General features: G+C 36.8%; 68 protein-coding genes, 1 pseudogene and 1 other annotated feature (2 of these 70 cut by a window edge). Of the genes and pseudogenes, 30 read left to right on the top strand and 39 right to left on the bottom strand.

The window, feature by feature from the left end:
• The 9 genes and pseudogenes from C7B89_RS11550 to C7B89_RS11510 form a co-directional block, all read right to left on the bottom strand.
• Nucleotides 1-487: the start of a hypothetical protein gene (locus tag C7B89_RS11550; protein WP_115673772.1), read on the bottom strand. 947 nt of this gene lie to the left of the window's left edge; only the first 487 of its 1434 coding nucleotides appear in the window; the start codon lies at nt 485-487; the stop codon falls past the left edge of the window.
• A 444-nt stretch (nt 488-931) separates the two neighbouring features.
• Nucleotides 932-1402, bottom strand: coding sequence for a peptide-methionine (S)-S-oxide reductase (locus tag C7B89_RS11545; protein ID WP_115673771.1), 471 nt, complete (start codon nt 1400-1402; stop codon nt 932-934).
• Between the two features lie 188 nt (nt 1403-1590).
• Nucleotides 1591-2952, bottom strand: coding sequence for an amino acid permease (locus C7B89_RS11540; protein ID WP_112117983.1), 1362 nt, complete (start codon nt 2950-2952; stop codon nt 1591-1593).
• 78 nt (nt 2953-3030) lie between these two features.
• Nucleotides 3031-3282 (bottom strand) — a binding site (T-box leader).
• A gap of 156 nt (nt 3283-3438) precedes the next feature.
• Nucleotides 3439-3936, bottom strand: a complete 498-nt coding sequence (locus C7B89_RS11535) for a P-loop nucleotide/nucleoside kinase family protein (protein ID WP_115673770.1) — start codon at nt 3934-3936, stop codon at nt 3439-3441.
• Nucleotides 3937-4137: 201 nt separating this feature from the next.
• Nucleotides 4138-5043, bottom strand: coding sequence for an NAD(P)/FAD-dependent oxidoreductase (locus tag C7B89_RS11530; RefSeq protein WP_115673778.1), 906 nt, complete (start codon nt 5041-5043; stop codon nt 4138-4140).
• Nucleotides 5044-5542: 499 nt separating this feature from the next.
• Nucleotides 5543-7042, bottom strand: coding sequence for a methyl-accepting chemotaxis protein (locus tag C7B89_RS11525; protein WP_115673769.1), 1500 nt, complete (start codon nt 7040-7042; stop codon nt 5543-5545).
• Between the two features lie 671 nt (nt 7043-7713).
• Nucleotides 7714-7950, bottom strand: coding sequence for an NADPH-dependent FMN reductase (locus C7B89_RS11520; protein ID WP_244205646.1), 237 nt, complete (start codon nt 7948-7950; stop codon nt 7714-7716).
• A 344-nt stretch (nt 7951-8294) separates the two neighbouring features.
• Nucleotides 8295-8594: a hypothetical protein gene (locus tag C7B89_RS11515; protein ID WP_115673767.1), complete on the bottom strand. Its 300-nt coding sequence runs from the start codon at nt 8592-8594 to the stop codon at nt 8295-8297.
• A gap of 184 nt (nt 8595-8778) precedes the next feature.
• Nucleotides 8779-10185, bottom strand: a pseudogene (locus C7B89_RS11510) (aminotransferase-like domain-containing protein).
• A gap of 117 nt (nt 10186-10302) precedes the next feature.
• On the opposite strand from C7B89_RS11510, the gene C7B89_RS11505 reads away from it, so the two are divergent.
• The 6 genes from C7B89_RS11505 to C7B89_RS11480 all read left to right on the top strand — a co-directional run bounded on the left by C7B89_RS11505 (nt 10303) and on the right by C7B89_RS11480 (nt 16496).
• Nucleotides 10303-11214, top strand: a complete 912-nt coding sequence (locus C7B89_RS11505) for a DMT family transporter (RefSeq protein WP_115673766.1) — start codon at nt 10303-10305, stop codon at nt 11212-11214.
• A gap of 441 nt (nt 11215-11655) precedes the next feature.
• Nucleotides 11656-13296, top strand: a complete 1641-nt coding sequence (locus C7B89_RS11500; RefSeq protein ID WP_115673765.1) for a spore germination protein — start codon at nt 11656-11658, stop codon at nt 13294-13296.
• A gap of 30 nt (nt 13297-13326) precedes the next feature.
• Complete coding sequence (locus C7B89_RS11495) at nt 13327-14415, top strand: spore germination protein (protein ID WP_421926756.1); 1089 nt, start codon at nt 13327-13329, stop codon at nt 14413-14415.
• Nucleotides 14412-15617 (top strand): Ger(x)C family spore germination protein, encoded by a 1206-nt coding sequence (locus C7B89_RS11490; RefSeq protein WP_115673763.1) that lies wholly within the window; start codon nt 14412-14414, stop codon nt 15615-15617. The genes C7B89_RS11495 and C7B89_RS11490 overlap by 4 nt, the downstream gene beginning before the upstream one ends.
• A 405-nt stretch (nt 15618-16022) precedes the next feature.
• Nucleotides 16023-16145, top strand: a complete 123-nt coding sequence (locus C7B89_RS11485) for a YjcZ family sporulation protein (protein ID WP_081010967.1) — start codon at nt 16023-16025, stop codon at nt 16143-16145.
• A 144-nt stretch (nt 16146-16289) separates the two neighbouring features.
• Nucleotides 16290-16496, top strand: a complete 207-nt coding sequence (locus C7B89_RS11480; protein WP_048393786.1) for a hypothetical protein — start codon at nt 16290-16292, stop codon at nt 16494-16496.
• 36 nt (nt 16497-16532) lie between these two features.
• Here the strand turns inward: C7B89_RS11480 and C7B89_RS11475 are convergent, their stop codons facing one another.
• Nucleotides 16533-17414 (bottom strand): gluzincin family metallopeptidase, encoded by an 882-nt coding sequence (locus tag C7B89_RS11475; protein WP_115673762.1) that lies wholly within the window; start codon nt 17412-17414, stop codon nt 16533-16535.
• Nucleotides 17415-17548: 134 nt separating this feature from the next.
• On the opposite strand from C7B89_RS11475, the gene C7B89_RS11470 reads away from it, so the two are divergent.
• Both C7B89_RS11470 and C7B89_RS11465 read left to right on the top strand, forming a co-directional pair.
• Entirely contained in the window at nt 17549-18187 is a 639-nt protein-coding gene (locus C7B89_RS11470) for a hypothetical protein (RefSeq protein ID WP_054549380.1), read from the top strand.
• 454 nt (nt 18188-18641) lie between these two features.
• On the top strand, nt 18642-19052 hold the full coding sequence (locus C7B89_RS11465) for a DUF3888 domain-containing protein (RefSeq protein ID WP_115673761.1): 411 nt from the start codon (nt 18642-18644) through the stop codon (nt 19050-19052).
• A gap of 152 nt (nt 19053-19204) precedes the next feature.
• Here the strand turns inward: C7B89_RS11465 and C7B89_RS23080 are convergent, their stop codons facing one another.
• The 3 genes from C7B89_RS23080 to C7B89_RS11455 all read right to left on the bottom strand — a co-directional run bounded on the left by C7B89_RS23080 (nt 19205) and on the right by C7B89_RS11455 (nt 20817).
• A complete protein-coding gene (locus tag C7B89_RS23080; RefSeq protein ID WP_004228528.1) occupies nt 19205-19342 on the bottom strand; it encodes a hypothetical protein in 138 nt (45 codons plus the stop codon).
• A gap of 139 nt (nt 19343-19481) precedes the next feature.
• Entirely contained in the window at nt 19482-20480 is a 999-nt protein-coding gene (locus C7B89_RS11460) for an HAAS signaling domain-containing protein (protein WP_115673760.1), read from the bottom strand.
• Complete coding sequence (locus C7B89_RS11455; RefSeq protein WP_048393791.1) at nt 20467-20817, bottom strand: PadR family transcriptional regulator; 351 nt, start codon at nt 20815-20817, stop codon at nt 20467-20469. The genes C7B89_RS11460 and C7B89_RS11455 overlap by 14 nt, the downstream gene beginning before the upstream one ends.
• A 585-nt stretch (nt 20818-21402) precedes the next feature.
• On the opposite strand from C7B89_RS11455, the gene C7B89_RS11450 reads away from it, so the two are divergent.
• Together C7B89_RS11450 and C7B89_RS11445 are read left to right on the top strand one after the other, a co-directional pair.
• Complete coding sequence (locus tag C7B89_RS11450) at nt 21403-21912, top strand: YwhD family protein (RefSeq protein WP_115673759.1); 510 nt, start codon at nt 21403-21405, stop codon at nt 21910-21912.
• Between the two features lie 11 nt (nt 21913-21923).
• A complete protein-coding gene (locus C7B89_RS11445) occupies nt 21924-22160 on the top strand; it encodes a DUF362 domain-containing protein (protein WP_004228537.1) in 237 nt (78 codons plus the stop codon).
• A 102-nt stretch (nt 22161-22262) separates the two neighbouring features.
• On the opposite strand, the gene C7B89_RS11440 is transcribed toward C7B89_RS11445, so the two are convergent.
• The 6 genes from C7B89_RS11440 to C7B89_RS11415 all read right to left on the bottom strand — a co-directional run bounded on the left by C7B89_RS11440 (nt 22263) and on the right by C7B89_RS11415 (nt 26090).
• On the bottom strand, nt 22263-23012 hold the full coding sequence (locus C7B89_RS11440; protein WP_066038269.1) for an ABC transporter permease: 750 nt from the start codon (nt 23010-23012) through the stop codon (nt 22263-22265).
• Nucleotides 23002-23772, bottom strand: coding sequence for an ABC transporter ATP-binding protein (locus tag C7B89_RS11435; RefSeq protein ID WP_115673758.1), 771 nt, complete (start codon nt 23770-23772; stop codon nt 23002-23004). The genes C7B89_RS11440 and C7B89_RS11435 overlap by 11 nt, the downstream gene beginning before the upstream one ends.
• Nucleotides 23773-23936: 164 nt before the next feature.
• Complete coding sequence (locus C7B89_RS11430) at nt 23937-24278, bottom strand: DUF1048 domain-containing protein (protein ID WP_036080890.1); 342 nt, start codon at nt 24276-24278, stop codon at nt 23937-23939.
• A 56-nt stretch (nt 24279-24334) separates the two neighbouring features.
• Nucleotides 24335-24655 (bottom strand): PadR family transcriptional regulator, encoded by a 321-nt coding sequence (locus C7B89_RS11425; protein ID WP_004228545.1) that lies wholly within the window; start codon nt 24653-24655, stop codon nt 24335-24337.
• 400 nt (nt 24656-25055) lie between these two features.
• Entirely contained in the window at nt 25056-25679 is a 624-nt protein-coding gene (locus tag C7B89_RS11420; protein WP_115673757.1) for an HAD family hydrolase, read from the bottom strand.
• 15 nt (nt 25680-25694) lie between these two features.
• Nucleotides 25695-26090: a pyrimidine dimer DNA glycosylase/endonuclease V gene (locus C7B89_RS11415; RefSeq protein ID WP_048393800.1), complete on the bottom strand. Its 396-nt coding sequence runs from the start codon at nt 26088-26090 to the stop codon at nt 25695-25697.
• Nucleotides 26091-26167: 77 nt separating this feature from the next.
• On the opposite strand from C7B89_RS11415, the gene C7B89_RS11410 reads away from it, so the two are divergent.
• The gene (locus C7B89_RS11410; protein ID WP_066038266.1) at nt 26168-26629 is read left to right on the top strand and encodes a GNAT family N-acetyltransferase; all 462 of its coding nucleotides are present in this window, start codon (nt 26168-26170) and stop codon (nt 26627-26629) included.
• Nucleotides 26630-26816: 187 nt separating this feature from the next.
• Here the strand turns inward: C7B89_RS11410 and C7B89_RS11405 are convergent, their stop codons facing one another.
• On the bottom strand, nt 26817-28589 hold the full coding sequence (locus C7B89_RS11405; protein WP_054549388.1) for an oleate hydratase: 1773 nt from the start codon (nt 28587-28589) through the stop codon (nt 26817-26819).
• Between the two features lie 276 nt (nt 28590-28865).
• Complete coding sequence (locus tag C7B89_RS11400) at nt 28866-29126, bottom strand: hypothetical protein (RefSeq protein WP_103117981.1); 261 nt, start codon at nt 29124-29126, stop codon at nt 28866-28868.
• A 151-nt stretch (nt 29127-29277) separates the two neighbouring features.
• On the opposite strand from C7B89_RS11400, the gene C7B89_RS11395 reads away from it, so the two are divergent.
• From C7B89_RS11395 to C7B89_RS11380, 4 genes are all read left to right on the top strand, one after another.
• Nucleotides 29278-29811: an HXXEE domain-containing protein gene (locus C7B89_RS11395; RefSeq protein ID WP_066038263.1), complete on the top strand. Its 534-nt coding sequence runs from the start codon at nt 29278-29280 to the stop codon at nt 29809-29811.
• A gap of 37 nt (nt 29812-29848) precedes the next feature.
• Nucleotides 29849-30040 (top strand): hypothetical protein, encoded by a 192-nt coding sequence (locus tag C7B89_RS11390; protein ID WP_054549391.1) that lies wholly within the window; start codon nt 29849-29851, stop codon nt 30038-30040.
• 89 nt (nt 30041-30129) lie between these two features.
• Complete coding sequence (locus C7B89_RS11385; protein WP_115673756.1) at nt 30130-31080, top strand: bile acid:sodium symporter family protein; 951 nt, start codon at nt 30130-30132, stop codon at nt 31078-31080.
• Nucleotides 31081-31155: 75 nt separating this feature from the next.
• Nucleotides 31156-31803 (top strand): pentapeptide repeat-containing protein, encoded by a 648-nt coding sequence (locus tag C7B89_RS11380; protein ID WP_054549393.1) that lies wholly within the window; start codon nt 31156-31158, stop codon nt 31801-31803.
• A 755-nt stretch (nt 31804-32558) separates the two neighbouring features.
• Here C7B89_RS11380 and C7B89_RS11375 read toward each other — a convergent pair.
• Nucleotides 32559-33005, bottom strand: coding sequence for a GNAT family N-acetyltransferase (locus C7B89_RS11375; protein ID WP_115673755.1), 447 nt, complete (start codon nt 33003-33005; stop codon nt 32559-32561).
• Between the two features lie 212 nt (nt 33006-33217).
• Entirely contained in the window at nt 33218-33703 is a 486-nt protein-coding gene (locus C7B89_RS11370) for a DUF2975 domain-containing protein (protein ID WP_115673754.1), read from the bottom strand.
• A 239-nt stretch (nt 33704-33942) separates the two neighbouring features.
• Here C7B89_RS11370 and C7B89_RS11365 point away from each other — a divergent pair, with 239 nt between their 5' ends.
• Nucleotides 33943-34761: a MerR family transcriptional regulator gene (locus tag C7B89_RS11365; protein ID WP_066038467.1), complete on the top strand. Its 819-nt coding sequence runs from the start codon at nt 33943-33945 to the stop codon at nt 34759-34761.
• 17 nt (nt 34762-34778) lie between these two features.
• A complete protein-coding gene (locus C7B89_RS11360; protein ID WP_115673753.1) occupies nt 34779-35963 on the top strand; it encodes an MFS transporter in 1185 nt (394 codons plus the stop codon).
• Nucleotides 35964-35993: 30 nt separating this feature from the next.
• Here C7B89_RS11360 and C7B89_RS11355 read toward each other — a convergent pair whose 3' ends face one another.
• The 4 genes from C7B89_RS11355 to C7B89_RS11340 all read right to left on the bottom strand — a co-directional run bounded on the left by C7B89_RS11355 (nt 35994) and on the right by C7B89_RS11340 (nt 38978).
• Complete coding sequence (locus C7B89_RS11355) at nt 35994-36332, bottom strand: hypothetical protein (RefSeq protein ID WP_115673752.1); 339 nt, start codon at nt 36330-36332, stop codon at nt 35994-35996.
• Between the two features lie 150 nt (nt 36333-36482).
• Nucleotides 36483-37160 (bottom strand): ABC transporter ATP-binding protein, encoded by a 678-nt coding sequence (locus tag C7B89_RS11350; protein WP_115673751.1) that lies wholly within the window; start codon nt 37158-37160, stop codon nt 36483-36485.
• A complete protein-coding gene (locus tag C7B89_RS11345) occupies nt 37161-38285 on the bottom strand; it encodes an ABC transporter permease (RefSeq protein WP_115673750.1) in 1125 nt (374 codons plus the stop codon).
• 126 nt (nt 38286-38411) lie between these two features.
• Complete coding sequence (locus tag C7B89_RS11340; RefSeq protein WP_048393822.1) at nt 38412-38978, bottom strand: TetR/AcrR family transcriptional regulator; 567 nt, start codon at nt 38976-38978, stop codon at nt 38412-38414.
• A 370-nt stretch (nt 38979-39348) separates the two neighbouring features.
• On the opposite strand from C7B89_RS11340, the gene C7B89_RS11335 reads away from it, so the two are divergent.
• The 3 genes from C7B89_RS11335 to C7B89_RS11325 all read left to right on the top strand — a co-directional run bounded on the left by C7B89_RS11335 (nt 39349) and on the right by C7B89_RS11325 (nt 40993).
• The gene (locus C7B89_RS11335) at nt 39349-39894 is read left to right on the top strand and encodes a DUF7010 family protein (protein WP_048393824.1); all 546 of its coding nucleotides are present in this window, start codon (nt 39349-39351) and stop codon (nt 39892-39894) included.
• Nucleotides 39895-40021: 127 nt separating this feature from the next.
• The gene (locus C7B89_RS11330; RefSeq protein WP_054549402.1) at nt 40022-40471 is read left to right on the top strand and encodes a DinB family protein; all 450 of its coding nucleotides are present in this window, start codon (nt 40022-40024) and stop codon (nt 40469-40471) included.
• A 51-nt stretch (nt 40472-40522) separates the two neighbouring features.
• On the top strand, nt 40523-40993 hold the full coding sequence (locus C7B89_RS11325; RefSeq protein ID WP_054549403.1) for a hypothetical protein: 471 nt from the start codon (nt 40523-40525) through the stop codon (nt 40991-40993).
• A gap of 36 nt (nt 40994-41029) precedes the next feature.
• Here the strand turns inward: C7B89_RS11325 and C7B89_RS11320 are convergent, their stop codons facing one another.
• A complete protein-coding gene (locus tag C7B89_RS11320; RefSeq protein ID WP_048393829.1) occupies nt 41030-41446 on the bottom strand; it encodes a GNAT family N-acetyltransferase in 417 nt (138 codons plus the stop codon).
• Nucleotides 41447-41659: 213 nt separating this feature from the next.
• Between C7B89_RS11320 and C7B89_RS11315 the strand changes: the two genes are divergently transcribed.
• Nucleotides 41660-42532, top strand: a complete 873-nt coding sequence (locus tag C7B89_RS11315; RefSeq protein WP_054549404.1) for a DMT family transporter — start codon at nt 41660-41662, stop codon at nt 42530-42532.
• Between the two features lie 349 nt (nt 42533-42881).
• A complete protein-coding gene (locus C7B89_RS11305; protein ID WP_054549405.1) occupies nt 42882-43385 on the top strand; it encodes a DinB family protein in 504 nt (167 codons plus the stop codon).
• Between the two features lie 62 nt (nt 43386-43447).
• On the opposite strand, the gene C7B89_RS11300 is transcribed toward C7B89_RS11305, so the two are convergent.
• Nucleotides 43448-44248, bottom strand: a complete 801-nt coding sequence (locus C7B89_RS11300; RefSeq protein WP_048393834.1) for an SDR family NAD(P)-dependent oxidoreductase — start codon at nt 44246-44248, stop codon at nt 43448-43450.
• Between the two features lie 177 nt (nt 44249-44425).
• Here C7B89_RS11300 and C7B89_RS11295 point away from each other — a divergent pair, with 177 nt between their 5' ends.
• Nucleotides 44426-44800: a hypothetical protein gene (locus tag C7B89_RS11295; protein WP_244205644.1), complete on the top strand. Its 375-nt coding sequence runs from the start codon at nt 44426-44428 to the stop codon at nt 44798-44800.
• A gap of 316 nt (nt 44801-45116) precedes the next feature.
• Nucleotides 45117-45308, top strand: coding sequence for a hypothetical protein (locus C7B89_RS11290; RefSeq protein WP_115673749.1), 192 nt, complete (start codon nt 45117-45119; stop codon nt 45306-45308).
• 44 nt (nt 45309-45352) lie between these two features.
• Here C7B89_RS11290 and C7B89_RS11285 read toward each other — a convergent pair whose 3' ends face one another.
• From C7B89_RS11285 to C7B89_RS11260, 6 genes are all read right to left on the bottom strand, one after another.
• Nucleotides 45353-45565 (bottom strand): hypothetical protein, encoded by a 213-nt coding sequence (locus tag C7B89_RS11285; RefSeq protein WP_115673748.1) that lies wholly within the window; start codon nt 45563-45565, stop codon nt 45353-45355.
• A 35-nt stretch (nt 45566-45600) separates the two neighbouring features.
• Nucleotides 45601-46152 carry a DUF1697 domain-containing protein gene (locus C7B89_RS11280; RefSeq protein ID WP_103117972.1) on the bottom strand — a complete coding sequence of 184 codons (552 nt, stop codon included), beginning with the start codon at nt 46150-46152 and terminating at the stop codon, nt 45601-45603.
• A 94-nt stretch (nt 46153-46246) separates the two neighbouring features.
• Complete coding sequence (locus C7B89_RS11275; RefSeq protein WP_048393840.1) at nt 46247-47284, bottom strand: threonine aldolase family protein; 1038 nt, start codon at nt 47282-47284, stop codon at nt 46247-46249.
• A 745-nt stretch (nt 47285-48029) separates the two neighbouring features.
• Entirely contained in the window at nt 48030-48212 is a 183-nt protein-coding gene (locus C7B89_RS23075) for a hypothetical protein (protein WP_227744851.1), read from the bottom strand.
• A 71-nt stretch (nt 48213-48283) separates the two neighbouring features.
• Nucleotides 48284-48838: an integrase gene (locus C7B89_RS11265; RefSeq protein ID WP_115673746.1), complete on the bottom strand. Its 555-nt coding sequence runs from the start codon at nt 48836-48838 to the stop codon at nt 48284-48286.
• 179 nt (nt 48839-49017) lie between these two features.
• Nucleotides 49018-49407: a KGG domain-containing protein gene (locus C7B89_RS11260; protein WP_066038479.1), complete on the bottom strand. Its 390-nt coding sequence runs from the start codon at nt 49405-49407 to the stop codon at nt 49018-49020.
• Between the two features lie 226 nt (nt 49408-49633).
• Between C7B89_RS11260 and C7B89_RS11255 the strand changes: the two genes are divergently transcribed.
• From C7B89_RS11255 to C7B89_RS11240, 4 genes are all read left to right on the top strand, one after another.
• Complete coding sequence (locus C7B89_RS11255; RefSeq protein WP_115673745.1) at nt 49634-50254, top strand: hypothetical protein; 621 nt, start codon at nt 49634-49636, stop codon at nt 50252-50254.
• A gap of 165 nt (nt 50255-50419) precedes the next feature.
• The gene (locus C7B89_RS11250) at nt 50420-51127 is read left to right on the top strand and encodes a DNA alkylation repair protein (protein WP_115673744.1); all 708 of its coding nucleotides are present in this window, start codon (nt 50420-50422) and stop codon (nt 51125-51127) included.
• 142 nt (nt 51128-51269) lie between these two features.
• Nucleotides 51270-51761, top strand: a complete 492-nt coding sequence (locus C7B89_RS11245; RefSeq protein WP_115673743.1) for a DUF2975 domain-containing protein — start codon at nt 51270-51272, stop codon at nt 51759-51761.
• A gap of 130 nt (nt 51762-51891) precedes the next feature.
• The gene (locus tag C7B89_RS11240; protein WP_115673742.1) at nt 51892-52500 is read left to right on the top strand and encodes a copper amine oxidase N-terminal domain-containing protein; all 609 of its coding nucleotides are present in this window, start codon (nt 51892-51894) and stop codon (nt 52498-52500) included.
• A gap of 44 nt (nt 52501-52544) precedes the next feature.
• Here the strand turns inward: C7B89_RS11240 and C7B89_RS11235 are convergent, their stop codons facing one another.
• Both C7B89_RS11235 and C7B89_RS11230 read right to left on the bottom strand, forming a co-directional pair.
• On the bottom strand, nt 52545-52829 hold the full coding sequence (locus C7B89_RS11235) for a hypothetical protein (protein WP_048393855.1): 285 nt from the start codon (nt 52827-52829) through the stop codon (nt 52545-52547).
• A 106-nt stretch (nt 52830-52935) separates the two neighbouring features.
• Nucleotides 52936-53712 (bottom strand): N-acetylmuramoyl-L-alanine amidase, encoded by a 777-nt coding sequence (locus C7B89_RS11230; RefSeq protein WP_048393857.1) that lies wholly within the window; start codon nt 53710-53712, stop codon nt 52936-52938.
• A gap of 369 nt (nt 53713-54081) precedes the next feature.
• Between C7B89_RS11230 and C7B89_RS11225 the strand changes: the two genes are divergently transcribed.
• Complete coding sequence (locus C7B89_RS11225) at nt 54082-55002, top strand: phosphotransferase family protein (protein WP_115673741.1); 921 nt, start codon at nt 54082-54084, stop codon at nt 55000-55002.
• Here C7B89_RS11225 and C7B89_RS11220 read toward each other — a convergent pair.
• Nucleotides 54988-55800: a DnaD domain protein gene (locus C7B89_RS11220; protein ID WP_048393860.1), complete on the bottom strand. Its 813-nt coding sequence runs from the start codon at nt 55798-55800 to the stop codon at nt 54988-54990. The genes C7B89_RS11225 and C7B89_RS11220 overlap by 15 nt on opposite strands.
• Nucleotides 55801-55961: 161 nt before the next feature.
• Between C7B89_RS11220 and C7B89_RS11215 the strand changes: the two genes are divergently transcribed.
• Entirely contained in the window at nt 55962-56345 is a 384-nt protein-coding gene (locus C7B89_RS11215; RefSeq protein WP_115673740.1) for a VOC family protein, read from the top strand.
• Between the two features lie 38 nt (nt 56346-56383).
• On the opposite strand, the gene C7B89_RS11210 is transcribed toward C7B89_RS11215, so the two are convergent.
• A protein-coding gene (locus C7B89_RS11210; RefSeq protein ID WP_048393864.1) for a hypothetical protein crosses the window boundary here: on the bottom strand, nt 56384-56451 show its 3' end. The gene runs 352 nt beyond the window's last position; only the last 68 of its 420 coding nucleotides appear in the window; its start codon lies off the right edge, out of view; its stop codon occupies nt 56384-56386.

Raw genomic sequence — 56451 nt, 5'->3', positions numbered from 1 at the left:
TGAACGTTCGACCATCCTGACCTTTGACTAAAGACACATTCATATCACAGGCTGAGCAGACCAATTGATCAACTTCACTTGAAAAAGATAGAATAGCGCTTTCACCGTTCGTATTTCCCGTCCAAACTTCTTGGATATAATTATCCTTATTTCGATGTGTATATGCAGATAATGGGTAGTCTACTCCCTTCATGAAGGCATAAACCTCCTGAACCCCATCATTATCAAAATCGATTAATTCTGAATATAAAACGCCCTGATTATACTCATTTTCAGCAAATGTTTGCATATCGTATGTATAGCCTATTGTCTCAACAGCCTCAGATAATTTCTCATATAATTGACGATCTACCAACTGCTTTTCCTGTGCCAACTTAGATGCCGCTTCTTGTTCGCCGCTAGCCTCGACCCCAGGCTTCTCCTTGGATTGATTTGAACATCCGCACATCAATACCATGAAGAATAATAACAACCAACTTTTTTTCATATTAACATTCAACCTTTCAACACTATGTAATATCTATGTAAATTTTCTACATTTACTACTTTATACCAATATAAGGGTGCTGTAAGTAATAAAGTTTTGATATACTCCTTTGCTAAAAATGATTTAATCCAAACTCTCTATATGGAATTGCTGAACCTTTTGAACATCATGGCTCTTTAGGGGGAAAATCTCACTTAAAATCGTAATGCTTCTCTTTATCAAAATTAAATAGTTCCGCTTTTGTAAAGTGACAATTTTAACCCTTCTAAATAAGAATAACCCCGTTCCAAGTTAGGACGGGGTTAACAGTAATATGCTTTCTTGTTTCATCGATAGCACTTTCTGATATTGATCATTTCCTTCTAATTTTCTGCGTTTTAGCAAATACATAACCTGATAATCCAAATGACGCACTAATAACATAGAAAGGTCTCGTGAATTCCGTTATTTATATTTATTTAAAATTTCTGTGGGAATATGACAATAATCATTTGGACATCTGGTTAATCTATCTTGATGTTCCTCTGCACTTCTGACATAGTTTGTAAGGGGCAATACTTCAACCATTATAAGCTCGTAATCATTTCGCTCTCTAAGAAATGCCTTCGCCTCTTTTAAATGCTCAGGATTTTCACTATATACGCCTGTTCTATATTTTTCGCCAACATCCTGTCCTTGTCTATTCAAACTGTAAGGATCAATGATTTCGAATAAATAGCCCATTAAATCTCGAATGGTTACAACTGTTGGATCAAACCCTGTTTTTACACATTCAGCGTATCCATCATAATCGCCCTCAAGCGTACGACTTGTTCCATTCGCTCTTCCTGCTTCTGTAAACGTAACTCCTGGTAGTGTTTTTATAAAAGCTTGTACGCCCCATAAACATCCACCAGCCAAATATACTACTTCCATCTTGCCCCTCCTTTTTTGTCTAAATACAGATCAATTTTTATTATGAACCTATTCATAAATGAAGGCACTCATCACATTCTTTACTAATGGCTAAAAATTATTAAACCTTAGATAAACGTAATGAATCGAGTATACCAAAATGATTTTTTAACAATTTGCCAGTAGAAGTATCAGTATAAAAGATGTAACTACTTTTTAACATGTATTACTTTGTAGCCAATAAATAAGATGAAAAACCAAACTGGTGCCACATATAGGGCAACACGCATATCTGGAATAAACGCCATTAACACAATCACCATTAATAAAAATACAATAGCAATATACGTAGAAAGTGGGTAAAGCGGAATTTTGAATTTCAGCTTGGCTACTTCCTCTTTCGTTTTTGACTTCCTAAATTTCAACTGTGCTAATAAAATAATCATCCAGCTTGTAATAACTGCAACCGTCGCAACTGCAGAAATATAGATAAACACTTTTTCAGGTACTACATAGTTTAAGACAACCGCGATTAATAACACAGCTGACGAAAATAATATCCCTCGACTCGGACTACCGTTTTTGCTTACTGTTTTAAAATATTCTGGACCATTTTTTTGTACCGATAAGTTGTGTAGCATACGTCCTGAACCATATAAGCCACTATTAAAGGCAGACATTGCAGCTGTAATAACGACAAAGTTAATAATGTGAGCCGCAGCAGGGATACCGACGTAATCGAAAATTTGAACGAATGGGCTACCTTCTGAGCCAACTTCGTTCCAAGGATAAATAACCATCATAACGCCTAGCGCCCCAATGTAGAATATTAAAATACGCCAAACGATGTTGTTAATCGCTGATGGAATGGACTTGCTAGGATTTTTTGCTTCTCCTGCAGAAATACCCACTAATTCAACCCCACCGAATGAGAACATAACTAATACGAGTGACATTAAAATACCATGGAAACCGTTTGGCATGAAGCCACCATGTGCCCATAAATTATCAAAGCCAATTGCTTCACCGTGGTTGCCGACACCGAAGAAAATAATGGCTAATCCTAGAACGATCATCCCGATAATTGCCACAACTTTAATCATCGCAAACCAGAATTCGAATTCTCCGTATGCTTTTACATTTGCTAAATTTACAAGCGTCATCATAACAAGGACGACAAGAGCAGTTACCCATTGTGGAATATCCGGAAACCAGTAGTTAATATATACACCGACAACTGTTAGTTCTGCCATGCCCACGACAATCCACATGAACCAATATGTCCATCCAGATAAGAACCCAGCAAAGCGCCCTAAATATTTATTCGCGTACATACTGAATGAGCCTGACACAGGTTCTGCTACTGCCATTTCGCCTAATGCACGCATAATGGTGAAAATAACTAACCCGCCAATTAAATAAGCTAGTAAAATAGATGGTCCCGCCATTTGAATGGTTGAACTAGAGCCATAAAATAAACCGACCCCAATGGACCCGCCTAGTGCAATTAATTGCATGTGACGAGTACTTAATTCCCGCTTTAGTTGTGAATCTTGATGATTATCTTTCATAATGCTTACTCCTCATACGTTTAGATTTTCAAATACTTGCTCAAAAAAGGAATAAAAAAAACGCCCTTTTGGATTAACCAAAAGGACGATTCAACTCGTGTTACCACCTTTAATTTATAAGCAATTCACATTACTTACCTTAAGAAGTACGGTCATTTGACGATACTCTCGCACATGATTACGGGTGCTTACCGGCGTAGCCTACTTAGAATAATCCTTTCGGTACACAGCTCCAAGATGAATTCTCAATCGTTTTACATGCACCTCTCATCGACCGGTAACTTTCTGTTCGTAAAAATAATTGATACTACTTCTTTTCATAGCCTTTGTTCTATACAAATATTTTTGAATTGTTTTTCATTTTACAGAAAAAAAATAGTTTGTCAATATAATTTTCAAAAATTCTTCATAAACCGCATAAATTACATATGACAATTCTATAGGCGGTTTAGTCCAGCTAATTTTTCCTGGTGCTATAACTCTGTGTTATTCTTTCCCACTAAACTCCCATATATTTAAACCCTCGGAAGCTTCTGGTGCTTCAAAAAATTTAGTAATTTCAATAAACGTCGCTTCCGTGTCAAAAGCTGCTCTTTCGGGTTGTTCGTTACGCCTTTGCGCAATTTGACGCAAGCATTGCTGGTTATTTAAATTAAGGTAGATTAGTTGATGGTTTGCATTGACCTCTGACGCTATATCCAAAAACCACTTTCGCTGTTTTTGAGTGTTACCTGGAAAATCCATTACTACATGCGTACCAACACTCAAAATGTTTTGGACATGCTTTTTCACCATCGGCTTGAGCTGTGCTGATAATTTTAGATAGTCCTCAAATGATGTGATCTGATTGGGATAAAGAGAGGAAAGCCATTCATCCTCAGATAAAAGTACCGCATTTTTTTCTTTAGCCAATTGTTTTGATTTTGTTGATTTTCCTGCTCCCATTTTTCCACAGAAAAAGTATAGAGTCCCCACTTGTTTCATGTTTTTCTTCCCCCGAGCTTTTTTTATTGGTTTTAGTTCTTACCCTACCCTTGTAAAACTATAATTTTTGGAACAACAAAAACGGATTCTACAAGCAAAATCCGTTCTTCGTCATTTCTTATAGTAACTCTAACACAATATTTGAGAATACATTAGTTGATATGTTATTACTAAGATCCTATTCCAAGTGTTATGACGTCATCAAAAGCGTTCCATCGTTAAATCAGTATTTACTGAAACAGCAGCTTTATTACCTTTGGCAGCTGAAATCATTAAAGTGGAAGGTTTAGATCTTTCGGTTTCCCCTGCAATATATACATTTTTTTGAGTTGTTCTACCAACACCATCTGTTATGACTTTTCCATCTTCATCAATATCACAGCCAAGCTTCTCAGCAAACTGATTGGGGCGATAATAAGAAGGGGCCACAAATCCACCCGACCTTATAATGGTTGCTCCTGACTCAAACTCTATTTTTTGTAAGTACCCATCATTACCTATGAGATCTTTTACCTTTTCTGATATTATTTTGATATTGTGTTTTTGCAACTCCATTTTACCTTCTTTAGATAAGTGAGCTCCATTCGTTAAGACAACCAAATCCTGTGACCAATTATAAATCAACTTAGTCAAATGCAATACATGCTCTTCTTTTTCTGCCATCACCACTAATGGCTTATCCTTTTGCTCCCAGCCATCACAATACGGACAACTAAATAGACTTTTTCCATAAAATTTTCTTATACTTGGTATAGTAAATATTTCTTGAACACCGGTGGCGAGGATGATTTTTTCTGAAACAAATTCCTGACTCGTAGATGTTTTGACAGTAAATCGCTCATTACCTATATCCTTTATAATTTCAGTAACTGTCGCATTAAGATAGGAGACGGACGGGTAATTCACCAACTCTTTTAAAGCTATTTCTTTAAATGCTTGTGGTTTTATCCCATCACGCGTAATAAATCCATGTGACGCCTGTGTCACTCTATTCCTATTTGTCCCATCATCCATTAATGCAATATTTCTCCTAGCTCTTCCTAAAGTTAAGCCAGCACTTAACCCAGAAGGACCTCCGCCTATTATGATACAATCAAGAACAGTCATTTTTACCTCCGTATTGATTTGCTTTCTTTTGAAATGTAATTTGCATTCGAGAACTACATTATTTCCTACATCATGGTTTTCCATTCTTTACACACTAAAAAATAACGCGGAGTTTTTGTTTATTTCGTATTAAAAAAGACGCATTCCTTTTTAAAGAAATGCGCACAATTGTGGAATAAACAGTTTAAATATTTTTGAATGACTTTATGTAAACTTAACCACTTTTTTGTTACTAAAAACATTCAACTCTCCAAATTTCATACAATTCACTAGAGAATCTATTAAATTTTTATTATTTCACGAATTTGAATATGCCTACTTTAATTTCATCGAGTGAAGCTTACCCATAATTTATGCTTCAGTTTCAACCGTCTTGATTTCACTTTCTATTTTCACTGCCAGTATTTTTGACCAATACTTTCAATTAAAATCACAAACAAGTGAGTTAAATACACATAATAAAATTTACAGCATAAATAAATAATTAAATCCTTGTATCTTACTGTTGCTTTGAAAACTCCACTAAATTCTGTGACATTGTACCAATTTCGTCTGCTGAGGCATTCAATTGTTCAGTAAGTGCTGCTTGTGTTTGTGCAAGTTCGCTAATTTTATCCATATAGTCAATGATTGTATCAATAGAAACCTTTATTTGCATTAAACTAGATTCAATATTACCTGTTGCCTCTGCCGAATTAACTGCTAATTTTCTTACCTCTTCAGCAACTACACCAAAACCTTTCCCATGATCTCCTGCACGTGCTGCTTCTATCGCAGCATTTAACCCGAGTAAATTTGTTTGGACTGCTATCTCTCGAATAAAATTTGATATAAGTTGTGTCTCATCTGCTAACCCTTTCGCATCATTGGCAACTCCAGTTGTTTTTTCCTGTGTGAACGCCAGTTCCTGTGCCTGCATTGTAATAGAATTAATCCCTACAACCATTTCATTAATCGAAGCTGATAACTCTTCCATTCTTGTCATGATTTCATGCACATTTTGTTCTTTCATTTTTTGATGTGTAATGTCTCGAATTGTTCCTGCCACTCGCATAGGGGCTCCAACACTATCCCGAAGAGTTGTACCGCTTGCATGAAACCAGCGATATTCACCTGATTTTAATTGAAGGCGATAATCCACTTTAAATGGCGTACATCCTGAAAAGTCTAATAAATGTGCACTAAACGCATCTAATGCAAACTGCTTGTCCTCTGGATGCAAGCGATCACTCCAAGAACTCATAATATTCGGAAAATCATTTTCATCCTTGTAACCTAATGTTCTTCGAAATTGTTCGCTCCACCAAAAGGAATTCTGTGGATTTAAAGGATCACCTTGATCTACAATCATATCCCATGGCGCCTCTACTAGAGCTTCACTGATTAAATCATACCGTGTTACATACCCCTGTAACTTTTCCATATTTATCCTTTTATCATCATGTATATTCATAATTGTTCCTATTATTTGGTATTGATTATCTACAATAAGAGAAGCTATTCCCGTAGTCCGTATCCAGCGTTCTTGACCATCACCAAAGCATATTAAATGCTCCATATTAAAAGAAGTTTGTGTCACTAAACTCGCCTCAAGCATCTCTTCAAAATCAGAACGATACCCTAATGGAATTAACGTCAAAAAATCTTGAAAACTGTTTTTAATAGGATAAGTATCGAATCCTAAGAACTTTTTTAATTCTGCCGAAACTGTAAACACATTGTTTGAATCATTCAAGCGCCCATTCATTACTTTTAATTCCCAAAGACCAATTTCATTACTTTTTAATACATTATTAAACTTTTTCTGCAATTGATCTTCAGACTCTTGTCGAAGCCTATTTACTTCGTTTAAATTATGTATAAACTGTTGTAATTCTTCATTTGATTGGGCTAATGTATAATTGTAATCAAATTGACCCTGTTTAGCTAATTGTAATTGAACCTCACTCAATCTAATCAGTTTATCTATTGATATGCTCCATTCTTTTTTAAATAACATTTTAATTCCCCCTATAGCTTCGAGTTTCCTTATTATAACTGATAAAACAGTTAAAAAGAACTCTCGAAAATTAAATAAAATGATGATTTTTTTACAAAACCACCTATAAATATCCGTATTTTATTAAAAATAGAAAATTTTACATAATTTAATACTCATGACTATTGAAAAGTATTCAAATGCATAATATAACATATCATTTTTCAAAAAAAACAGACTGTATTTTCAAATAGAAAACGAAATGAGCTACTCGTATTAAGTATAGATCCTATTAACTCGCTAGTATTAATAAAAAATCTACAGGTATTTTATTTTTTACTGGACCATTATTAAGTTGAAATCTGCTATTCCAAAGCCAAATATCCAGTTATTTCCTTTGTTTCGAATATATAAATTCCACCGGCTTCATAGGTTTCAGGAGTTACTGTCCAAATCTTCCGCTGTTTGGTTGCAGTTCTTCCATATTTAGAACTTGTTTTAATCCGTTAACAAAGTAATCAAACGGTCAACCAACACCAAGTTTTACGCCTCTATTTTCCTCATTAATCATGACAATCGTAGGGAAACCAGCTGCTCCTAAAATTCTAGTAAGAACAAAATCGTCATTTAATATTTGTTGTCCGATTGGTTGTTCAGTTTCATTTCCAATAGCTTCTCTAATAAGACCAAGTTTATTTACTGTTTCTAACCATAACTGATTTATTGTTCCACTCTACATACAAGTAATCAATTCCATCTTTTAAACCTGATATAACAGCTTTTTTGTATTCAGGTGTTACAAAGACAAATCCATCAAATTTACTTATTTTCTTTAACCAAGTATCGGCTTCAGAAGTTGCATAGTCCTGTGCCATAATAGTAGGTACTGATTCATTGTATCTTGGTAGGTTGTAATCCTTACTATCCACTAACTCAAATTCAACATCCGTTCTTTTGTCGGCGATTGATTTCACCCATTTAGGAATTTGTATAGATAGTACATGAATAGTGACACCAAAGATGACTTATCCTGTAATTTTTCTTCTGTCCGCCTACTCTTTCTTTTGTCATATTTAACAAAACTTCCTTCTAAACAAAAATAAAAAACCGTATTTAAGGTCTTTATTACCTTAAATACGGTTATAATCACAGAACTTTATAAACAGGAAAATTCTTTTAGGAAGACACCATTGTCATTAATTTCACGGAAATTGTTCGAAAACAACTCCATTCTAATGATCATATCGCATGCTAAATTTATTTGTATTTCTGCTCAAAAGGAACTCCTGTCATATGACCAATGTTCAGAAAGTAAATCAAGAACCTTGGGAATTATTGAAAAGTATCCAGTTTCATTGAAAGTTATAAATCCTTTATCAAATAAAGCGTCATGATTTGAGCATATCAAAAAGTCGTTATCCAAATCGAATCTTTCCTTCTCATCAGAAATCACAAGCCCAAGTCTAATTAGAAAATTGTTTGATTCATCTCCACCACCAAATTCAACAAGTTCATAATCGTTAGCAATCCAGTTTACATATCTTAGTACCTCCTTTGAGATATCTCTTGTCATTATGGTATAAAACAAACTTTCCCGTTTGTTGAATAAACAATTTTCTTATTAATCCGTAGAAAAAACACCTCGACTTTGAATTAATAAAATACATTGCCCTGCTTTTCAACTAAATATATTTTACTTCAATATTGTATAATTGTTTTTATTTATAATTCACTAGAGAATTACAGTTTTATATCTATTAAATTTTTAATATTTCACTTAATTTGAATATGCCTACTTTAATTTCATCGAGTGAAGCATACCCATAAGAAATTCGGATAAACTGTCCTGACTTTTCAGCATAAATACTACCAGGATTTAGAAGAATATTGTTGGAAAATGCCTTTTCAAATAGCCTTTTTACTTTGAATTCGGGTTTTATTTTCACCCATATGAACAATCCACCTTTTGGGATGTCCCATGTCGCATAGGGACTCAAATATTTATCCAGTGCATCTAAAGTAACTTTTCTCCGAACCCTAAGTTGTTCTCTTACTTTATCAAGATGTTTATCATAGAAATCACTAGATAACCACTCTGCGGCAACGAGCTGGGAAAGAGTACTTGATCCGTAATCGGATTGCATTTTCAAATCAGCTAATCGATTGATAACTGACTCCGAGCCAACTATCCAGCCAATTCGTAATCCTGAACTAAGAGTTTTTGATAGACTCCCAACATATAATACATTTCCATAAAGGTCCCTTGCTTTTAGTGGTCTAGGTGGTGGGCTATCAATCCATAAATCGTGGTACACATCATCTTCTATAACTGGCAGTTGCTCTCTTTAACAATAGGCAATTAATTTCTCTCGTCTCTTTTCTTGCATTAAGGCGCCTGTAGGATTATGAAAGGTTGGAATCGTATATAAAATATTTTTCCCATTTTCCTTTGTCAAATAAATTGAATCGATGATTAGCCCCTCCGTGTCCATCGCTAATCCTTGCAACGCCATCCCCGCAGACTCAAAAACAGTCAACGAGTATAGATAGGAAGGCATCTCTAGCAATACCGTAGATCCTCTTTTTAGTAATCCAATTGAAATTAAATGTAAAGCTTGGAGCGCACCGGAAACTACGAGAATGGACGAAGGTGATGCTTCGATACCCCTTAACTTTAAATAGTCACTAATGGCTTGTCGTAAATGTATATTTCCTTTTGGCTCTTCATAGCCAAACGAGGTTAATTGATTCGATATTTTTTGAACGATGAATTTCATCTCTTCTAAGGGGAACATTTCTGGTGATAGTTCCCCCTTACTCAATTGAATAAGATTCGTATTCGATTCAGCCTTGTTAATCTCTTGCACCATAGATACACTGGGCTTATGAACGCCTAAAGTGACGTTTCCATTCCAGTTAGTCGAAGATTTTGCGCCCATCAAAGTCCAAGTATTATTGGTGACGACTGTTTCCTTCCCAGCTTTACCTTCTAGTAGCCCTTCTGCCCTCAGCTCCTCTAACGCCGTTAAGACTGTACTACGATTAACCTCAAACTGTTTTGCCAAATTACGTTGACTAGGTATAGGACTTCCGATCGACCACTCCCCTTTAGCAATTTTTTCTTTTATATAATCAATAATGTATTGATATTTTGGTTTTTTCATTTGTAATCCCTCTTCTGACTGGTTGGTTTTTTTTATTTTAACCGGTTGGAGTAGTTTTAGCAAAAACCTATTAATATTGAAAACATAAATTTAATTGGTTGGATAAGAGGTGTATTTATGTTTAAAACATTTGATTTTAAGATTATTTCTGCTCATTTCATAACAATCATTTTATGGGCATCAGCTTTTCCAGGAATACGAGTTGCATTGTCAGCCTATTCACCTGAACATATATCATTTTTTCGATTATTAGTCGGATCATTTGTCCTAATCATCATAGCAGTTATTAAAAAAACCCCTTTGCCTGAGTTAAAAGATGTCCCTATTATTTTATTACTTGGCTTTTCAGGTTTCACCGTATATCAAGTAGCACTAAATTATGGAGAGCAAACTATTAGTGCTGGGATTGCGAGTTTACTTGTTTCGACAACTCCGATATTCACTGCTTTGTTAGCTGTATTCTTTTATCGTGAGAAGCTTGGATTATGGGGATGGCTTGGTTCACTTATTGGTCTTTGTGGTGTAGCATTTATTTCTGTTGGAGATTCAGATGAAAGTTTTTCACTTAATTCTGGGGTTATTATCGTTTTAATAGCATCCCTTTCAGAAAGTATTTATTTTGTTTTTCAACATCGTTATCTAAAAAAGTATGGGGCTATTCCCTTTACGATGTACGCAATTTGGTCAGGTACATTTTTTATGCTACTTTTCTCACCTGGCCTAATTGAAGCAATTAGGACTGCCCCGTTAAATACAACATTAGTTATTTTGTATCTTGGAATCTTTCCAACAATCATTCCGTATTTTACTCTAGCTTATGTTACCTCACGAACAGGAGCAGCTGAAGCAACTAGTACACTTTATTTAACCTCTTTTTTTGCATTTCTTATCGCATGGATCTGGCTTGGTGAAGTACCACAAATTTTTGCTGTAACTGGGGGATTAATTACGTTAATAGGTGTATTTATTGCAAACATAAAAAAAGAAGAAATGATGAAAGAAAATAACAATGCTCAAAGTTTAGACTAGTGATCAATCATTAATCAATTTGTTTGGATCTCTTCAGATTGATGACAACAAGTATGAGAGCAGTAGCACTCTATGCATGTTGTCATTTTTATTTCTTCGATTGTTTTGAAAAAATATTCATTCTCCTCCCGTATACCAAATCTTCCAATACTTTAACCCACAAAAAAGCATGACGATACTTTACAGGTTTATCAAAGTATTTGCTTGCCTTTGATATCCCAATCCTAAGATGCCTTCTCTTCTGCATCGAAGTCAAAAATGTAATAAAACTCATTGAATGCTATTTGTCATGCAAACCACAACAAAACATTTAACACATTACTAATTTTGTCCCATATTTTAGATGGTATTAACTCAAAGAGGATGAACATAATATCAATATTCATAAAGTTTGCTCCTAGCTTCATGTTTGAATCTAGAGACTTTTTTAGGGAGAACAGTATGTGGAAAACAATTGCCTCATTTTTACCAGATTGGCTGATTATAATACAAAGTTTAATAATATTTCTCATACCTTACTTCATCTGGCGTTTTTTTATCTATATTCGAGAACGAGCAAATATAGCTACTATTAAACAAGAATCGGAAAATTCACAAGAAAATACATGTAATTTTACAGGCAACCTTAACTCTGATTTAAAATTTATAAAAAAAGAAATCGGTCATAACTCTGATGTTCACTTTCGGGAGTTTAACATTGGAAACACAGGTATTCACGCAGTAATTATTTTTATAGAAGGTTTGTCGGATAAAGATCTTATTGATAAATACATTATGAAATCACTAATGATTGACTTTTCTAATGAAAATATCTCAGCTTTTATGACAGAAGAAGGTTTTAATAATATTATTAAACAACAAGTTCTTTCTATTAGTGATGTAACAAACACACAAAATCTAAACGATTTGGTTATGAAAGTTTTACAGGGTTCTACAGCTCTCTATATTGATGGATCTGCAGATGTATTCATCTTAGGTACAACTAAAGGAAAAACACGGAGTATAGAAGAGCCCATATCAGAGGCTTTGGTCAGAGGTCCAAGAGTGGGTTTTACAGAAAAGTTAAGTGAGAATACTGCAATTTTACGACAGCAGGGAAATATTAAGTCCTTGTCATTTATAAAATTCCAAGTGGGAAAGCGAGGAAATAAAGACCTTGTCGTTGCCTATATAAAAGATTTAGCTAATCCAGATTTAATACATGAAATCGAGAAGAGAATTAAGAAAATTGATATAGATTACCTGCCAGAAAGCGGTTATGTTGAACAACTAATTGAGGATAACTATCTCAGTATTTTTCCTCAACTACAGAGTACAGAACGCCCAGATCGTGTCATAAGTGCTTTGATGGAAGGACGTGTGGCAATATTGCTAGATGGAACACCCTTTGCCTTAATTGCCCCCGTTACGTTTAGTATGTTATTACAATCACCTGAAGACTACTATGAACGCTGGATTCCTAGTACACTTATCCGTTTATTACGTTTTTTAGCTGCTTTTATCGCTCTATTAGTACCTGCTCTATACATTTCCTTTATATCTTTTCAGCCAGGATTGATTCCCACTAAACTAGCTATTTCTATTGTAGGGTCCCGTGAAGGAGTTCCCTTTACTGTACTTTTGGAAGCCCTTATTATGGAAGTCTCCATAGAAATTCTGAGGGAAGCAGGGTTGCGCTTACCTAAACCCATTGGTCCAGCGATGGGAATTGTGGGAGGACTGATTATTGGAGAAGCTGCTGTAAATGCCGGAATTGTCAGCCCTATTATGGTTATTGTAGTAGCATTAACAGCCATTTCTTCATTCGCCATACCTGAGTATAATGCAGGAATTTCGTTACGGGTTCTTCGCTTTATGGCTATGTTTTGCGCCGCAATTTTTGGACTGTATGGAGTCATTCTTTTTTGTCTCTTTTTATGTAGTCATTTAGTAAAACTAAAAAGTTTTGGTATTCCCTATGCCAGCCCAGCTGTTCCTTTTAATTTAAATGACTGGAAGGACTTTATAATTCGTGTACCACTTATGATGATGAAACGTCGTCCCAAGATGATGAAGACCAAAAACTCTATTCGTCAAAAATAATTAACCTTGAAAGTAGGTAAAACATGACTGATGATTAAATCTGAAGAGAAAATTACAACGACACAAGCCATTGTTATTGTGACAAATTTTATACTTGCTACTGGAATCCTCACTTTACCCAGAACCTCTGTAGAAAAAGTAAAAACACCGGATGTTTGGATTACTGTTATATTAGGTGGATTAATTATGATAATAGCTGCCATAATCATGGTGAAATTAAGTCAACAGTATCCCGGAAAAACTTTTTATCAATATAGTCAAGAGATATTAGGTATTTGGATTGGTCGGTTTCTGAGCATCCTAATAATTTGTTATTTTATTACCGTCTCTGGTTTTCAAGTTCGTTCAATGGCTGAAGTAACCAATTTCTTTTTACTGGAAAGTACCCCTCTCTGGGCAATTACTATGCCATTCATGTGGATAGGTCTCTATCTTGTTTTTGGAGGAATTAATACAATTGCTCGTATGTTCGAGATTATATTCCCCATAACACTTTTCTTTTTTATACTTGTTCTTTTCATGAGCTTCAAGCTATTTGAAATTGATAATTTACGTCCAGTATTAGGAGATGGAATTACCCCCGTACTGAAAGGCATTCCAGCAACAATTCTCGCCTATACAGGCCCTGAAATTATGCTACTTTTAGTAGCATTTATGCAACAGCCAAGTAAGGCAGTAAAGGTAGTTATTATTGGAACTGTCATTCCTATGATCTTTTACGTTTTTCTTGTTGTCATGGTTATTGGAGCTTTATCCATAGAAGGAGTTGTAGTGCGAACATGGCCAAGTATTGATCTGATACGAAGTTTTGAGATGTCAGGTCTGATCTTTGAACGGTACGAATCCATACTTTTAGTAATATGGATAATGCAAATATTCGCATCTTTTGTTATTAGTTACTATGCCGCTTCTTTAGGCTTAGCTCAGCTATTTAGAATAAAATTCAATAAAATAGGTTTCATTTTACTTCCGATTATTTACATCATCGCTATGAGTTCTAATAACATTAATGAACTTTTTAAACTTGGAAATATGATTGGAAATTCAATGTGGTTTTTATTTTTGGGACTCCCCTTGTTCCTTTTATTGTTTACAAAATTGAGAGGAGCAAAATCATGAAAAAAAACATCAGTGGAAAACTGGCTTTAATAACTTTGCAGGTTTTATTACTTCCGTTTCTTACAGGCTGTTGGAGTAGTCATGAAATTGAAGAGGTTAGCTTGGAGATAGGTATAGCCTTAGATAAGGGGTATTTATCAAGCATTGATAAAGAATTTGAGGAACAAGATGGAGGATATCAAAAAAACAATAATATCACAATAACCTTTCAAACTGTTAACACTAAAGGAATAGGAAATAACAGTAAAGGTGGAGGGTCATCGGAACAACATTCTTATTTAAATGTATCTGAAACGGGAGACTCCACTTTTCAAATAGTCCGTGAAATTCCATTAAGAAGAGATCATCCAATAATCGGCCATCATCTTAAAGTAATTATCATTAGTGAGGAGCTTGCATCAAACTATAGTATAAAAGACTTACTTGATAGCTATCTGCGTGATAACGATATTAGACCAAGTTGTCTAGTACTAATTAGCAAAGGAAGAGCTAGTAATGCGCTTGAAACAAATGTAATTGGAGAAATTCCTTCATTCCGCTTGACTAAGATGGTGGAAAACGGATATAGAAGTAACAAAATATTACCAGCTATGCCGCTTGCAAAACTAACGGGTAAAATACAGTCAGAATCGAGTTTTCTTTTGCAAAATGTGATTTCAGCGGATGGAGAGGTAAAATTGACTGGTGCTGCAGTGATTAAAGGAAAGACCAACAAAGTAGTTGGTTTTCTGAACGAAGAGGAATTAGAGGGCATAACTTGGATAAACGGTAAAGTGAAAGGTGGAGTAGTTAAGAGCTCTGTAAAGGGACAGATAATAGCATACGAGATAAAATCTATGAAAAGTAAAATCCTTCCTCACATTAATAGTGGAGATATTACTTTTGAGATAAAAATAGAAACTGAAGGCCGTTTATCTGAGAATTGGGTAAATCGTGGAAAACCTTCTGATAATAAATTTCTTAGGGAAATTGAGAAGTCAATTGAAGCTGAAATAAAGAGTTTGATGGAAAATGTTGTACAAAAAATGCAAAATGATTTAGAGGTTGATGTTGCCGGATTCGGAAATAAATTAAAAATAAAACACCCTAAGGTATGGAAAGAAGTTAAAAAAGATGATTGGGATGTAACATTTAGTAAACTTCCAATAAAGTACAATGTAGAGGTAACAGTAGCGGATTACGGAGCGGTAAGCTCTGATTAGCAAGTTTCCTTTTGAAAAAGCATGTATTTTAATTTTAGATTCCTAATGCTGTGTTATTTATTTTTTCTGAAAGCTCTTCAGTATATTCTATAAATATTTCCATTATAGAAGAAAAGTGAAAACTTATATTTGATTTTCGTTGTTCAGTCAAAGCACAAAAAAGAGTTTACGCTTTGTTTAAAAATGTTAACATATTCCTATCCTTCCCTCACAACCTACAATTAATCAATCAATTATGCCTTGGTGATTGTGTCCGAAGGCTTTATCTTCATTCACTAGATGTTTGGATTTTCATCATTTTTTAAAACCATAGGGTAAATACCATTTCTCCTTTCTGCAAGCATACATATTATAGGTTGTAGAAAGGAGGGATTTTCAGTGGGATACAACGGAAACGTAGGTAACATGAACAACAGCTGCTATTACGGCGGCGACTCTGGCGGTGGCGGCTATTACGGTTCAACATTCGTATTAATCGTCGTTCTATTCATTCTTTTAATTATTGTTGGCGCTTCTTTCTTATACTAATCATCCCAATTAGCACCTAACCCTTTTGCAGACTTTAGGAGTCTGTAAGGTCAAGGGTCACTTTACCAGCCTAGTGACCCTTTTCCTTTTCAGATAATCGTGCGATAATCAAATTTGAAATGGTAAATTTGAGGTGAATTTTACATGTTGCGAGTAATTAAAGCATTGCTAGGCATCGCATTGATTATGGTTGGCCCTATGTTGATTGTCATTACGGTTGACGATACTGTATTTCTCAAAAATATATTATTAAGAATCATTGGTGGTCTGTGCGTTTTACTGGGCGTTCATTTATTACATAGACAGCTTCATCCGAATTCATACACAAGTAAACCCACGAGCTCCAATTAAAGAGCACTTGGGTTTACTTAAATATTTAGAAAAATATTATTCCTTGGCAAAATATTTTGGGTCTATTTGAAGAAGAATTGTATTCATATCATAAAAATTTCCTGATTTAAATTTTTCCTCATGAGTAAACCCTTGTTGTTGTTGAATAAATGCTAACCATTCCTTTTCTAACTCACTACTACTCTTTCCGTAAACTTCCTCTAATTTTTGCGCTAGTTCTTTCTCGTTATATATATGTTCAAACTTTTCGAGTCCGTAAGTATCAATTAAATATGTAACAAATGATGCCGCGTGCGTGTAGCTCATCTTCATCATGACTCGATTCTGTTCTTCACTTGAAAGTGCTGGGCGAAAATAGACATCATCTTGATTTGGATCAATTAACTTACTAATAGGAATTAACTTATCTGAATCCAAATAATGCTTCATGTATTTTTCAAAGTATAATTTATTTTTTCCATATTGATCCTCCATATAACTCGCAAAACCCTCTTGTGTAAAATAGCCATGATCTGATTCGAAATTGTTGCCATAGCCAAGTAAAGAATGGGTCATTTCATGGACTAGTGGATAGATATCTTCATTAACACCAGTTAGTTCGATTTTCGATGCAACCCCCCAGGATAGACCGTCTTCCTTAAACCATACGTTGATATGCTCAGATGGCGTGTAGGAAGTATGTATAGAATTCTTTATGTGGTCGTATGCTGTCACAATTTCATCCTTTATAGCCTCTACTTTTTCTTGTGGAACACCAATCTCATTCTTAATTTCAAAGGTTATTTTGCCATCCTTTGTGACCACAATATTTTCATCGTTTTTCTCTTCCTGTATTTGTTCTTTAGGTTGAACGGTTTCTGCTGTACAGGCTGTTAATAGCAATGTACAAAGAAGGATTGTGCCTCTCCATTTAGCCATAATTACCTCCTAAAAAAGTATTTTCCAGTTTATACGAAACTTAAAATCCAAAAGTTTCATTTTTAAAAGAAAAATAAGGAAAATTAGAAAAAATTATTTATAATGTTAGTAGACATGGCAAAAAGGAGGTCGCAATGAACAAAAGTACTTGTATTCATTACAACCCACGCTATGGCTGGGATTTAAATAGTGATGCAAATTTAGAAATGCGGTTATTCGCCAAAGCACAGCGTAGACAAGTAACTATTCTCAGCTATGGATGTGACTTAGATCATCACACCATTAAAAAAATTGCTCGGCACTACCTCACTAGGAAAAAATCTGACGAAGCCGAAGAAACATTAGAAATAAGATATGATACATATGATGCTAATTCAAGTAAACATGAAGAAAGTCAATACTATTGGAAAACCTATTTCATTAGTGAAAGAACATTAGCTGCTTTCCTACAAGCGCTACGTCGATTATCTGGTACACATATTCACTGTGAATTTAATGTGCGGGGACATTTTGAAGTAAGGATAAATGGTGTGGAATTTTCTACACGTGTATTAAAAGCCCTTGATTATCCATCTATGTATAAGGAAGATATAATCGGACGCTATCTTTTATTTATTGATACAGAATCACCTGACAATGAAATAATACGTCATAAAATACACTTGCTCCCCGAAGAGCTGCAAAGTCTTTCACTTCCCTTAGATAGCTCACCACTACAATGGGAACTATTAGTAAAAGGTTGGATAACAGCCATTCTTCTCTACGAAGTATAAATTTTAGCATATTCAAGATGATGGTCTATAAAACCAAGTAATCTTATCATATAAATAGTAATGTTAAGCGAATTCGTTTAACAAGGCACCTCCCGATTTGTTACTAAGGGGCACTTCCATCGGTGCCCCTTCTATTTTTTGCCTATTGCACACTTCATGCCATCCCATACATATAATACTTTCGTTATGATGGGACGTAGATTTATGTTAGAGGTTATTTTAAATTTTTTATCGAATACCTATGTTGGTCAAAATATAGCAAGGCTCCGTCAATATGATTGGTTCCACACCATTTATTATGATGAACAGTACCGCAGCTTATTTTTTTACCAATCCCATTATTCATTTCTTGATTGAACTACTCGAACACCTTTACTTCGATCATACATACTTCATTCCATAAAGGTAACAATACAATGCATTAGGGAAAGATCACAAAGAGGTGTAGAAGAAAATGAAAAAGATGTTACTCGTCTTTATATTCCCCCTTGTACTAGTTCCTTCATTTCAAACAATACCCGCTTCAACAGCTGAACCAACACAGGATTCTAGCGAGCTGAGATTGCAGGATATGCTCATGCTTTTGCTTACTCCTTATATTGAAGAAGATTTGACCAATTATTATTCAAAGATTAGAAAGGATGTTTCCCCTCATATTACGCCTTGGAAAATTGAAGTAATTGATACAAAAAGAAATCATTTCCGAGGCTTTCAAATGCAAATTACATTTGAAATTGAACCTACGGATGGCGGACAATGGATTCCTATTGGAAAGGATCGAATGACCTATGAAATTTCTTCAGGACCTGTTGTTAAATTGATTCATCACACACATCTCAAAACGTATAAATATCCGCCTGAATAATACCTTCCCATTAAAATTGTAAGCTTGTCCCTTTATTGAATGTCATGCGATTTTTTTATCTGTGAATCATAAAAGCACCCCATCAAAGCTTGTCTTACTTTGATGGGGTATTTCATTGTTATACTAAACTTCGCTGTTCATAGACGATCTATTTATTTTCTATCTCTTATTTCTTCTAGTATTTCTATTATGCGATTGTTTTGCCTTTCAATCGATTTTAACTTTCTCTCTATTATGCTTGAAGAGAAAAACACAATTAGTACAATTGCTATTCCAATTAGTAAATCCATTTTACTTCCCCCACTGTTTATTTATGTAATTTCACTTCATCCTACATAGATTTCAAAAGAAAAAGATGGCTCTATACGGAGGCCATCTTTAAGTAAAGTATCCATGGTTGCGTACTAATTAATGCTAAACAACGATGAATTAACGGATTCGAGCCTTGCGGAAGCCGTCGAATATACTGATTGCTGCAGATACAACAAATATAATAATTATGCCGCCAATTAGCCATATTTCAAATTGCTTAGTAGATGTGGTAAATAAATTACTCATGTACGCGATACTTTCTTGGTTCATTAAATTCGGATTACTTACTATCACAATGAATACAACCGTTGCGAAAAGCTCCACAATTGTATTAAAGATTGCCACTTTTTTCGTCCATTGCCCTTTCAGTAGTTTGTAGAGAGCTAACCCAATTTCGAGAGCAATGACAACGATCACAATGGGCCAATAATGAAGTAAAACATTCTGATTTAAAGCTGGCATTACGAATTCGAGACCCTCTCCACCATCTTTATATATACCTAAAAGATGATTTGCATAAAAATAAAAAGTTGCCCAAATGGCCGTCCACATTAAATAGCCAAATACTTCAAGCTTGGTAATTGCCTTTTTCTTAGGAATATAAATGACGGTTTTCAGATCTTCGGGAGTCCATTTTTTTAGGCTTGCTGATAATGGATGCTGCTCTTTTCCTTTATCAGTACGTTCCAAAATGACGAATACGACCGTTAGCCAGAAAAATACATGTATGCCTACTTCAATGATTCTCCATATTCCTTCACCCATCATATTGAGGACAGCATTCATAACCGCTTCTTCCCCACCAAAACTAATAAAATATTCAGCAATCATTGAGATTACTGCAATGACAGCGGCAATTGGTATAATCATTTTTAGTAACGAAAGGTATACATCAAAATAGCGAGGGCCGATTAAATGCATTGGTTGATCACGATAACCGCTCGCTAACGCCGCTGGATTCCCTAACTTTTCCAGCGCTTCCTTTACATCATGCTCATTGTAATCATCAGGTAACATATCCTCAATGGTTGATCGTAACTCAAGTGCGATATCATCACGATTTTTTTCAGGCAGCCTCCGCGTGACTTCTTGAATATAAATTTCAGTCAGATTCATCTTTATCCTCATCTCCTTTTAGTAGCTCATAAAGTTCTTTTGAATTATTAATCCATTCTCGTTTCAATTGCAAAAAGACGTCTAATCCAAATTCACTTAAGACATAATACTTGCGGGGTCTACTCTCAGAGGTTTCCCAGCTACTTGTCACTAACTCTTGTTTTTCTAAACGGCGAAGCAATGGATATAAGGTACTTTGATCAATGTTAATGCCCGAATCTTCCAATAATTGAACAAGTGAATATCCATACTGCGGTGTTCGTAATTGACTTAAAACGGCTAATGTCAGTGTTCCTCTCCTAAGTTCTGTCATTAATGAATTCAGTAACGTACTCATTCACTCACCTCAATTTCACTTACTATATGACATACACTGTATAACTTATACTATGTATCGTACACTATTGTTGTTACAACAACAAGCAATTTTATTGTCCTTTATAGAAAATTAGCTGTTTTCAGGAGTCTTAGTCACTTTTTCAGCTGCTTGGTTTCTAACAGTTAAATCGGAAAGGCAAAATTTATAGCAACAACCTTCTGCTAATTAAAGGTCCAATCACTGTATTATCGTCAAATTTCCAATACATAACATTTCAGACATTAGTCTGAAGACAATCATTGATGTTAGACGTTATATTGTATTTATACTTTTTAACGATAAAAGTATGAGGAAAAATCCTAGACAACCATTACGTATAGAAAAAAATTACTACTAAAACGTTCAAGTATCTTAATTTATAAAAACTATACGTAATGTGTTTGTTAGATTTGTACTTGAAAAATTACCAACAGGTAGAACATCTTGTACAACGTAGCGTACAGTGATGTTTTTTTATGCGTTTTTGCTATGAGCAAAAACTGTCTGTTCAGACCGATTAACTATTTATTAATAAGGAAATACAAATGTGTCGAGGTGACTTCTATGAAGGAGAAAATGCATTTTACAATTTTAAGTAACGATTCAACTGACGGAGATGGAGGTTACGGAGTAGGTACCCTTGATCTAAATAATGTAACGTCAATTATTATAGATTGTGAAAAAGAGCACGTGTTTATAGATTTAGAAGCCTTACATGGACGAAGTAAAATTGAAAAAAAAGTTCGTTTTTCACCTGATCTAGCTCATGCTAGTAGCGATTATTATCGTTATTGGATAGTTTGGGTAGCGATTCAGGTTAATCAAAATGGCCCCTATTATGCGGGATGTACCGCAAGTGAAGTACGGGTATCAAAAGAACAACGTCGTATTAAGCTTGGCTATAAATCTTTGCCAGAGCAGGTAAATTATTTAGATAAGGCACTGAAAGGGAAATTTCTCTTGCAGCATATGGATAGTCTTTCTAAAAAGCTACTTTTTCAGTTTTTATCTGAATTTAATGAAGCGTATTGGAAACACTCACCCGAAGAATTAAAACACCAGTTGTCTGTATAGGAGGATTTATAATGGCATTTGTAATTACAGAATTATGCAGGGATGAAAAAGCGGCTGTCTGTTTGGATGTCTGTCCAGTAAATTGCATTGTTATGACAGATACCCAATATGTAATTGATCCAGATCTTTGCATTGATTGTGGAGCTTGTGAATTAGTTTGTCCAGTAGAAGCGATTTATTTTGAGGATGATTTGCCTTCTGAATATCAGTCAGCAACCCTTCTAGCACGAAATCATTTTCGAAATTAGCATTGTCTTTATCCATATAGATTGAATAGAAGCGAGAACAAGTCGATTTCCTATATAATAAGAAATCGACTTTTTCGTATGGCTTATTTGATAATGACGAATTTAGCCTAACTGGCGTTTAAATTGTTTAATGGCGAAAAAATATGCGATGACCATGATGCCGATGCACCACATAAGAGCGGGCCAGATATCATTACTAACAGAGCCTTCATATAAGAGGGCACGAATTGCATTGACGATTGAGGTAACGGGCTGGTTCTCAGCAAACGCACGGATAATTTTAGGCATGGTTTCCGTGGGAACAAAGGCCGAACTGATAAAGGGTAGAAAAATCAGCGGGTACGAATAGGCTGTTGCCCCCTCCATAGACCCTGCTGCTAATCCAGGAATGACTGCCAACCATGTCAGTGCTAGCGTAAACAGCCCTAGTATGCCAGCTACCGCAAACCAATCCAAGAGATCCGTACTAGAACGGAAACCCATCAAGAACGCAACAAGGATAACGACTACAACAGTAAGCGCGTTGGAAATAAGCGAGGCCAACACGTGAGCCCACAATACAGACGACCGCTTGATGGGCATGGTGATAAAACGTGCCATCAGCCCACTCTTTCTATCTGTAAACAGCCGTGCGGAAGTGTAAGCGCAGCCTGATGCAATGGCCATCAATAAGATTCCTGGTAATAAATAATTAACGTAGTTGGCTGTGCCAGTCTCTATTGCGCCACCAAATACGTAGACAAATAGTAGCATCATCATAATTGGCGTAATAGCCACCGTAATTATTGTATCTGGGCTGCGCATAATGTTACGCATTAAACGCCCTAGCAATACCCATGTTTTACTCTTCATTTAAATCCTCCTTTTTGCCAATGATGGCGAGGAAAATGTCCTCAAGTGTTGGCTGCTTCTCAATGTACTCTACTTTCGCAGGTGGGAACATCTCTTTAAGTTCTAGAAGGGTGCCTGTCGTTATAATTTTTCCTTCATGTAGGATGGCAATACGATCCGCCAGTTGTTCGGCTTCCTCCAGGTACTGGGTCGTTAGCAGGATGGTCGTGCCACCATCCGCAAGCTCCTTGACTGTTTCCCAGACTTCCATTCGTGCTTCAGGATCAAGCCCTGTCGTTGGTTCGTCTAGAAAAATAACCGCTGGCGACCCAATCATGCTCATGGCAATGTCAAGTCGGCGCCGCATCCCGCCAGAGAAATTGTCGGCCCGACGATTGCCCGCATCTGTCAGGCTGAATCTTGCGAGTAGATTGTCTGCGGTTTGAGCGGGATTGGAAACTCCTCGCAATTTAGCAATCATAATCAGGTTTTCCCGCCCTGTGAGCATACCGTCTAAAGTGGCGAACTGCCCTGTTAGGCTGATGCTCTGACGAACATGATCTGGTTGGTGCTGGACATCAAAACCGCAAATCCCTACTTTGCCACCATCAGATTTCATCAATGTGGAGAGAATATTGATTATCGTCGTTTTCCCTGCTCCATTTGAGCCTAACAATGCGAAAATTTCGCCACGCCGCACCTCAAAATCCACGCCCTTTAAAACTTCCTTTTCTTTAAAAGATTTTTTTAACCCTTTTACAGAAATCGTATCTTTGCGCATCCTTTTTCCTCCCTTTTTAAAAATCTCTTTGCAGAGTTAGATTACCCTTCCTTAACTACTTAGTCTGACTGATAATCTGTATAACTTAGTACCGTTTGAAATTAAAACTGAATAGCGAAGGCAACAATGAACAAGTAGCTATTCAGTCGGTATTACTGACCCATTTATTTTTTTCCTAATCGATTCAAAATGCTTTGATTTAAATCTTCACGATACTTGGCGATATAGGTTTTTGCGTTTGCCACTAGCTCATCAGCAAAAGACGCTACATCTTCGCCAGTGATTTCCAGCACTTTCCTGCCTTCAGCTGCCCCAGCCTCGAACAACTCGATCAATTCATATTGCATATGCAGCATATCCATCCCATTACCCACTGTGAAATTCCACATGTAGTTTTGAATTTTTTTAAACACAAATTGGTAATCCTCTGGTAGTTGTTCGACCCGTGCCATCATCATCTTGTACTCTTTTTTATCACCCATCATTTTTTTGAACAATTCGATCACGTTATTTTCCTCCTTTGTATTATCAAGCTAAAGTTCAGACGCATTATCATATGAAACTAAAAAGACTTTAGAGCATTGATTTTTGACGAGATAAAATCCCACTTTTCCCAAAATAATTTTAGTTCGTCACGTCCAGCCTCATTAAGTGAGTAAAACTTGCGGGGCGGTCCCATATCTGATGGTTTCTTTTGAATATTCACCAGTTTTTTTTTCTCTAAACGCACGAGGATGGTGTAGACCGTCCCTTCCACGACCTCAGTGAACCCTAACTCGTTCAGGCGTCGGGTAATTTCGTATCCATAGGTTTCATGACGGCTAATGATTTCCAGTACGCAGCCTTCCAGAGACCCCTTCAGCATCTCCGTTAAATTTTCCATATGCAGAACCACCTCTATTTGCTTTACTATTCTGTACAACTTAGTACTTAGGTAAAATTTTTTCGCTTTCGAGAAGCTATTAAGTATTACTTATTACAACTACATAGTAACACCGAGTAGTTTGGGTGTCAATTACTTTTCTTATAAATTTTTTGATGCCACTACTCAAGAAAGAAAAAAAGAGCTGCCTACGCAACTCCATGTTCCTTCATTAAGTTTTCACATTCATATGAAGCGACTGTACTTATCCATATCAGGTGAGCCATTTATTTACGTTCAATATCCTATCCCATGTGAGTGTAGATTTAAGGAATTTAACTGTCTTAATCTTCTTAACTATTTACCTTCCTCATAGGCAAAGATGGTGTGAAATCTAGGACACCATCTTCTGTTTTTCATGCTACTTAACGATTGCTAAAATATCCTTTGGCTCATAAAAAACGTAATCTGCCTCCTCAAAGCCAATGGTGGATTTAGCTCCCCAATGGGCAAGGGCAAATTTGGCGCCTGCTTGCTTTGCGCATTGGAAATCATAGATAGAATCACCAATATAGATGGCCTCTTCTGGTGCTACCTGTAATGCGTCCAGACATTTTAACAGCGGCTCTGGGTGTGGTTTATGCTTTTCCGTATCACTGGCACTTACAATATGCTGGAAATACTCACTTAACCCAAACGGCTCAAACTCATCCACTACCTCTTGCGCTGTTTTAGAAGTGACAATCCCTAATTGTAGTGGCTTTGTTGCAAGGTGCTGAATAACTTCCTCTAGACTTTTGAAAACAGCCACTTCATGTGAAAAATCCAGCACAGCCGCAGACCATTTCTGATGCACAGCCTCTATGTCATCCACGTTAAGCCTCTGCAATGCATCTTTTCCTGGGATGCCTAAAGCAAATCGTAATGCCTCAAAGGGATAGTCCTGTTTTGTTTCTTCTCGTAAGGTTCTTTGCAATGACTGTAAAATCGCTTGTTCCGTATCCAAAATCGTTCCATCTACATCAAATATAATCGCTCTTAACATGTATAACCCTCCTAGTTAAAGCACGTTATTTATATATGTGCATAATTGCTGATACAATTCCTCTTCATAATCCTTCTGGCCTCTTATAAATTTCTCCTTTAAATTATAAAAACATATTTCAAGATATTCCTGATTATGATGCTGTTGAAAGGGTCTCCTATCCTTTACTGGGCCCAAACCCTTAAAGTAGTTATTCTTTTTTTCGTAGGTTCGAATTTGATAACCCCGCTTCTTCATTTCATCCATGACTTTTTCTGTATACAAATACAAATCTTCTTTTGGGTATTCGTATATATAATTAATCAGTATATGCTGATCCTCTTTCGCAAATATGCTATTTAGCTCTCTCCACTGCGACAGTAGTTGTCCTTTTGGTAGATACGCAATTAAATCTATATGCCATAACCTCATGTGCCTTCTCCTTTCTATTAATCAACCATTAATGTAAAATATTACTTACTATGATACTAAACTGTCGGAGGGATAGTATGGAAATAAAAACTGCAACGCTCGATGAAATTCCACAAATTGAGCGTTTATACCAAGAGCTTTTTTTAGAGATGTCGATTCTTCAACCTAAATATATCAAACCTGCCAAACAAGATGCCAACTTTATCAGGTTTACGATCATTGAGGATGATTCAGATATTTTAATCGCAACATTCGAGAACGAAGTAGTAGGCTTTTTACTTATTAAAGAAACGACGACCCCACCCTATACTTGCTTGGTTGAACACAAATATGCTTTTATTGTGGATGTGATTGTTGGCAAACATTACCAAAACAAAGGAATTGGGTCTGCTTTATTAGATGAAGCGAAAAAATGGGCAGCCTATCGTCACTTGGACTATTTGGAGTTAAATGTATTGACTGAAAATAAAGGCGCTAAATCCTTATATGAAAAACACGGGTTCAAGGATACGAACCAAACGATGCGCTTAGAATTTTAAGTATGTGATGGGAAAGAAGGGATTTCAATGGAAGAAATGAAAACCGTACACAAGAAAGCCAACCTCATAGTGCCTGTCTTTATTGGCATGGGGTTAGGTGCGTTTATCGGTTTACTTGCCTATGTAAAAGACTGGCTATAAAAAAAAGAGACAAAGCCCCTCAAACTGCTTTGTCTCTTTTTCAACACTATATTAGTTTACTTTCTTTCAGTAAATCATAAATGATTGTATCCTTTGTTTTATGAATACCCAATTTACCGATTTGCTTTAAGATAAATGGTGCATCAATATCTGTTAGTTTTTTACCATCCAGCAAACGAGCCGTTGATGCTAATAATGTGCGAACATCAAAGGCAGACGCAAACACCTCTGGCACACCTCGATCAATCGTTAATAGTTGATAGACTGCCTCCATCGCCGTTCTTACGGAATATTCAGTAGTAAAGACTGTATCTCTTGCTGTTTCGCTGAAGTTGCCAATAAAGGCTAAATTAGCTGATCCTTCTGGCACAACAAGTGGACGATCACCCATTGCTCTTGGCATGAAATAAGAAGTGATGTAAGGCATATAGCATGGAATCGTATTGCAAGAATTTTGTGCAATGTCTGGAATTTCATCCACTGGTACACCCATATGGTATAACCACTCTTGTGCAATCTCAATGCCTGTACATTCCGTAATACTTTTTTTAATAAAATCACCTGGCTTGTTTGATAGTAAGCCATAAATCCAAACAACTAATTGGTCCTTTGGTTGATTTTTAAAGTGAGGTTGTCGGTTCAATGTATAGCTTAGCATCCAATTAGAATCAGTAGCTGTGACAATCCCTCCTGTTACGACCTTACCAGCGTATGGGTCCCTTTTACTGATTTTTTCAATATATGGAGCCACACGATCATCTAATGTTGTAAGGGTAGCTGAAACAAACCAGCTTTCCTCTGGTAGATTATCGCAGAACTTTTCTGGTCGACCAAACTCTTCACCTTGGGCAGCGATATTTTTCCACAGGGACCAGCTGCCACCTAAATCTTTATTGATAGGGGCTGGCGTATTATTATCCCCGTATGTTGTACTTTCTGTAATACTACCATTTGTCACAAACACTAACTCATTTTCTGTTAGTTCAATATTCTTTTTCACACCATCTTTTCGTAACACCAATGTATGAGCTACTTTTTTGTCTCCTACCTTATCAACTAAAACATTTTCTACAACCGTATTATATTGGAAATCAACATCATGACTTTCTAAGTATTTAATCATTGGCAACACGAGCGATTCATACTGATTATACTTTGTAAATTTTAAGGCCGATAAATCTGGTAATCCGCCAATATGATGAATGAAACGCATAATATAACGACGCATTTCCATCGCAGAATGCCATTTTTCAAACGCAAACATTGTAGACCAATAGAGCCAAAAATTCGATTCAAAAAATTCATCTGAGAAGACATCTGTGATTTTTTTATCCTCTAATTTTTCCTCAGGCGTAAAGAATAATTTAATCATTTCTTCTGAGGATTTGTCTGATAAAGTGAACTTGCCATCATCCTCAAGTCTTTGGCCTCTATCCTTCATTAATCGACATTTTGAATAATTAGGATCCTCTTTATTAAGCCAATAAAATTCATCTAAAACGGAAGCATTTTCTACTTCTAACGAAGGAATGGAACGGAATAAATCCCATAAGCATTCAAAATGATCTTCCATTTCTCGTCCACCGCGAATAATAAACCCTCTCGTCGGATTAAGTATGCCATCTAGACTTCCTCCTGAAATATCTAACTCTTCAAGAATATGAATGTTCTCACCTTTCATTTGGCCATCACGAATTAAAAAACATGCTGCTGACAGTGAGGCTAGTCCCGAGCCAATCAGATAAGCAGACTTTTTATCGACTCCCTCAGGTTTTTTAGGACGTGCGAAAGCTTCATAGTTACCATTGCTGTAATACATATTACCGCCCCCTAATTTATTATTCTAATATAGAATAACACAGGTTATCGACAAAATGGTAAAATGAGCTAATAATTAACAAAAAATTCAAATCCGCTAATTGTGCGTTAATTTATCTTCCCTTCTCATTGGACAAAGCAAGTGCTTGTATTTTTATAAAAGAGAACCATACAGTAAATAATCGTAATAACCCCCTTAACGCCTGCCTTAAAAAGGAAAAACCAATTCAATAAGTTAATATTAGCTTTGCATAATTATTATCTCAATAAATCTTTTTTAACCTTCATTCCCTTTTTGAGGTTTAGCCAATTTCTCGTTACCTCGTTTAAAATTACCCGTAATTTTAGCTAACAATAGCTGGACTTCCTTTATCTGCCCCTCCACCTGCTTAATTTTTGCTAGTAGACGCTCAGCCTCTTTCTCCTTGACGATTTTAATTTGCTTGCCTTCATAATAAATAACGACAGTCCCCTTTTTTGTCGTTTGATATGAGAATGGTTCCTTGTTTAGTCTATTACGTTTATCGATTTCACTCACAGCTTCATCCCCGATTTCTTAATAATTAGATTCAATAATAAATGAATCTTAGCTTACAACTTTTTCTAATATGTTATTATTAACATATATTATATAAATATGGTATTTCTAGTAACACTTCCAGCATAGTGATAAGGAGAGAGGTATTTATATGGAATGGACGAATGTTCAAACACTAATTTGGTTGTTTCCTATTTTATTTATTATTCATGATTTTGAAGAAATTATTATGGTAGAGAAATGGTTACATCATAATCGTCATAAGCTGTATGAAAGATTACCCCAAAAAATAGCCGATAAAGTGGTGAAACAATTTTCAATGAGCACCGCACAATTTGCGGTTGCTGTCTTATTTATCTTCTTGTTTGTCAGTCTCTCTACCATTCTGGCTAACTACTATTTTCTAAATGGAGTCACTTTTACTATCTATTTTTTCACAGCTGTTACACTTGTTTTCTTTATCCATGCTTTTACCCATATTGGACAATCGCTCTTATTTCGTTCTGTTACACCAGGAGCTATAACATCAGCCATCATCATTATTCCCTATAGCATTATTTTATTTAAATCTTTGTTTACTAGTGGCATCCTTACTTGGCATATCGTTTTGATAAGCCTGCCTTTTGGCATATTATTTTTTCCCATTGTCTTTACTGCGCATTGGATAGGAAAAAGAGTGATATAGATACATGTTCATGAAAAGATAGAAAGGAGGCAGGAGAATGGCAAAAACTCCGATTTATTTAAAATTAATGATTGGTATTGGGATGGTTATTATCCTAGCTTCGTTGTACTTTTTAAAAGACCAGCCTTATTATTTATGGGTTAGGTGGACAGGTAATATTTTATTGATCGTAGGCATTGTATGGATGCCGTTCACTAAAGAAACCAATAAAAAACATGTAAATTCTTAGCAGGAGTAAATCTTCTGCTTTTTTTGCGGTAAATTTACCTACGATTATAATAAAAGTGATAAAATCAGATAAAAAAAGAAGGTCTTTGTATGTTAGAAAAACTAAATGTATTTCTCCAAAAATACATTGCGATCCTGACACCATTAAGTTTAATTGTAGGTGTATTTTTAGAAAGTATTGGACATCATTTATTATTCCTCGTCTCCTGGCTATTTGCCTTCATGACATTCTCAGGAAGCTTACATATGAAATTTAAAGATGTAAAAATTTTCATGAAGCATCCAGTTCTCATTTTATTCTCCATCCTTTTTCTTCATCTCTTGATGCCTTTATGGGCTTATTTCTTATCCACTGTTTTGTTTGATGACCATTTGTTGACTGTTGGTTTTGTCTTAGCAGTTGCACTTCCAACAGGTGTAACGAGTGTTATTTGGATCAATATTTGCAAAGGGAACTTACCGTTAGGCTTATCAATTATTTTAATTGATACGCTCCTTTCACCCATCATCCTCCCCTTCATCCTCTATATCGTTTCGGGTGAAAAAATTGAGTTGGATGTGGCATCCCTGATTCTGAATTTACTATGGATGATTGTCTTACCCACGATTTTAGGTATCTTAGTGAATGAACTTTCGAAAGGAGCCATCCCCCAAAAAATCGGTAAGAAACTTGCTCCTTTTTCAAAGCTATGTTTATTTGCTGTCATACTGATTAATAGCAGTGCCATTGCTCCCTACTTAAAGGATATCAACATGCATCTCTTCTTCGTGGTGCTTTTAGTGTTCTTGCTTGCAGTATCAGGCTACCTATTTGCTTACCTCATTGGTCGATATCTGTTAAAAGACGGTCCACAAATGGCAACCTTTGTTTTTACTGGTGGCATGAGAAATATTGCAGTCGGTGTCATCGTGGCCACAACGTACTTTCCAGGTAAAGTCGCCATGCCTGTTGTGTTCGGTATGCTGTTTCAACAGGTACTAGCCTCCGTTTTTAGTAAGATGATGAATCCTTTGTATAAACCAGATAAGAGCACCGTATAGACGGTGTTCTTATTTTAGGTTTGCCCTTATACTAAATAGGAGAAGCGTTTATTTATATTTGAAGGGTGTGCTAATATGTCATACAATTTCCAACTTATATCACCAAAAATATCCCCGAATCTTGACAAAGCAAATTTTCAGGATATTTTTTATGAGGAGGAACCCTATTTAACAAATTGCAAGATTACGGATACGGTCATTGCTCACGAGGATATTGAACGATTAATCGTCTCTAATGTTATCTTTAAAAATGTCACATTCATCGATTGTACCTTTCAAAAAATTGATTTAACGGACGTCATTTTTGAAAACTGTGATTTATCTAACACTAACTTAAGTGAAGGCATCATTCATAGAGTGGCCTTCAAAAACTGTAAACTATTAGGGTTGAATTTAACTGAAGCAAACCTCGGTAATGTTTCATTTGAAAATTGTCTTGCAAACTTATGTAATTTCCCCGAAGTGCGCTTTAAACAAGTGCTATTTGATAGCACCTCCTTGCAAGGTGCGAATTTTTATGATTGTTTACTTAATAAGGTGGCGTTTCAGGAAAGTGATCTAAATGATGTGGATTTCTCCCAAACTTCCTTAAAAGGAATAGACATCAGTACATGTAAATTTAAAAGACTTCAAGTAACTCCAGAAAGTTTAAATGGGTGTGAAGTCTCTACTGAACAAGCCATAGGTTTTGCTTCATTACTAGGGTTGAAGGTTAAATACTAGTTTAAGGGCTTAAAAGTTCAAGAAAAAAATAAAGCGCTTATCCTTATGCTCGGATAGCGCTCAATTTTTACAATTTGTTAATCTGCTATTTTATCGTCTTTTAGTATTTTATCCGCTCTTTACAGGCTATCCTCCTAATTTGCGGGGCTATCCCTCACTTTGAGCGTTCTATCCGCTACTTTTTCAGTTTTATCCTCCACTTTTAGAATTCTATCCTGCTATTTGAGGGCTATCCTCCACTTTGAGCGTTCTATCCGCTACTCTTTCAGTTTTATCCTCCACTTTTAGAATTCTATCCTGCTATTTGAGGGCTATCCTCCACTTTGAGCGTTCTATCCACTACTTTTTCAGTTTTATCCTCCACTTTTAGAATTCTATCCTTCTATTTGAGGGTTATCCCTCACTTTGAGCGTTCTATCCGCTACTTTTTCAGTTTTATCCTCCACTTTTAGAATTCTATCCTGCTATCTGAGGGCTATCCCTCACTTTGAGCGTTCTATCCGCTACTTTTTCAGTTTTATCCGACACTTTTAGAATTCTATCCTGCTATTTGAGGGCTATCCTCCACTTTGAGCGTTCTATCCGCTACTTTTTCAGTTTTATCCGACACTTTTAGAATTCTATCCTGCTATTCGAGGGCTATCCCTCACTTTGAGCGTTCTATCCGCTACTTTTTCAGTTTTATCCGACACTTTTAGAATTCTATCCTGCTATTTGAGGGCTATCCCTCATTTTAAATGCAAGGTGTCTGATAATTACAGCCTTTTATATAGCATTTCTACATGTTCTATTCCATCTTCTAAATATACTTCTGATGTCTTTTCAAATCCGAAGCCCTCATAGAATTTTAGCAAATATGCCTGCGCAGAAATGCGGATTGCGTCTTCTCCAATCTCATCTAGAATGTAATCAATTGCTCTTTTAACCATTTCCAGAGACAATCCCTTTTTTCTGTAGGTTTGCTTTGTTAACACTCTTCCGATTGCTGCTTCTTGATATGCTATTCCTTTGGGTAGAATTCTTAAATACCCAACTACCTCTCCTTGGTCTTCACCAAATAAATGATAAGCATTTTCGTCTTTTGAATCTAGATCCTGATAGACACATTCTTGCTCTACAACAAAAACTTCCGCACGAACTTTCAGTATCTCATATAGTTCTTTTACGGTTAATTCATCAAATTTTTTTATCTTCCAATCCATTTTTATAGCCTCCTATACTATTCAATTTCATAAAGTATAGCAAAAGTAGAATAAAAGTGGATCAGCCCCCTTAAAAGATTAAACTACATATCTATCTAGAAATTTACTTGCGTTACTATTAAACTTCCATAGGATTCCGAATTCTAAATGATATGTTCTACATCTTTTCTATGAGCAGTTTTCGTTTGGCTAATATCACCATATCATCCATCTCAGACCGTTAAATCATTTTCTAATTTTATATTCGTCACTTCTTGTAGAAGCCGCTGGAGGACAGCCGCAAAAATGGCGATAACTAGTGAGACAAAAATGATGAGGAGTCCCACTATTCCAAAAGGAGGATCCATTTTGTTTGTTATAAAATGAGAAAGTGGTGAAGCTAATAGGTGCAAGCCACTGATTATTATCGCACACCACTTTATGTACTTTAATGCTTTTACAGATAATTCCGAGAAAGCTGTATTCGCTTCAATGTACCGTAAAAGATTAAAAGCCTGATAGAGAGCAATGTAAAAAGGTACAGCCGATCCATACATCACAATGAAAATGAGATAATTCATTGGGTAAAAATTCGGATACAAACTCGATGCGAAATGAGCCATAGGAGGTACAAAAAATATACATAGGGCAAGAATGGCCATCCCAGCCAGAAGAATTATTACCTTTAAAAAAGATGTTAAACCTGGTTTAACATTCATTGAAAGCACCTCACTTATTTAATGACACTATAAATTTAACACGAAATTTATTGATTAACAATAAATAATAATTGTTTTTAATTATATTATTATTGTTATTTATATATTTAACATTCATTGAAATATTCACAAGAGCCTTACTACATTAGATTGTAGTAAGGTTATTTAAAAAGCATTTGACTTTCCCCTGCACAGGAAACTGTATACTTGCATTAAGTTATTAGATTGGAGGTGATATTTTGTTTAAAATCAGTGAATTTTCTAGGCTAAGCAAAGTATCCTTAAAAACATTGCGCTATTATGATCAGATTGGCATATTAAAGCCGAGAAAGGTGGACCATGATACTTGCTACCGATACTATTCAGCAGACCAGCTACTAGAGCTCAATCGGATCTTTCTCTATAAGGAATTGGGGTTTACCTTGCCACAAATTATACGTTTGCTCCACGAAGATATTTCGTTAAAAGATATACAAGGGATGTTTAAGCTGAAAAAAAGTGAGATTCAACATATTATCCAGACGGAACAGGCCAAGCTTGCACGAATTGAAGAACGTATGCAACTTTTAGAACGAGAGGGTCAGGTGGAATCAGATCAAGAAATCCGCATCAAGGCAGTGGATGCTCAACAATTCCTTTCTTTGAAAGCACGCGGGAGAGAAGAAGATATTCCAGATCTGTTTCGTACATTTAATCAATTACTAACAAAGGAAATGCGCCAATTAGCTCAAAGTCCTCAGGTTGTTTTATGGAAAGAAATAGAGGAGAAAGAAGACGAGTTTGAATTTGAAGTCGGTTATTTTTTAACCAAGGAGCTTTCATCACTCCCTGATACATTTCAACTACGGACTCTTCCTCCTGAGCCAATGATGGCCACAATGACCTTTCGTTCAGATTCTAACTTTGCTTGTACAGCCTGTGTTGATTTAGCTAACTGGATTGTAGAAAATAACTATCAAGTCAAGGAAAACGAACCAGGTAGAGAAATCTATTTACCATTATCTACAACCCAAAACGTCCAATTAATGGAGATACAAATACCTATTATAAATAGCTGAAGGAAGCGTGAATTGAGTTGAAAAATAAGCTGATTATCTATGTTTTATCACTCATTGTTTTTCTAATCGGAACCGTTGAGTACATTATTACAGGCGTTATTGAAATGATTGCCGTCGACTTTGGAGTAACGATTTCAGAAGCTGGGTTATTAGTGACTTTATTTGCCCTAGCAGCAGCTATTTTCGCTCCAATTCTCATTGCGCTCACGATCAATGTGGATCGCAAAAAGTTGCTTATGGCTACCGTTAGTGTGTTCATTATTAGTAACGGATTCATGTTTATCAGCTCTTCTTTTGAGTACGCACTAGGGATACGAATTATTCAAGGGGTTAGCGGAGGAATTGCTACAGTGGTAGCCATGGCAGTAGCTACTCGATTAGTTGAAAAAGAACGAAGAGGCCGTGCTATCGGCATCATTTTGATGGGACTAAGTAGTTCGCTCGTGCTGGGTGTTCCAATTGGCACATTTTTTAGCGAAATATTTGGATGGAGAGTTTTATTTATGTTGATCGGTTTATTAACTATTCTTCCACTGCTTATCATCTATAAAAAAATTCCAGTTATCAAGGAGGAAGAAGCTGTTACACTCAGGTCGCAGCTTTCGATTTTAAAAGATTCAAAAATTCTAACTGCCCTGGCGATTACTTTATTTTATGTCGGTGGCTACGCTACCCTATTTACTTATATTACGCCTTTCTTGCAAGCCACATCCCCTCTTTCTATGACCGAAATTAGTGGCATTCTATTTTTAGCTGGCATCTGTAGCTTTCTTGGCTCAAGAGTGGGCGGGCAATTGGCTGATGCAAAGGGTTCGCGTTTTACCATTTGTTTTGGTTTGCTGTTACAAGCAGTAACGCTCCTCTTATTTGCACTAGCTGGTATCAATCTCTTTGTATTGATCTTGATTTTAATGATTTTTATGGTAGCAACTTGGAGTATTTCTCCTGCCCAGCAGCTCCTTCTTGTTACACTAGTACCTCGAAATCCAGACATTGCCCTAAGCATAAATACCTCCTTTATCCAATTCGGTTTTGCACTGGGGTCTGCATTAGGTGGGTTTGTCATCAGTCATACCTCTGTCCTAAATTTGAATTGGGTCGGTTTTGGTACTGTAAGCATGGCTTTATTCCTTGCTATCTGGCTATTCCAAAAATTGAATAGTAGAGTTGAAACCCCTATTATTACTAAAGTCAAATATTAATTTTTTTATCCTAATTTTTTTATCCTACCTTTATATTGAAAATGGCATATTCAATATAAAAGTAGCTTTTCTAAATATGTACTCTTGATTAAAAACATTTATATTTAAAAAATAACAGGTAAAAGCCCCATTGGATATAGCTGTGGCAGCTTCCACATCAATGCCATAGAGTGAGCAAAAGTTTCGGCTCTCTGCTATTCCTTCCTTTGTATCAGGCATAAACACATGAAATCCGCCTTTATTATGCAGCCTAGCATACTCCGTTATGGCATCAAAATCAGGCTTTAAAGCATACAGATTATTGTAGGGTTCCATCCCAAAGACCTGCGTAGCAGTTTTTGAAGAGGCTTGATAAACGTGCATAATCATCAAATGTTTTTCCTAGCTTAGGTTGATCGTTTAAACAATAAAAATCATTTAATATTCCTTTCTATAACGAAAAGGACTCGCACTTTTACTGACACAAAAGTACGAATCCTTTTTGATGAAAGCTAAATACCAGCCTCTATTTTGTATTGATTAAGATTGTTGCGTGAGCACGCCATCTTCCATACGATATACATGGTCACAGAACTGTAGCATTCGTTCATCATGGGTTACCATTATGGCAGCTTTGTTACGTTCTTTTGCTTCTTTGGCAAGAAGCTTTACGACTTCAAGTGCCCGTTTAGAGTCAAGGCTAGCAGTTGGTTCATCGGCTAAAATCACTTTTGAGTTATTCATGAATGCGCGCGCAATCGCAACACGTTGACGCTCACCACCTGATAATTCATTCGGCATTTTTTTAAATTTATCACTTAAGCCAAGCTCTGTAAGTAGTTGCTTTGCAAACTCTTTATCATCTTTTGTCACTTTACCACCCATTTTTTTCACCAGTAGTAATTGATCAAGTACATTTAAGTAAGGTACTAAGTTAGATGTTTGTAAAATGAAACCAAGCTCTTTTAAACGGAAACTTGCTAATTGTTTTGCTGAAAGATGAACAATATTCATGCCGTTAATTTCTACAGTCCCCTCTGACATCTGTAATAGAGCGCCTGCAATTGAAAGTAGTGTACTTTTACCCGAACCTGATGGACCGATAATGGCTACTAGCTCCCCAGCTTCTACTTCAAGTGTTGCTTGCTTTAATGCTTGGACAGTGCTAGCGCCTTCTTTATAGCTTTTAGAAACATTTTGTAATGATAATAGCGCCATTTATTCCACTCTCCCTAATGCTGTTAATGGATCGATTTTAACGATTTGACGTACAGAAACAATTGAACTTAATAATGCAATAATTAATAAAACAATCGCATAGGTAATGATTAAGGTCGGTTCTAAGTCAAATGGCATACCCTCTGGTAAAATTTTAGCCGTTAAGTATGTGAAGACGATACCAATAACGATACCTAATACTGATAGAATCGCTACTTGTGCAACAATTGCTTTACCGATGAAACCATTGCTAGCGCCAATTGCTTTCATGACACCAAATTGTTGTGTCTTTTGCATTGTTATGACGTAGAAGAATACAGCAATAATGAATGCAGAGATAACGATACAAAAAGCAAGCATCATCATAATAGTGCCGTTTTCTTCTTTATAACCAGGCATACCGTTGATTGCTGTTTTCTTTGTAACCGTTTCAACATCTTTTACGGCTTTATCGATAGTAGATGGATCTTCTAAGTTAGGAGCCTTTAGGAAGAAAGCTTGTACAGCCTTGTCCGTATCATTATCAGAGCCAGGAGCTGCATATTGATAATCACGCCAGTTTTCCAGTACTGTGAAAATAGCAGGTAAGTGATTATAGGTTTCTCCTTTCACATAACCTACCACTTCTAATTTCATGTCAGAGTTTGCTACTAGTAAAATATCACCAATCTTGTAGCCTGCTTCTTTTAACGTATCGTTAATAACAACACCTTTTTTGTTGTCGTATGATAATTTTTCACCCTCGATTACCTCTGGCATAAAAAATGCGTCTGGCTCAACGCCTAATAATGCGACATCTTCCTTCGAATCGGCATCTTTTGACTTTGTTTTGCCGACTGCTATTGTAGAAGCGCCAAACGCAGCGACTTTATCTACATTTTTTTGTTTTTCTAAATCATCTTGCAGATTTTCTGACAGGATCGATTTTGCGAATGTAGCCCCTGCTGTTTCTTCATAGACAACGTATTCTGCGTCGATATTTTTCAGTGTAGCGGCACTCAAAGTCGCTAAACCGTTGCCAAGTCCCGATAAAATGAACACGAGCCATGCGATTAAAATGATAATTGTGGTCATCATTACATAGCGGAACTTCGCATATTTTAATTCTTTTAGTGCTAAAAACATGATGTAGCCTCCATATTAGAAATAGAATTCATATGAGCAAAGATTGAATCCTGCTAAATATGAATTCTTTTTCATTATACACAAAAGTTACACATGTGTAACTAAAATAAGTGACATACTTGTTACTTATTTTGAAATACCATGTAAAATAAGCAGTTTGATCTCCTTTAAAAAGCTTTCTATAGGCATATTGAGATGGTTTGGCATGTCAATCAATTGAAAAATGAAGCTAAGCAAAATAAAGTTGTTACGATCTTCTGCAATTATCCCCTCTTCCTTACCCTGCTTAATTACTTGTTGAAGTGGTATGTAAAGTCCACCATGCATGTTATTTAATACTTCCTTTTTTTGCTTCACAACTAGCGATACGTCATTAATTTGTGAGGCGAATCCTAAAATTTGATGTAGGTCGCGCATATCAAACATACGAACAAGTAAGTCCTCAAGCTGTTGTTCAAATGATTGCGAAAAATTAACATTTGAAAGGTTCTCGATGCTTTTTTCCATTTGCCAAACCATAAATTGAATAATAAGTTCTTCTTTATTTGGATATTGTTTATAAATTGCGGCCCTTGATACGCCAATACTTTGTGCAAGCAAGCTCATTGTAAACCCTTGATATCCAACAGATAGCAAAAGCTGATGCGTATGATGCCAAAGGTCTTGTTCAGAAAATTTTTTATCTCGTCCCATATGATACCTCCAATATTCTACAATGCTAACATTGAGACAAAAAAAAAGCGAGTAACCTTTAAACATGCATGATGTTTGAGTAAATTGCGTTTTTGTTAGAGGTAATAACCATTCTATAGAAGGTGACGACTATGTCATTTTCCAATCCCAAAATTCTCCATAGGTACTTATAACGTAAGAAAGATAAAAGGAATGACTTTCTTTCACTAATCAACAATTTTAATAATAATCTTGGTCTTCAAGAATTTTTTAGGCAATGGATCGCAAACTTTTCTAAAAAATTCCATTTAAAATCATCTGTGGTAAAAATAGAAATATACTGGTATATTATAGGTTATATTCTATTTATTTCATGAAGGATGGTGCGTTGATGGATAAAACACTGGAAGATTTACAAAAGGAAATGATCGTTGAAGTAAAAAAGGGATTTCCCATTTTACTTTCTGGTGCGGTTGTCTTTTTACTTTTTACTCTAATGCCCTTAGTTTTGCCAATCGAAGCAGTTCGTTTAAGTTGGATATTTGGCTTAGGTGCCATTTTCCCTATCGGTTTAGGTATTAGTAAAATTCTTGGGATTAATTTAAACGCTACTGGCAATCCTTTAGGGACGTTAGGAGGAATCGTTGCCGCTCCTCAAGCTTTTTACATACCTGTATTTATCATTGTGTATATGAACATACCTGAATATCTTCCCTTTACAATTGGTTTACTTGCAGGCTCTCACTTTCTGCCATACATATGGATTTATAAAAGTAAGGCTTATTTATTTGTGACTCTAGGCGTCTGCTTTTCTGCTCTGATTTTAGGTGGCTTCTTTGTCGATCAAGCCTTCACACTTGTACCTTTAGCCATTTCTATTGTGTATGGAATGGGCGTTCTTTTAATTCTAAGAGAACTTAAAGTCAATCCGATTTAATCACCTTCCTCTAGGTGATTTTTTTAATATTCCAGACCTCTTTTAATCTGAGAAAAAAGGATTCATTTCCTATCCCGTGCTTGTTCCTATACAATAAACCTATTAATAAATGAAAGGATGTATAGATGTGCTATTTCCATATCGTAATGATCTTAGGAAAACGTTAATACCTTACCTAAGCACACTTGATGAGACGTTTTGGTTTAAGACATCTGAGTTTTATCCAAATAATGTAGCATGGATTATTTCTCATTTATCAAGTAGCGAAGACTATTGGGTGAATGAAATTGGACTTAAAAATCCTTGTATATTAAACCTTCACGATGATTGTTCGCCTAAGGAAATACTAGATAGCTATATTCAAATTAGAAATTATACGGATGACATTCTACATACATTAGACGAATCGCAGCTCAATGAAATAGTCGAGGTGCCGAAGTTTTCCGATGGTTGGACGCCACCTTCCGTCCCTACACTTAACTGGTTGTTTCATCATGTTTACTCACATGAAGCTTACCATATTGGGCAAATCTCTGTTATCGCGCATCTTAGTGGATTGCCAAAGCCTTTATTTTAATAAAAGGCAACGCAATGAAAGGAACAGCTTTTTAAATGGAGGAACAGTAATTTGAAAAAATTTCGTGGGAAAAGGCGTTATTTCCGTAACTTATGGCGACAAACAACCACAGAGCTATCTATTGTAGACTTTGACGAAGAAGGTTGGTTTAATTTGTGGCACACTCACCTTGATTTTTACGGGTACGGCAATGATGGTTTAAAGATAAGAAGAGAGCACATCAAAGCACATATAGCCCTATATAACCGCTTATCAGAAAGGCTCTCGACATTCGGAAAACCTTATCAAATATGGATGGAGTTTGTAGAGGAGGATGCTGGTTTGGATTCAGTTAATATCCATACACCTAATCCCGCTGAGGATAATTTCCCACTAACAATAGCAAATGTAGATTGGAATTGCCCTGTCCCCAAATTCCTTAAGGATTTAATCAACTTGAATGAGTGGAATGTAGGGCACTATAAGCAGGTGTCCACTAACAGCTATTTCATCCAGTCTAATTATAATGAAATAAAATTGTAAGGTCGGAAACCATTTGTGGGTTTCCGACCATTTCCTTTAATCCAGATATTCTTGAGCTAGTTGCTGATTTTTATAGATGGCCATACCCGTTTTCAATTTTCTAAAGCCCATTTTTGCATAAAACGGTTCATTCCCTGTTGTGGCGATTAACTGAATGCAGGATACCTCCCTTAACTGTGCGATCATATCCTCCAGAAGTAAACGTGCAATCCCTGTGCCTTGATAGGCTTGATGCACAACCACATCGTAAATGGCGGCATTAAATACGCCATCTGACAAAGCTCTAGCAAAGCCCACTATTTTTCCATCTACCACGGCGAAAACTTGATGTGTGCTTGCATCGAAAACTTGTTTGATAATCTGTTCATCATGTTTCATCCACCCTACAGATTGATAGACCTCCTTTATGGTTGGCAAATCCTTCTCTTCCATCTCGTATTGAAGTATTACCATTTTCATCCCCCTCTTTTTGCTTTCATGAAATCTCCCTATGAAAACGATGTGTATTCTATTATACTATTAAAAAATGACTTGAGGATGGTGGGATTATTATGATGTTTGCTCCATTATTTGAACAGGACGTACCAGCACTTCTTCTTCCTTAACGGTAGAAGCGCTTTTTCTCCGTTAAGGGCATAGGTATCTATGAAAACGGAGGAAAAAAACATGAGAAATCTAATAATCGGTGCCATCTTTTTATCGCTTGCTGCGAGTATTTGGGGTGCCATGTATGTAGTTGTTAAAGTAGTGGTGGAGGTTGTGCCACCATTAGAGCTTGTTTGGATGCGCTATTTGATCGCAGTGATTGCACTCGGGATCATTGGGATCATGATGAGGCAATCATGGAAAATAGCTAAAAAAGATTGGCTGATCATTTTTCTTGTTGGCCTTATTGGGAACACGATTTCAATTGTGACACAGGAAATGGGCACAATGCTATCCACCGCGCAGATGGGGGCAATTATTACTGCTACAACCCCTGCTTTTATGGTTGTCTTCGCCCGTTTGATTTTAAAAGAAAGCATTACGCTGAAAAAATGCTTCTCTATCACTCTTGCCACGATTGGTGTCGGGATCGTTGTAGGCAATGGTCAAATCGATGTGACACAGCAATTAGGTGGACTCTATTTACTGTTTGCTGCCTTAACGTGGGCATTGATGTCGGTATTCGTCAAAAAGGTACCAAGCCATTACTCACAAATTGTTGTCACAACCTATACATCTATGATTGCCGTGATGTTATTGACCCCTTTTGTCCTTCCAAGGCTAAAGAATTTAGATCTGGCAAGTGTTTTACAACCGACCATTTCAGGGGGCTTGCTTTACTTAGGCATTATCTCAACAGCCGGTGGTTTTTTATTGTGGAATAAAGGGCTTCAACTAATGAATGCGTCTAGTGGCGGCTTATTTTTCTTCTTTCAACCAATTGTTGGCACATTTTTAGGCTGGCTCTTATTGGGAGAGACGATTGGGCTTTCCTTTTGGATAGGCTCCCTATTAATTTTTAGTGGCGTTTTTATTGTCATTCGAGACGAATAAATCGAAGTGCGTTTCTATGTTAGATAGAGACGCACTTTTTATGTTGGCTCAGCTTATGGTCATTGAACGTCTTGTTGACACATATATTGCAAATGCCTAAAGGAGTTGATATTCTGAACATCTTTTTAGATAACTTAAAGGATTTTACTTTATTAATTTTTTTACTTGCTAGTATGATCTATTGTCGACAGCTTAAATTAACGAGGTGGCAACGAAAATTATCGATTGGTGAATGGAGCATGTACATCCTGCTCTCTATTGCCCTTCCCCTTTATGCAGTGCTTTATCTTGCTTTTCTTTTAGGAGCATAGGAAAATAATACATCATAGGCTATTTTTGGAGGGATTTCATGTTTCAAACAATCGATCATTTTTTACAGTCTTGGGCATTTGAAGCCGCTGCTACGCAAAAATTACTTAATCACCTTACAGATGAATCGCTACATCAGGCAATCACTCCCGAAAACTGGACTTTAGGACGGGTTGCTTGGCACACGGTTACTGCAATTCGAATTATTACCTTGAATTCGAATTTAGCGTTTGAAGCCCCAGCAAAGGATTTTCCAGTTCCTACTTCTGCTCAGTTCATTGCAGATGGCTATCACCAAGCGAGTGAAGCCTTTGTGGAAGCGATACAATCGCAATGGACTGACAAGACAATGACTGAAACGATTGAATTTATTGGTCAACAAATGCCCAATGGTTCCCTGTTATTATTTTTACTACAGCATCAAAGTCATCATCGCGGTCAAATGACGGTTCTGATGCGTCAGGCTGGTTTAACTGTTCCAGGTATTTATGGTCCAGCGAAAGAGGAATGGGCTCAGTTTGGGTTGGAAGCTCCTCAAATGTAGCTAAGCTTGTGCCAAATAATAAAGAGGTTGTCTATTTTAAGACAACCTCTTTTATTTATTAACTATAAAGATGCTAGCCAGTTATTAGTATCAGCGATGGTTGGGTTAGCGAGGTAATGTCCGCCTTCAATTTGCAGTGTTTGGCCCGTCATAAATTTTGATTCGTCAGAGGCTAAAAATACAACTGCATGACCAATATCATCCGCTTCCCCATGATATGGTAGCGCATTAAATTTCGCATAAATGGCCAGCATTTCTTCTGGCATATTGTTTTTCGCGGCAGGTGTTAATATAAGACCTGGTGCAACCGCATTACAACGGATATGATCCTTCCCAAATTGTGTGGCAATGTTTCTCGTCATATTCACCACACCTGCTTTTGTTGCCCCATAGGCTGTACGTATTTGGTCACTGGCGAATGCAGCCATAGAAGCCGTATTAATAATTGAGCCCCCGCCCGCTTTTTGCATATGTGGAATGGCAAAACGACTTCCTAGTAATATGGATTTTAAATTCACATTGACTAAGCGGTCCCACTCATCTAAATCAATATTTAATATATCTAAATCTTTCTTCAGGTTAGTTAGACCAACATTATTAAAGAGCACCGTTAATGAGCCGTATCGTTCTACAGTGAAGTTCACGGCCGCTTCAATGGAGGAAGCATCCCCTGCATCAAGGAAAACGGCTGCTGCCTCATACCCATTATTGACTAAAGTTGCTGCTGCTTCTTTAGCACCCTCTACATTAAAATCAGCAATGACTACTTTTGCGCCCTCTTTTGCTAACAAGCTAGCTGCTGATAAACCAATACCAGAAGCTCCACCTGTCACTAATGCCACTTTATTTTTTACTCGATTCATCTTCAATTCCTCCTTCAAATTACACGAAAAAGAGCAAATCAGCTCTCCTGACGTAAAATAGTTTAACATTAAACTATTTATTTTTAAACTAATATCCTTAAATGTGAACACGTATATTTACATCCTGAATCGAAATACTTATATATAAAGTGCTATTTAAATAAGGACGTGCAAGCAATGCTAAAGAAAATTACTTTTTCACTATGTATTTTTTTAATTAACCACACCATTGAACATGCAAGTGCGCATCCTCTGCCACCCACTTTTGAGGAAAAATTTGATGAAGCAGGCTATCAATCAGTAGAAGCGGCTGTGAAGGAATTTGAACAGCATTATAGTAAGGTCAAACTCCCAACTGTTATACCCCCGTTTTACATCACACATAAGTTTGGTCGATTTTACAAAGATCATCAATATGGCATGAATGATTCACTTAACATTCTCTATGTTCATAACGAAATGAAACAGCATATTTTTAAAATTGATATTCGACCTATTCAACCGAAAGTGAGCTTTTCAGGAAAAGCATATACACTGCAAGATGGTCGTTAGGGAATTTATTTTGAGCACCTGCTTTTTAACTTCTTTGTTTTTGAAGAAAGCAATTTACAATATCTTCTTGGCATTTATAAAGATAGCACGAATCAGGAAACACCCAATCTTTTCGTTCAAATAGCCAATTCGATAAAGTCAAATGAAGTCGCAACATTTATATATTTTCCTTCATCTATACAATGAATAAGTTGTTATGTTATAATACTTTAGAAAACCTCAAGGGGTATCAACCAATTCTGAGCTACAGTGATGCATATCGCTGTAGTTTTTTCTATGCTATAATTTCCTTAAACTTACATTACGAGGTGAGAATATGGAAACAAATACATATAGTTGTAAAGCCTGTGGTGGTCAATCTTTTTCTGAAGGGAAATTAGATGGCTATGCTGCTTTAAGACCGGTGAATACCATCTTTTCCTCAGGTTCACCCCTTATTTTCACTGTCTGTACCCAATGTGGAGAAATTGCCTCTATTAAAGCCACAAAACCTGAAAAGTTTAAGTAAAAAAAAGAGAGCATCATTTCAATAATGAAATTTGCTCTCTTGCTTTATGTTTCTTTATTATTCTTTTTTCTCCATTGATACGGCTTTTTGGACCAATTCCACATCCAAACAAAGAAATAGATGATGACCATTGTGATGACCATCATCGTCACATTTTCTCCCCATGCAATCGGCTCATGCTTCCTCCATTGATTTATTGTTCTAACAATGAAGTACAAAAAAGGATAAATAAAATAACCTACTTGATCCCGTCGCATTCAAACACGCCTCCTTTTAGAAAAGTTGAGTTTCCCTACTCACCAATCATTGTCGCAAGCTTCATCATCGTTTTCCAATTGCGAGCTGTAGCGGGCACCTCTAGCTTAGGCAGTTGTTGACTAAGCTTGGCATTGCGAATGCTATCGTGAAATAACAGATAGACATCTCTCCCCTTGATAATGCAGCGCTCTTTTTCACTTACATATTGTAATAACTTAGCTCCGTTCTCTTCAGTTGGAACTGTTGAAAGTAGTGCAACATGGAGACTTTCCCCTGTAGCTGTAGCACTTGCATCTGCTAAGTCTTGTTCTGAGAAAGGACAATTGTTCACAATAGAGCGGAATTCTTCAGCTGTACGGATAATTACTGTACTCGTGATAGTGAAGGTACTTTGGATGGTCTCTTGAATTTGCTGTTGCAAAAATTCTTCTGATTCACTCGATTCAAACAGGATATTGCCACTTTGAATATATGTCCGAATGTTTTGGAGCCCCAGTGGTTGCAGCGCGTCTCTCAATTCAGCCATTTTTAATTTATTGTGCCCACCTACATTAATACCTCTTAAAAGTGCTACGTATTTAGTCATTCGCTTCCACCTTTCCTGTTATCTATAGTATAGCAAGAGTTAGGGAATAATAGGAAAAAACTGCACCCTTTGACGGAAGGTGCAGCTTGATTGATTATATTAAACGGTAGATGTCGTCTATTAAACGATCCACATTTTCTTTGGTCGTAGCCCAGCTTGTGCAAAAGCGCACAACCGTATGGGTATCATCGTATGCTTCCCAAATGGAGAAGGAATATTTTTCTTCTAACGTTGGAAGTAGATGGTTTGGTAAAATTGGAAATTGCTGATTCGTTTTTGAATCATAGCGCATTGCGAAGCCTTTATCGAGAAATGCCTGTCGTATAAGCATTGCCATATCTACCGCATGATGCGAAATATCCATATAGAGCGTATCTTCAAATAGCGTTTCGAACTGAATGCCTAATAATCGACCTTTGGCAAGTAGCCCTCCTCTTTGCTTAATCATGTAGCGGAAATCCTTTTGGTACGCAGGATTCACGATGATGACTGCTTCTCCAAACAATGCACCCATTTTAGTACCACCAATATAAAATACATCACAAAGCTGAGCCATGTCAGCGAGAGATAAATCACTGTCTTGTGCCACTAGACCATAGCCTAAACGAGCACCATCTATAAACAGTGGTAAGTCACAGTCTCGGCAAACTTCACGTAAGGCTGTTAATTCTGCCTTACTATAGGTCGTGCCATTTTCTGTAGGGTGTGATATGTACACTAAGCCTGGCTGCACCATATGCTCATGAGTGCTATCCAGCCAGTGCGCATCATAGCAGGCTTTCACCTGTGCCGCAGTTAGTTTGCCATCATCGCTAGGTAATGTCAGTACCTTATGCCCCGTTGCCTCAATAGCTCCAGTTTCATGCACCGCAATATGCCCTGTACTCGCAGCAATGACGCCCTGATGAGGACGCAAAATAGACGCTATCACGGTTGTATTCGTTTGTGTACCACCAACTAAAAAGTGAATGTCTGCCTGCTCCGCTGCAATCGCTTTTTTTATATAGGCTCTTGCTTTTTCGGAATGCTCATCCATACCATACCCTGGAGATTGTTCTTCATTTGTAGCCACTAACCGCTGCAAAATTTGTGGATGGGCACCTTCTGCATAATCATTTTCGAATCGAATCATATCAACTACTACCTCCAAATTCTCTCTATCTATTCCTCTATCTTACGCCTGTTGCTTCATTTTCGCTATATCTTAAAGAACAGTTCACAACTTCTCTAGTAGCAATAGTTACTAGTGGTGAGGTGATGAAATTTTACATATGTACTTCGGAAGAGATCGGTGCAAAACAGACCTCCTCCGCTTTTTATCACGTTATAAAAAATTTGCTCTTAGTTCGATTACTTTGAATCCTCTTAAGGGGGAGGTTCTTCTAAGTTGGAGCGGCTTCTCCTTAGTTTGGATCTCCTTGGACTTATTTTGGAGCGGATCCTCTTTGACTCATTTTAAAGCGGTTAGCCTTTGTGTGGATTACCTCAACCAAATACTAGCAATATCTCCATAATTCAGAATGGGCCACCTTCATTCCCCACCGGAGCCACAGGATGAGTCACTCGTAGTAGCACTAGAATCAGCACAATGTTGGCTGTCCTGGGAGGAAAGATATGCATCATTTGTTGAAAATTCGTTAGTGGAATGGATATGGTGATTGTGCTCATGTGATTTGCTGTGATTTTTATTTGCATTACTGACGATGCCTATGACAACGACAACTCCAACAAATACGATAAATAAAATCATTTATTCCAGCTCCTTTCATTCATTCTATAAATTGTAACATTAAATCAATGCTCGGTAGTACAGTTCTATGTAAAAGTGGCAAATAGATAAAATAACACCACAATCGGAAATGATTGTGGTGTTTACGTTATGATTGCGATTTGCGTGTGGCAGATTTTTTTGAACGATTTCCTTCGCTCGAATTTTTCTTTTGCTCTTGTGTTAGAGCATTTTCTTCGCGCACATCTAAATCATCTGGACTTAAATCTGTCGCTAATTCCGCCAACTCTGACTGACGTTTATATTGCTTGCCCTTTGTCAAAATGATCACCTCCAAGTAGTATTACATTGCCCTATTTGGTTTGATCTATTCCCGCGACGGTATGAAATGATTATTTCTAGCTAAACTAATTGCACCATCTGCTGGTTCAAAAGATGGTGATAAGCTTGTAAATCTTGCTCATATAAACGCTGATAGGTCGCTAGGCTATGCTGTTTGATATAGTCAAAGTCCTTTTCAGGAACTAAGTGATGTATATGGTTAAGCATCCATGCATTTTCCCAAGCCGTTTGCTCAAATTGAATATTCATTTCATGTTCTTCAATCAGCATGGCTAGTAGTTGTTCCTGACGATATATTTCTTTTAAGGCATGTTGCTTTTTCATCTTAAAGATTTCAATTGTACGTGGAAGTGACGCCTGTAATGCTTGTCGATCCACTGCATGACCTAGCTCATGAAGGGTCATTGTTTTGACATAAATTTCAAGAGAAGTTGGAAGCATTAGTTCATTTCTTGCCTCTACTAATCGTTTCGCATCAAATCCTACATAATCCCCAATAAAGTTATAGCTCATATTAATACCTGAATCATCTTGTTTTATCTTGACCGTCATGTTCACAGCCTGCACGACGGATTGAATTACCTGAAATAGTTCTTTATCTATAAGTTGTGTCATTCTCTCTATCCTCATTTCCTCTAAAAACAAATAGAAGCGGATTAAATATATACTACAATTAGGAGAAATTCAACAAATTTATCCTGTGGATTGAGAGGAACTTAACAACAAAAAAGGCGCCTGTAGTTTAAAACTACAAACGCCCTGTGTGTGAAGGGTTTCAAGCTATTTAAAAGTGATTAGTTATTATTGTTATTTCGACGATTTTGATTGCCGTTGGAGTTGTTACTACGCTGTTTACTGCGTGCTTCTCCACCTTTACGTCCTATTTCTTCATAAAAATCGTCGTCGTGCTTTTCAGAGGTAGCTTCTCCGCCTTTGCGGCCAATTTCTTCATAAAATTCTTCGCCGTGGTTTTCAGCCGTAGCTTCTCCACCTTTGCGACCAATTTCTTGATAAAATTCATGTCCATGATTTTTAGACGTAGCCTCTCCGCCTTTACGTCCAATTTCTTCATAAAAATCACGGTCATGATTTCTGGAGGTAGCTTCTCCGCCTTTACGTCCCGCTTCTTCGACAGTCATGTTTTCATTGTTGTTTCTGTTGCGATTGTTTTGCTTGTTAGCCATTTCTATTCCTCCTAAATATTTTTTTGAGCTTTTTACTAGCTCGCTATTTATATTCCCAGTCAAAACACATCTAAACATATTTTTTTAAAAAATTGATTTTCTTATTGTAATAGAACACTGTTAGGAGCTGATTGTTAACAAGCCCATCAATCATATACATGTACCCTTTCCAATATAATACTAATCTATAGTATGTCATCGATGATGAAAGAAGGGTGATGGAAAAATGACGACGCTCACAAAGCCATCTATTGGTTTAACACAATTTACAGACTTCACAATGAAGGGAAGTGCAGCAAAGACAAAGTTTGTGAAGGATATAAAATATCAGGGAGAGTACCATCCAATAAAAGATTATTGGAAAGCCTTGCGTGATGGATTAAAAAAATACCATGAGCATCGTTTTAATGATACCTATTTACTCGACATCGTGGATAACGCCCTTCCTGCACGCCAGAAAAATTACCAAGAAGCCGTCAAAGCCTATATAAGATTCTTAAAAAATAAAAACGTACAGTGGTTTGAACCAGGTAAGGCGAATTGGTATTGTGACGATTTAATTGTGCGTTCCAATCCTGAGCTCGGTTTAATCATTGACGATGTGCCCTATTTAATTAAGCTGTATTTTAAAGGAAAAAATGAGCGCATCGATAAACATAAATGTCGATCTGCCCTCACTCTTCTAAAAGACTCCCACTATGCGATTGAACATCCAGACTCTGTTAAACATGCCATTTTAAACGTGCAAAAAGGTCGCTTGATTACAGATGATGATTCAACAAACTATCATCAAATTGCCCTCGAATCGGATGCAGCTCAATTTATGTTTATTTGGAATAGGCTCTAGCTAATTGGAAATAGGTACTTCCTTCTATATAAAATGACTGACAAAAATATATTCAGATATGATATTTTATATTCTAATATGATATGCTTTTATTCCATTACAAAAAGACATTCTTTATAGGATAATAAAAATAATCTAGAAAACAGAAAAAAAGGAAGTGCTATTATGAATGCTGAATTGGTGATGCAGGAGCTAGAGGCTCTTGGCAAGGAACGGACGAAAAAAATGTATATGTCAAATGGTGCCCATGAGCCGTTATTTGGTGTGGCAACAGGTGCTATGAAGCCTATTGCGAAGAAAATTAAAATCGATCAGGCTCTAGCAGAAGAGCTTTATGCTACGGGCAACTATGATGCGATGTACTTTGCTGGCATCATAGCAGATCCAAAAGCCATGACTGTGGAAGATTTTAATCGATGGATGGAGGCAGCTTATTTTTATATGCTGTCGGATTATGTAGTAGCGGTTACTTTAGCAGAGGCACCGATTGCTCAGGAGGTGGCGGATGCGTGGATTGCCAGTGGTGAGGAACTGAAAATGTCTGCGGGCTGGAGCTGCTATTGCTGGCTATTAGGGAATCGCAAGGATAGCGAATTTTCCGAGAGCAAGCTGGCTAACATGCTGGATGTCGTGAAAAACACCATCCACGACGTACCCGAACGTACAAAATCGGCCATGAATAATTTTTTATATACAGTGGCTATTTCCTATGTGCCGCTCCACGAACAAGCAGTAGCAACCGCACAAGCGATTGGTCCTGTAGAAATGAAGCGAGACAACAAGAAAAGCACACAGCTAAATGCTTATGAAACAATTCAAAAGGAAATAGAGCGAGGCAGAATTGGCTTTAAACGTAAATATGTAAGATGTTAATCATCCCACTTAAAAGGCATCTATCCTATAAGGATGGATGTCTTTAAAAACGAAAAAAATCAATGAATAGTAATATATTTTTATTGAAAAACGATAAATTTTATTTTAAAATCAATATACCATTACCAGTGAGGTGTTTTGTATGAAACATAAAAAGGGGTCAACCATTTTCCTAAAGAGTGTGATTATGCTGCTAGGTATCCCTGTATTAGCTTTAGGACTATTTTGGCTACCTGGGATAGCCAGTAGAGATGCAGCGGCACATCCCGAATCCTCCTATTTGTCTTATCTTTTTTTACTCTATGTGTATGCACTATGCATTCCCTATTACACGGCGTTGTATCAGGCCTATCGCCTCTTAATGAACATCGACCAGCATAAAGCGTTCTCCAAATCATCTGTACGGGCTTTGAGAACGATCAAAAATTGTGCTCTCACTATTGTAGCCGGCCTTATGCTAGGTATTACATCAATTATGATAATGTTTACTGGCAAGGAAGATATTACAGGAATTATTACGCTGACACTTATCAGCATCTTTGTAACCAGTACGATTGCAACCTTTGCAGCCGTTCTGCATCGACTGCTCCAAAAAGCCATTGATCTCCAAAACGAAAATCAATTAACCGTATAACAAAATGAACACTACCAATCTTGACTGGTAGTGCCTTTTAATGGGTTAAAACTAATTTCCTATAAAAACATATCAAAATTCTCTTTTCAATAGTATAATAATTACATATTTTGAGAATTGGAGGATTTATATGAAGAAATTGGTTTTGTTGATGGCGATGCTTACATTATTTTTCACCACAGCCTCTATTGCGAGCGCACATCCAGGGCGTTTAGATAGCAATGGCGGTCACAACTGTTCTGACAAATCAAAGGCTAAAGGGCTTTGTTCTGGCTATCATTATCATAATGGCAATGGTGGCAATAATGCAGGGTCTTCTTCAGGCAGTCAAAGTTATGCTACGCCAGCACCTAAAGCAACGGTAGCACCTGTATTAACGAAGGTTGCTGTCTATTTAAATGACGTGAAGCAAAATTATACGCCTAGCGCTTATATGAAAAATGGCACAACCTTAGTGCCAATGAAGGCAATCTTTGAATCTCTTGGGGCAACGGTTAGCTATGATAATGCAACGAAAAAAGTAACGGCAACAAAGGACAGTAAAAAAATTGTGATTGGTGTGGGGAATAAAACGGCTTATGTTGATACAAATGGTTCTGCATCAACAATCACACTCAGCCATCCTGCTGAAATATATCAAGGTACAACAATGGTGCCTTTACGCTTTGTCAGTCAAGCACTTGGCGCAAATGTAACATTTGATGAGGCAGCACTTGTTGTTTATATCTCAACTAAATAATGGACAAGTCTTAAGCAGTATGCTCCTACAAGGTGCTGCTTTTTTTATTGTTTCTTAAAGTTAAAATCATACTTCTTGTTGATTTTACCAGCAATCGTTTCTAGAAATAAAGCCACTGTCATATTCTCGACTTCATTTGTATACCATGCTAGCTTTGCACCATAGTTCTTTTTATTATAATTCACTTCTAATGGCCAGAAATTTTTTGTTTTATACGTATAATCAAATTTTACATAGAGTTGCTTACCATCGGGACATTCCATCACCACCTGGTATAATGGATTTTTTCTTTCTTGTTCAAATTTTACTTTTCTTATTTTGGTTAACATCAAAACCCCTCCTCTCTTCTACTACATTCGACAAAATTTTGAAAAAACCTTTATTCAATGAAAAAGGATAAAGCTCGTGATGACATAGGAGCTTTATCCTACACAATTAGTTGGCAATAAATTTGTCGTAATAGCGTTTCAGCATGGTCGCCATTTGCTCTCTTGTTAAGGCGCCTGCTGGATTCATGTTCTTACTTCCATCGCCTCGGATAATGCCTTCGCTAATAGCCCACTCCCAAGCCTCTTTATGGGCTGCTCCCACTTCTCTGCTTGTTTGTAAACTAGCTTTTTCAGCTAGTAAGCTTTTCAACGTTTCTATTTCTTGTTTTAGCTCATTATATTGTGACACTGTTAATCCCTCCTCAAGCCCATTTTTAATATCTTGCTGGAACTGTGCTTCTGTAATTCCCATACTTTTTAAATAGTCAAAAGGATCTTTGTGCGTAGTGCCTCCTAGATTTTCCGCAATCCATCGATGTGACTTAATGCCGTTGCCGCTACCATCTAAAACAGTGGGAATCCCTGCCTCTATCGCAAGCTTACGTAACAGCCAAATATAAGCCGCATAGTCCTTTTTAAATTGTTCCTTATCAGCAGTCCGTGCCAATTCCACCTGGGCATAGCTATACGGATTTCCCTTTGGTCCACAGCCATATTGCACGCGATTGACTGGGGCTACTTGTACGATTCTTCCACCACCGCCTACCCAGTGAGAAACAAAGGCATTGGCTTTATTTCGATTCATATAGGCAATTTCGTTTTCCAATGCATTTGGACCTGTATTGCTGCCATTACCTGATTCATGCGCCACAACGTATTTGACTGCCGTTAGCGCTTGATTCGGTAGCCCTGACATCATCTGTTTTTCAATAACATAACTCATGTTGCACCGTCCTTTCCTATTATTTTTAGCGACTGACGCTATGTTATTCTTTTCTTCTTTTTGGTTTTTTTAGGGTAAACAACAGATAATTAGAGGTTCCTTTTGAGGCTTATTAGCTTCTTTTCGCGCTTAAGGCTACTGCGATCGTTTCACCTCTCTTTCCTCGAAGCTATGAAGTGTGAATGTCACAAGGACATCCACTTACTATTAGTAAATGCGCGCACAAAAGTGTTTTCTAGTTAGTTGTGCTCTTTTACTATTTTTTCATTATGATTTTATAACCTCTTTTCTCGCTTCCAAGCATTGACAAAGTATTGTTTTCTGTAGTATTTTAGTTCTTCTAAAATATTGAAAGCGAGGAAAGAAAGTGTGCAGGCAGTAGAGATTATTCGTCAATTACCAAGCTTACACGGCTTTACACAGCAAGTGAAAATTAACAAAGGCTATTCACCTGATAGCAAGTATCTGGTAACAGTTGGTGAAACGCGCTATTTGGTGCGCTTGTCAGATCTAGCACATCATGACAAACGTGCAGTAGAGTTTTCCTTGCTCCAAGAGTTAGCAAAGCAGGGTGTAAGAACACATAAAGCCGTTGACTATACCTTGTTTCAGGAAGCCAACGTATCCGCAATGGTCGTTAGCTTTTTAGAAGAAACACCAGCAGATGAAATTATTCAGGAACTTTCTGACTCTGAGCAATTCCACCTTGGTCTTGCGGCGGGGAAAGAATTGAGAAAAATACATCAAGTGAGCCCTCCGCAAATAATTCATTGGGAGACAACACAGCTCAAAAAGTTTTCTACCTATTTGAAGGCATACCAACAAGATGCCTATCAACTTCCACAAGAAGCTAAACTATTGCGCTTTATTGAAACGCACTTACCACTGTTAAAGCAACGCCCCATCACCCTGCTTCATGATGATTTTCATCTCGGTCACATTATTTGTAAAGGACATACTTACAATGGGGTGATAGATTTTAATGGCTATGATGTGGGCGATCCTTATCATGACTTTTATAATCTTGCCTTGTTTAGTAGACGACAAAGTATCCCCTATTGTATTGGGCAGATTGATGGCTATTTTTCATCTTCACCAGACGATATGTTTTGGCAGTTATATGCCCTCTATGCAGCCATGACTGTCTTTTCAACCATTGTTTGGACTCGTCACTATGACCCACGCTCCTTTGACGATGCGTTGGAAAGAATTCACATGATTTTACAGGATCATGATAACTTTTCATCGATTAAGCCTTTATGGTATGCGGAGAATTTATTCACTCCGTAAGAGGGCTAAAATTTTTTGTCGTTCTGCTGCAAAATCAATTGTTGGCTGAAATTCTTGTTCCTGATCACCACGCTGCTGAAACCACTGCGGAATGATTTCCCGTCGTCTAGCTTTAGAATGTGATGACACTTGCTGCTTGTGGGCTTGAAAACGCTGCTGGTCGATAGCAATATCTGCAAGACTCTTTATGTTCTGATGGCACCAATTTTGTAAGATGCTCTCTACATACCGCCAGCGTAAAACATTATGCTCCACCGCTAGCTTCATCGCATAGATGACCATGTCCTCTGAAAAAATAGTGAGCCAGTGACGAATTTTACTAGCAATATAGGCTGTTTGTTTGCCAAAGCCTTGTTGCACATAAAAGTGGTAGGCAGTGTTAGTAGACTCCTTATCATCTTTATCTTTTAGTAATTGATTATTTAGTAAATTATTATTTAGTAGTGTGGGCTTTTCCGTCGATGGTACGACCGTTGACGAATTTCCCGTTGACGGTATAGCAGCACGTTTTGATGCTTCATAGACGAAAAATTCTACCCTACCGAACTTGCCGTCTTTTCCTCGTTCCTGTACTTTTTGAAGATAGCCCGCCTCTATGAGTTCGTCCAAAATTTTGGCTGTCGCTTCCCGCCCACATTTACTACGTATTGCTAAATCTGCAAGACTAAATGACCAATCATCTGGCAAAGACAGCATATAGGCAAGCAGACCCTTTGCTTTCCAGCTTAATTGCTCATCATTTAAAAATGCTTTATCCAAAACCACATAATTCTCCTTTTTGGCTACTCGATAAATCATGACGATCCCTCTTTCCATCTAATGTCCTTTCTAACTATATAAAGAAAATTTTTAAAAATGGGACATAAAAAAAGAACATGCCATGAAGCATGCTCTTTTAAGCAGGTGAAAAAAATTTTTTAGCGAATTCCTATCATAACAAGCGAAAGGTGGTAGAAAGAATGAATTTTGTAACGTCCCCTCTTAAAAAGAAGGTGAATAATGTTTTTATTCATGTCCGAGATTTACGTCAATCAGCAGAATGGTATAGCCAACTTCTTGGTCTGCCCTTTTGTGAAGAGAAGGTAGTTTCGCCTGTCTACAATTTACCCATTTCCTCTGAGACGGGAATTACCTTAGACGATCACACATTTGATCCTGGCTTTCAATTACAGCCGTCCAAGCATGTGTTGTTTAATTTCTACACAAACAATATTGACGATGCCTATCAGTCTATGAAAGACAAGGGCATTCCGATTGTTCGGCCTATAGAACGTTTTGATGACTTTGCTTACTTCAACATTCAAGATTTAGATGGAAATATAATCATGATCTGTAATGGGTAATGCAAGCAGCAGAAGCAAACAATTGCTTCTGCTGTTTGTTATTCATAAAGCTCTTTATAGACAATGACTTTTAAAGCTGCAATCTCTTCATCGGATAATTTGCCTT

The sequence above is a fragment of the Lysinibacillus capsici genome (assembly GCF_003367505.1).
Classification (GTDB): Bacteria; Bacillota; Bacilli; order Bacillales_A; family Planococcaceae; genus Lysinibacillus; species Lysinibacillus capsici.
Note: the sequence above shows the minus strand (reverse complement) of the source record. Positions and strands in the feature narration are given on the sequence as shown.

Bases quoted from the DNA above. Each gene is read 5' to 3' on its own strand.
- C7B89_RS11415 (WP_048393800.1), bottom strand. From the start codon at position 26,090: ATGAGGTTATGGCATATAGATTTAATTGCGTATCTACCAAAAGGACAA.
- C7B89_RS11335 (WP_048393824.1), top strand. From the start codon at position 39,349: ATGGATAAAACACTGGAAGATTTACAAAAGGAAATGATCGTTGAAGTA.
- C7B89_RS11480 (WP_048393786.1), top strand. From the start codon at position 16,290: ATGTTGCGAGTAATTAAAGCATTGCTAGGCATCGCATTGATTATGGTT.
- C7B89_RS11450 (WP_115673759.1), top strand. From the start codon at position 21,403: ATGAAGGAGAAAATGCATTTTACAATTTTAAGTAACGATTCAACTGAC.
- C7B89_RS11500 (WP_115673765.1), top strand. From the start codon at position 11,656: ATGTGGAAAACAATTGCCTCATTTTTACCAGATTGGCTGATTATAATA.
- C7B89_RS11345 (WP_115673750.1), bottom strand. From the start codon at position 38,285: ATGTTTTTAGCACTAAAAGAATTAAAATATGCGAAGTTCCGCTATGTA.
- C7B89_RS11290 (WP_115673749.1), top strand. From the start codon at position 45,117: ATGGAAACAAATACATATAGTTGTAAAGCCTGTGGTGGTCAATCTTTT.
- C7B89_RS11350 (WP_115673751.1), bottom strand. From the start codon at position 37,160: ATGGCGCTATTATCATTACAAAATGTTTCTAAAAGCTATAAAGAAGGC.
- C7B89_RS11235 (WP_048393855.1), bottom strand. From the start codon at position 52,829: ATGTTAACCAAAATAAGAAAAGTAAAATTTGAACAAGAAAGAAAAAAT.
- C7B89_RS11340 (WP_048393822.1), bottom strand. From the start codon at position 38,978: ATGGGACGAGATAAAAAATTTTCTGAACAAGACCTTTGGCATCATACG.
- C7B89_RS11300 (WP_048393834.1), bottom strand. From the start codon at position 44,248: ATGAATCGAGTAAAAAATAAAGTGGCATTAGTGACAGGTGGAGCTTCT.
- C7B89_RS11535 (WP_115673770.1), bottom strand. From the start codon at position 3,936: ATGAAACAAGTGGGGACTCTATACTTTTTCTGTGGAAAAATGGGAGCA.
- C7B89_RS11530 (WP_115673778.1), bottom strand. From the start codon at position 5,043: ATGACTGTTCTTGATTGTATCATAATAGGCGGAGGTCCTTCTGGGTTA.
- C7B89_RS11515 (WP_115673767.1), bottom strand. From the start codon at position 8,594: ATGACAAGAGATATCTCAAAGGAGGTACTAAGATATGTAAACTGGATT.
- C7B89_RS11230 (WP_048393857.1), bottom strand. From the start codon at position 53,712: ATGAGTTATGTTATTGAAAAACAGATGATGTCAGGGCTACCGAATCAA.
- C7B89_RS11465 (WP_115673761.1), top strand. From the start codon at position 18,642: ATGAAAAAGATGTTACTCGTCTTTATATTCCCCCTTGTACTAGTTCCT.
- C7B89_RS11395 (WP_066038263.1), top strand. From the start codon at position 29,278: ATGGAATGGACGAATGTTCAAACACTAATTTGGTTGTTTCCTATTTTA.
- C7B89_RS11385 (WP_115673756.1), top strand. From the start codon at position 30,130: ATGTTAGAAAAACTAAATGTATTTCTCCAAAAATACATTGCGATCCTG.
- C7B89_RS11440 (WP_066038269.1), bottom strand. From the start codon at position 23,012: ATGAAGAGTAAAACATGGGTATTGCTAGGGCGTTTAATGCGTAACATT.
- C7B89_RS11505 (WP_115673766.1), top strand. From the start codon at position 10,303: ATGTTTAAAACATTTGATTTTAAGATTATTTCTGCTCATTTCATAACA.
- C7B89_RS11355 (WP_115673752.1), bottom strand. From the start codon at position 36,332: ATGATTATGCACGTTTATCAAGCCTCTTCAAAAACTGCTACGCAGGTC.
- C7B89_RS11420 (WP_115673757.1), bottom strand. From the start codon at position 25,679: ATGTTAAGAGCGATTATATTTGATGTAGATGGAACGATTTTGGATACG.
- C7B89_RS11245 (WP_115673743.1), top strand. From the start codon at position 51,270: ATGAAACATAAAAAGGGGTCAACCATTTTCCTAAAGAGTGTGATTATG.
- C7B89_RS11265 (WP_115673746.1), bottom strand. From the start codon at position 48,838: ATGACACAACTTATAGATAAAGAACTATTTCAGGTAATTCAATCCGTC.
- C7B89_RS11485 (WP_081010967.1), top strand. From the start codon at position 16,023: ATGAACAACAGCTGCTATTACGGCGGCGACTCTGGCGGTGGCGGCTAT.
- C7B89_RS11280 (WP_103117972.1), bottom strand. From the start codon at position 46,152: ATGACTAAATACGTAGCACTTTTAAGAGGTATTAATGTAGGTGGGCAC.
- C7B89_RS11445 (WP_004228537.1), top strand. From the start codon at position 21,924: ATGGCATTTGTAATTACAGAATTATGCAGGGATGAAAAAGCGGCTGTC.
- C7B89_RS11435 (WP_115673758.1), bottom strand. From the start codon at position 23,772: ATGCGCAAAGATACGATTTCTGTAAAAGGGTTAAAAAAATCTTTTAAA.
- C7B89_RS11320 (WP_048393829.1), bottom strand. From the start codon at position 41,446: ATGGTAATACTTCAATACGAGATGGAAGAGAAGGATTTGCCAACCATA.
- C7B89_RS11540 (WP_112117983.1), bottom strand. From the start codon at position 2,952: ATGAAAGATAATCATCAAGATTCACAACTAAAGCGGGAATTAAGTACT.
- C7B89_RS11545 (WP_115673771.1), bottom strand. From the start codon at position 1,402: ATGGAAGTAGTATATTTGGCTGGTGGATGTTTATGGGGCGTACAAGCT.
- C7B89_RS11215 (WP_115673740.1), top strand. From the start codon at position 55,962: ATGAATTTTGTAACGTCCCCTCTTAAAAAGAAGGTGAATAATGTTTTT.
- C7B89_RS11425 (WP_004228545.1), bottom strand. From the start codon at position 24,655: ATGGAAAATTTAACGGAGATGCTGAAGGGGTCTCTGGAAGGCTGCGTA.
- C7B89_RS11460 (WP_115673760.1), bottom strand. From the start codon at position 20,480: ATGAATCTGACTGAAATTTATATTCAAGAAGTCACGCGGAGGCTGCCT.
- C7B89_RS11495 (WP_421926756.1), top strand. From the start codon at position 13,327: ATGATTAAATCTGAAGAGAAAATTACAACGACACAAGCCATTGTTATT.
- C7B89_RS11455 (WP_048393791.1), bottom strand. From the start codon at position 20,817: ATGAGTACGTTACTGAATTCATTAATGACAGAACTTAGGAGAGGAACA.
- C7B89_RS11305 (WP_054549405.1), top strand. From the start codon at position 42,882: ATGTTTCAAACAATCGATCATTTTTTACAGTCTTGGGCATTTGAAGCC.
- C7B89_RS11475 (WP_115673762.1), bottom strand. From the start codon at position 17,414: ATGGCTAAATGGAGAGGCACAATCCTTCTTTGTACATTGCTATTAACA.
- C7B89_RS11380 (WP_054549393.1), top strand. From the start codon at position 31,156: ATGTCATACAATTTCCAACTTATATCACCAAAAATATCCCCGAATCTT.
- C7B89_RS11315 (WP_054549404.1), top strand. From the start codon at position 41,660: ATGAGAAATCTAATAATCGGTGCCATCTTTTTATCGCTTGCTGCGAGT.
- C7B89_RS11255 (WP_115673745.1), top strand. From the start codon at position 49,634: ATGACGACGCTCACAAAGCCATCTATTGGTTTAACACAATTTACAGAC.
- C7B89_RS11260 (WP_066038479.1), bottom strand. From the start codon at position 49,407: ATGGCTAACAAGCAAAACAATCGCAACAGAAACAACAATGAAAACATG.
- C7B89_RS11470 (WP_054549380.1), top strand. From the start codon at position 17,549: ATGAACAAAAGTACTTGTATTCATTACAACCCACGCTATGGCTGGGAT.
- C7B89_RS11410 (WP_066038266.1), top strand. From the start codon at position 26,168: ATGGAAATAAAAACTGCAACGCTCGATGAAATTCCACAAATTGAGCGT.
- C7B89_RS11250 (WP_115673744.1), top strand. From the start codon at position 50,420: ATGAATGCTGAATTGGTGATGCAGGAGCTAGAGGCTCTTGGCAAGGAA.
- C7B89_RS11295 (WP_244205644.1), top strand. From the start codon at position 44,426: ATGCTAAAGAAAATTACTTTTTCACTATGTATTTTTTTAATTAACCAC.
- C7B89_RS11220 (WP_048393860.1), bottom strand. From the start codon at position 55,800: ATGATTTATCGAGTAGCCAAAAAGGAGAATTATGTGGTTTTGGATAAA.
- C7B89_RS11525 (WP_115673769.1), bottom strand. From the start codon at position 7,042: ATGTTATTTAAAAAAGAATGGAGCATATCAATAGATAAACTGATTAGA.
- C7B89_RS11275 (WP_048393840.1), bottom strand. From the start codon at position 47,284: ATGATTCGATTCGAAAATGATTATGCAGAAGGTGCCCATCCACAAATT.
- C7B89_RS11240 (WP_115673742.1), top strand. From the start codon at position 51,892: ATGAAGAAATTGGTTTTGTTGATGGCGATGCTTACATTATTTTTCACC.
- C7B89_RS11370 (WP_115673754.1), bottom strand. From the start codon at position 33,703: ATGAATGTTAAACCAGGTTTAACATCTTTTTTAAAGGTAATAATTCTT.
- C7B89_RS11285 (WP_115673748.1), bottom strand. From the start codon at position 45,565: ATGCGACGGGATCAAGTAGGTTATTTTATTTATCCTTTTTTGTACTTC.
- C7B89_RS11390 (WP_054549391.1), top strand. From the start codon at position 29,849: ATGGCAAAAACTCCGATTTATTTAAAATTAATGATTGGTATTGGGATG.
- C7B89_RS23080 (WP_004228528.1), bottom strand. From the start codon at position 19,342: ATGGATTTACTAATTGGAATAGCAATTGTACTAATTGTGTTTTTCTCT.
- C7B89_RS11490 (WP_115673763.1), top strand. From the start codon at position 14,412: ATGAAAAAAAACATCAGTGGAAAACTGGCTTTAATAACTTTGCAGGTT.
- C7B89_RS11405 (WP_054549388.1), bottom strand. From the start codon at position 28,589: ATGTATTACAGCAATGGTAACTATGAAGCTTTCGCACGTCCTAAAAAA.
- C7B89_RS11375 (WP_115673755.1), bottom strand. From the start codon at position 33,005: ATGGATTGGAAGATAAAAAAATTTGATGAATTAACCGTAAAAGAACTA.